Annotated in this window: 43 protein-coding genes, 1 riboswitch and 2 other annotated features (1 of these 46 only partly in view); of the genes, 4 read left to right on the top strand and 39 right to left on the bottom strand. The window is 30.7% G+C overall.

The genetic code is table 11. The features are described from left to right. Positions 1-176 precede the first annotated feature (176 nt). The 6 genes from T483_RS0125870 to kdpF all read right to left on the bottom strand — a co-directional run bounded on the left by T483_RS0125870 (position 177) and on the right by kdpF (position 8,354). Positions 177-875, bottom strand: coding sequence for a response regulator (locus T483_RS0125870; protein WP_026889446.1), 699 nt, complete (start codon positions 873-875; stop codon positions 177-179). Further along, a complete protein-coding gene (locus tag T483_RS0125865; RefSeq protein ID WP_080697163.1) occupies positions 868-3,579 on the bottom strand; it encodes a sensor histidine kinase in 2,712 nt (903 codons plus the stop codon). The genes T483_RS0125870 and T483_RS0125865 overlap by 8 nt, the downstream gene beginning before the upstream one ends. A gap of 160 nt (positions 3,580-3,739) precedes the next feature. Beyond that, the gene (locus T483_RS0125860; RefSeq protein ID WP_026889444.1) at positions 3,740-4,366 is read right to left on the bottom strand and encodes a K(+)-transporting ATPase subunit C; all 627 of its coding nucleotides are present in this window, start codon (positions 4,364-4,366) and stop codon (positions 3,740-3,742) included. Positions 4,367-4,465: 99 nt separating this feature from the next. Next, positions 4,466-6,529 (bottom strand): potassium-transporting ATPase subunit KdpB, encoded by a 2,064-nt coding sequence (gene kdpB, locus T483_RS0125855; RefSeq protein ID WP_026889443.1) that lies wholly within the window; start codon positions 6,527-6,529, stop codon positions 4,466-4,468. Positions 6,530-6,563: 34 nt separating this feature from the next. Next, positions 6,564-8,243, bottom strand: a complete 1,680-nt coding sequence (kdpA, locus tag T483_RS0125850) for a potassium-transporting ATPase subunit KdpA (RefSeq protein ID WP_026889442.1) — start codon at positions 8,241-8,243, stop codon at positions 6,564-6,566. Between the two features lie 33 nt (positions 8,244-8,276). Next, positions 8,277-8,354, bottom strand: a complete 78-nt coding sequence (kdpF, locus tag T483_RS32700; RefSeq protein ID WP_080697171.1) for a K(+)-transporting ATPase subunit F — start codon at positions 8,352-8,354, stop codon at positions 8,277-8,279. 500 nt (positions 8,355-8,854) lie between these two features. Between kdpF and nifJ the strand changes: the two genes are divergently transcribed. Beyond that, complete coding sequence (gene nifJ / locus T483_RS0125845) at positions 8,855-12,373, top strand: pyruvate:ferredoxin (flavodoxin) oxidoreductase (RefSeq protein ID WP_026889441.1); 3,519 nt, start codon at positions 8,855-8,857, stop codon at positions 12,371-12,373. Between the two features lie 187 nt (positions 12,374-12,560). On the opposite strand, the gene T483_RS30720 is transcribed toward nifJ, so the two are convergent. From T483_RS30720 to T483_RS0125825, 4 genes are all read right to left on the bottom strand, one after another. Continuing rightward, positions 12,561-12,725 (bottom strand): CDIF630_02480 family spore surface protein, encoded by a 165-nt coding sequence (locus tag T483_RS30720; RefSeq protein ID WP_080697161.1) that lies wholly within the window; start codon positions 12,723-12,725, stop codon positions 12,561-12,563. Positions 12,726-12,832: 107 nt separating this feature from the next. Continuing rightward, a complete protein-coding gene (locus tag T483_RS0125835; RefSeq protein WP_026889440.1) occupies positions 12,833-14,671 on the bottom strand; it encodes a S8 family peptidase in 1,839 nt (612 codons plus the stop codon). Positions 14,672-14,902: 231 nt separating this feature from the next. Continuing rightward, on the bottom strand, positions 14,903-16,117 hold the full coding sequence (locus T483_RS0125830; RefSeq protein ID WP_026889439.1) for an N-acetylmuramoyl-L-alanine amidase family protein: 1,215 nt from the start codon (positions 16,115-16,117) through the stop codon (positions 14,903-14,905). A gap of 405 nt (positions 16,118-16,522) precedes the next feature. Continuing rightward, positions 16,523-18,352 (bottom strand): S8 family peptidase, encoded by a 1,830-nt coding sequence (locus T483_RS0125825; protein ID WP_026889438.1) that lies wholly within the window; start codon positions 18,350-18,352, stop codon positions 16,523-16,525. A gap of 285 nt (positions 18,353-18,637) precedes the next feature. Beyond that, positions 18,638-18,772: riboswitch (cyclic di-AMP (ydaO/yuaA leader) on the top strand. A gap of 197 nt (positions 18,773-18,969) precedes the next feature. Here T483_RS0125825 and ablB point away from each other — a divergent pair. After that, entirely contained in the window at positions 18,970-19,839 is an 870-nt protein-coding gene (gene ablB, locus T483_RS0125820; RefSeq protein WP_026889437.1) for a putative beta-lysine N-acetyltransferase, read from the top strand. A 76-nt stretch (positions 19,840-19,915) separates the two neighbouring features. On the opposite strand, the gene T483_RS0125815 is transcribed toward ablB, so the two are convergent. From T483_RS0125815 to T483_RS0125755, 13 genes are all read right to left on the bottom strand, one after another. Next, complete coding sequence (locus T483_RS0125815) at positions 19,916-20,275, bottom strand: C-GCAxxG-C-C family protein (protein WP_026889436.1); 360 nt, start codon at positions 20,273-20,275, stop codon at positions 19,916-19,918. A 73-nt stretch (positions 20,276-20,348) separates the two neighbouring features. Continuing rightward, positions 20,349-20,669, bottom strand: coding sequence for a rhodanese-like domain-containing protein (locus tag T483_RS0125810; RefSeq protein ID WP_026889435.1), 321 nt, complete (start codon positions 20,667-20,669; stop codon positions 20,349-20,351). A gap of 39 nt (positions 20,670-20,708) precedes the next feature. Beyond that, positions 20,709-21,401 (bottom strand): Crp/Fnr family transcriptional regulator, encoded by a 693-nt coding sequence (locus T483_RS0125805; RefSeq protein ID WP_026889434.1) that lies wholly within the window; start codon positions 21,399-21,401, stop codon positions 20,709-20,711. A gap of 130 nt (positions 21,402-21,531) precedes the next feature. After that, positions 21,532-23,961 carry a heavy metal translocating P-type ATPase gene (locus tag T483_RS0125800; protein WP_026889433.1) on the bottom strand — a complete coding sequence of 810 codons (2,430 nt, stop codon included), beginning with the start codon at positions 23,959-23,961 and terminating at the stop codon, positions 21,532-21,534. A gap of 22 nt (positions 23,962-23,983) precedes the next feature. Next, complete coding sequence (locus T483_RS0125795) at positions 23,984-24,349, bottom strand: ArsR/SmtB family transcription factor (RefSeq protein ID WP_011968780.1); 366 nt, start codon at positions 24,347-24,349, stop codon at positions 23,984-23,986. Between the two features lie 513 nt (positions 24,350-24,862). Then, on the bottom strand, positions 24,863-25,069 hold the full coding sequence (locus tag T483_RS0125790) for an alpha/beta-type small acid-soluble spore protein (RefSeq protein WP_026889432.1): 207 nt from the start codon (positions 25,067-25,069) through the stop codon (positions 24,863-24,865). A 190-nt stretch (positions 25,070-25,259) separates the two neighbouring features. After that, entirely contained in the window at positions 25,260-26,456 is a 1,197-nt protein-coding gene (nhaA, locus tag T483_RS0125785; protein WP_026889431.1) for a Na+/H+ antiporter NhaA, read from the bottom strand. A gap of 130 nt (positions 26,457-26,586) precedes the next feature. Beyond that, positions 26,587-26,644, bottom strand: a sequence feature (sodium ion sensor (DUF1646 type); this cis-regulatory element may regulate processes involved in with the transportation of sodium ions). A gap of 132 nt (positions 26,645-26,776) precedes the next feature. Further along, the gene (locus T483_RS0125780; RefSeq protein ID WP_026889430.1) at positions 26,777-27,664 is read right to left on the bottom strand and encodes a DUF1002 domain-containing protein; all 888 of its coding nucleotides are present in this window, start codon (positions 27,662-27,664) and stop codon (positions 26,777-26,779) included. A 386-nt stretch (positions 27,665-28,050) separates the two neighbouring features. Continuing rightward, on the bottom strand, positions 28,051-29,715 hold the full coding sequence (locus T483_RS0125775; RefSeq protein WP_026889429.1) for an alpha-glucosidase: 1,665 nt from the start codon (positions 29,713-29,715) through the stop codon (positions 28,051-28,053). Between the two features lie 34 nt (positions 29,716-29,749). Next, complete coding sequence (locus tag T483_RS0125770; RefSeq protein WP_026889428.1) at positions 29,750-32,122, bottom strand: glycoside hydrolase family 31 protein; 2,373 nt, start codon at positions 32,120-32,122, stop codon at positions 29,750-29,752. 118 nt (positions 32,123-32,240) lie between these two features. Continuing rightward, the gene (locus T483_RS0125765; RefSeq protein WP_026889427.1) at positions 32,241-33,098 is read right to left on the bottom strand and encodes a carbohydrate ABC transporter permease; all 858 of its coding nucleotides are present in this window, start codon (positions 33,096-33,098) and stop codon (positions 32,241-32,243) included. Beyond that, positions 33,098-34,138: a carbohydrate ABC transporter permease gene (locus T483_RS0125760; RefSeq protein ID WP_026889426.1), complete on the bottom strand. Its 1,041-nt coding sequence runs from the start codon at positions 34,136-34,138 to the stop codon at positions 33,098-33,100. The genes T483_RS0125765 and T483_RS0125760 overlap by 1 nt, the downstream gene beginning before the upstream one ends. Before the next feature lie 163 nt (positions 34,139-34,301). Next, positions 34,302-35,594, bottom strand: coding sequence for an ABC transporter substrate-binding protein (locus T483_RS0125755; protein ID WP_026889425.1), 1,293 nt, complete (start codon positions 35,592-35,594; stop codon positions 34,302-34,304). 445 nt (positions 35,595-36,039) lie between these two features. On the opposite strand from T483_RS0125755, the gene T483_RS0125750 reads away from it, so the two are divergent. Further along, entirely contained in the window at positions 36,040-37,101 is a 1,062-nt protein-coding gene (locus T483_RS0125750) for a LacI family DNA-binding transcriptional regulator (protein ID WP_026889424.1), read from the top strand. Between the two features lie 235 nt (positions 37,102-37,336). Here T483_RS0125750 and T483_RS0125745 read toward each other — a convergent pair whose 3' ends face one another. From T483_RS0125745 to T483_RS0125670, 16 genes are all read right to left on the bottom strand, one after another. Beyond that, a complete protein-coding gene (locus tag T483_RS0125745) occupies positions 37,337-37,693 on the bottom strand; it encodes a hypothetical protein (RefSeq protein WP_026889423.1) in 357 nt (118 codons plus the stop codon). Between the two features lie 73 nt (positions 37,694-37,766). Next, a complete protein-coding gene (locus T483_RS0125740) occupies positions 37,767-39,017 on the bottom strand; it encodes a cell wall-binding repeat-containing protein (protein ID WP_026889422.1) in 1,251 nt (416 codons plus the stop codon). Between the two features lie 135 nt (positions 39,018-39,152). Then, a complete protein-coding gene (locus T483_RS0125735) occupies positions 39,153-39,434 on the bottom strand; it encodes a hypothetical protein (RefSeq protein WP_026889421.1) in 282 nt (93 codons plus the stop codon). A gap of 121 nt (positions 39,435-39,555) precedes the next feature. After that, on the bottom strand, positions 39,556-40,812 hold the full coding sequence (locus T483_RS0125730; protein ID WP_026889420.1) for a S8 family peptidase: 1,257 nt from the start codon (positions 40,810-40,812) through the stop codon (positions 39,556-39,558). A 247-nt stretch (positions 40,813-41,059) separates the two neighbouring features. Then, positions 41,060-42,880 carry a sulfite exporter TauE/SafE family protein gene (locus T483_RS0125725; RefSeq protein ID WP_026889419.1) on the bottom strand — a complete coding sequence of 607 codons (1,821 nt, stop codon included), beginning with the start codon at positions 42,878-42,880 and terminating at the stop codon, positions 41,060-41,062. Between the two features lie 249 nt (positions 42,881-43,129). Further along, positions 43,130-44,512 (bottom strand): ATP-binding protein, encoded by a 1,383-nt coding sequence (locus tag T483_RS0125720; RefSeq protein ID WP_026889418.1) that lies wholly within the window; start codon positions 44,510-44,512, stop codon positions 43,130-43,132. Further along, complete coding sequence (locus T483_RS0125715) at positions 44,509-45,192, bottom strand: response regulator transcription factor (RefSeq protein WP_026889417.1); 684 nt, start codon at positions 45,190-45,192, stop codon at positions 44,509-44,511. The genes T483_RS0125720 and T483_RS0125715 overlap by 4 nt, the downstream gene beginning before the upstream one ends. A gap of 575 nt (positions 45,193-45,767) precedes the next feature. Further along, a complete protein-coding gene (locus tag T483_RS0125710; RefSeq protein WP_026889416.1) occupies positions 45,768-46,481 on the bottom strand; it encodes a Crp/Fnr family transcriptional regulator in 714 nt (237 codons plus the stop codon). A gap of 551 nt (positions 46,482-47,032) precedes the next feature. Beyond that, a complete protein-coding gene (gene hcp, locus T483_RS0125705; RefSeq protein ID WP_026889415.1) occupies positions 47,033-48,736 on the bottom strand; it encodes a hydroxylamine reductase in 1,704 nt (567 codons plus the stop codon). 384 nt (positions 48,737-49,120) lie between these two features. Further along, positions 49,121-49,876, bottom strand: coding sequence for a DUF438 domain-containing protein (locus T483_RS0125700; protein ID WP_026889414.1), 756 nt, complete (start codon positions 49,874-49,876; stop codon positions 49,121-49,123). Between the two features lie 213 nt (positions 49,877-50,089). Next, the gene (locus tag T483_RS0125695; protein ID WP_026889413.1) at positions 50,090-50,728 is read right to left on the bottom strand and encodes an MBL fold metallo-hydrolase; all 639 of its coding nucleotides are present in this window, start codon (positions 50,726-50,728) and stop codon (positions 50,090-50,092) included. A gap of 57 nt (positions 50,729-50,785) precedes the next feature. Next, a complete protein-coding gene (locus T483_RS0125690; protein ID WP_026889412.1) occupies positions 50,786-51,019 on the bottom strand; it encodes a DUF2249 domain-containing protein in 234 nt (77 codons plus the stop codon). Positions 51,020-51,362: 343 nt separating this feature from the next. Then, positions 51,363-52,640, bottom strand: a complete 1,278-nt coding sequence (gene serS / locus T483_RS0125685; protein WP_026889411.1) for a serine--tRNA ligase — start codon at positions 52,638-52,640, stop codon at positions 51,363-51,365. Positions 52,641-52,706: 66 nt separating this feature from the next. Further along, positions 52,707-52,913: a binding site (T-box leader), on the bottom strand. A 350-nt stretch (positions 52,914-53,263) separates the two neighbouring features. Next, a complete protein-coding gene (locus T483_RS0125680; protein ID WP_026889410.1) occupies positions 53,264-53,920 on the bottom strand; it encodes a YczE/YyaS/YitT family protein in 657 nt (218 codons plus the stop codon). 440 nt (positions 53,921-54,360) lie between these two features. Continuing rightward, the gene (locus T483_RS0125675) at positions 54,361-55,770 is read right to left on the bottom strand and encodes a DHA2 family efflux MFS transporter permease subunit (RefSeq protein WP_026889409.1); all 1,410 of its coding nucleotides are present in this window, start codon (positions 55,768-55,770) and stop codon (positions 54,361-54,363) included. Between the two features lie 153 nt (positions 55,771-55,923). Further along, positions 55,924-56,493, bottom strand: coding sequence for a TetR/AcrR family transcriptional regulator (locus T483_RS0125670; protein ID WP_026889408.1), 570 nt, complete (start codon positions 56,491-56,493; stop codon positions 55,924-55,926). A gap of 431 nt (positions 56,494-56,924) precedes the next feature. Between T483_RS0125670 and T483_RS0125665 the strand changes: the two genes are divergently transcribed. After that, on the top strand, positions 56,925-57,671 hold the start of the coding sequence (locus tag T483_RS0125665) for a glutamine--tRNA ligase/YqeY domain fusion protein (protein ID WP_026889407.1). Its footprint extends 915 nt past the window's final position; 747 of the gene's 1,662 nt are visible here — the first part of the coding sequence; the start codon lies at positions 56,925-56,927; its stop codon lies beyond the right edge, outside the window.

Here is a 57,671-nt window from a genome sequence, read left to right as displayed (position 1 = left end):
ACTCATTTCTTCTAAATAATTAGAGATTTTTTTCTAATTATTATTTTCTAATATAATATCTTGTAATCTAATCTTAATTCTCAAATGCCTATATTCCTAAAATCTTTAGTACTAGACTGCAAAAAAAACAAAAGCTTCTCCCCAAAAAAAATTAGGATAAGCTTTTATCTTCATAACTAATCATCTATCAGCCTGTATCCAACACCAACTTCTGTATAAATATATTGTGGCTGTGCTGGATTCTTTTCTATTTTTCTTCTAAGACTTGCCATAAAAACCCTAAGCGATTGAGTTTCATTGCCTAAAGCTGCTCCCCAAATTTCATTAATAATGAAATTATGAGTTAATACTTTCCCTGCATATTTACAGAGCAGTGCCATTATTTTATATTCTATAGGAGTTAGATGTATGTCCTCATCATCTATATTAACTTTTCTTCTATTAAAATCAATAACTAATCCTTTAACCTTAAATATTTCTGTATTTTTATTTTCAGAGGTATTTATTATGCTGTGCCTTAAAGATACTCTAATCCTTGCTAATAATTCTCCAATTCCAAAAGGCTTCGTCAAATAGTCATCTGCCCCTTTATCTAAAGCTTCAATTTTCTGCCTTTCATTTTCTCTTGCCGAAACTATTATTATAGGTATCTTAGACCACTCTCTTACTTTTGTAATAACATTGATTCCATCAATATCCGGAAGCCCTAAATCCAATATTATTAAATCCGGTTTATGAGACATAGAAAGCGCGATAGCTTCAATTCCCTTCTCTGTTTCTATATAATTAAATCCTTGTGCTTTTAATGATGCTGTTATGAAATTTCTTATCGGTCTATCATCTTCTACTACAAGAATATATGGCTTATTATCCATCTACCTTCCCCTCCTTTGGAATATTAAATCTAAAAATTGCTCCTCCTTCATCTTTGTTCCATGCACTGATTTTTCCCCCATGCCCTTCAACTATAGATTTACAAATTGCAAGCCCGAGTCCAACACCTCTTCTTGAATCAGATATTTTATCCCCATTTGTAAAAAATCTATCAAATATATGTGGTAATATTTCTTCTGATATTCCTATCCCACTATCCATCACCTCAAATATAACATTTTCTACTTCCTCATATACTTTGACCTCAATTAAAGCCTCCTCAGGTGTAAACTTAATAGCATTATCAAAAAGATTTATAAGAACTTGCTCAATTAAATTCCCATCCATAGGTACCATTATAACCTCTTCTGGAACTGTTACCTTTATCTCATGATCCTTCAATCGTTTTGAAGTTCTTTGAACTGCTTCATATACAACTTCTTCTACGAGTTCCAGATTCCTTTTAATTTTCATGTTTCCGCCTTCAAATCGAGTCATGCTAAGTAAATTTTCTACCAGCCTTATAAGCCATTCAGTATCATCATAAATACCTCGAAAAAGTTCATCTTTAGTATCTTTAGATAAAAGTTCTCCTGTTTCAATGATAGTGCTTATTGCTCCTTTTATCCCTGCAAGGGGGCTTCTTAAATCATGAGAAATTGATCTTAAAAGATTGCTTCTTAATCTCTCACTTTCAATTTCTAACTTTGAATTCTTCTGAGTTTCAGCAAGAATCTCTCTATCTAAAGCAATATATATTTGGCTGGCTACAGTTTCAAAAATAAATTTTTGTTCTGGCTTTAAGTTTCCATTAATACAAGAAACCCCTAACACACCCAATACTTTATTATGACTTTTCAGAGGCATATAATATCCCTTTGCTCCATAGAAAGTATTAGTTCCCGCACCTGACTCTTTATCATTTAATAATGTCCAATATGCAACAGCTTCTTCCTCTTTATTTAGCAATGTCCGATCTTTCTCACCTTTAGTAGCAGTGTAAATAAAAGGTGCTGTTAATTTATTTTCTTGAACTAAGTAACAAATAACTGTTCTTTCTAATAATCTAGATAAATATTTTATCCCTATTCCCACTACATCTGCCGTTCCTGTTGCACTTAGTAATTTTCTACTTACTCTATATAAAATTTGTGTTGTGTTCTCCCTCGATAAGGAATTTTGTGCTTCCCTTTGTATCTTACTTGTAAGAGTACCAATTGTGAATGTTACTATTAACATTATTGGAAAGGTTGCTAAGTAGCTTTTATCATAAACTTCAAGAGAATATCTTGGATCTGTAAAAAGAAAATTAAATAAAAATATACTTATAATTGAACATATAAACCCTAAAAGATATCCCCTTGTTTTCATATTCACTATAATTACACCCAAAATAAAAATCATGATTATATTTGCTTCTCTGAAACCTATATAGTCTATGAATAATGAGATTATTGTGGCTATAATCATTATTAAACTAGCTGTTAATATTTCTTTCCACGAAATATTAAACCTTACTCTTTTTCTTTTTACGGTCTTTTCTTTTTCTTTATTAAATGTTGAATTAGGTATAACATAAACGTCTATATATGAATTAGACTCCATCAATCTATCAACTATATCTCTAGCATAAATATGAAAAAAATTATTTGGTTTTTTATGATTTTTTCCTATTATAATCTTTGTAACATTTCTAAACTTTGCATATTGAATTATTTGTTCAACTATATTATCGCTATATACAGTTACTATTTCTCCATCTAGCTCTTCTGCCAGACTAAAATTTGCGCTTAAACTTTCCTTATCCTTTTTGCTTAAATTTTTTGATTTCGTTGTTTCTACATAAAATGCTATCCATTTTGAATGATGTGCTTCAGCCATTCTTCTTGCTGTTCTTATAACTCTTGAAGAAGATGGTGATGAAGAAATGCAAGCAAGTATTGCATCAGCTGTTGGCATTACGGTTATTTGGCCTTTTGACAGCCTTACACTTTCCACCTCATAATTTACTCTATCAGCAGTTCTCCTTAATGCAATTTCCCTAAGTGCAAATAAATTATTTTTAGTAAAAAAGTTATTCACTGCTTTTGTTGTTTGTTCCTTATTATAGACTTTCCCATCACTAAATCTTTTCAAAAGCTCATCTGGTTCAATATCAATTAATTCTACTTTATCGGCCTCATCAAATATTTTATCTGGAATTCTTTCTCTAACGGAAATATTAGTTATGCTCCCAACTATATCATTTAAGCTTTCTATATGCTGAACATTTAAAGTCGTATAAACATTTATTCCTGCTTCTAAAAGTTCCTCTATATCCTGCCATCTTTTTCTGTGCCTTTGTTCACCAGCATTGGTATGCGCTAGTTCGTCTACTAGTATGATTTCAGGTTTTCGAATAAGAGCCCTATCAAGATCAAATTCTTTTAAGGTTATCCCTTTGTACTCAATGATTCTATTTCCTATATTCTCAATTCCATTTAGCAAGGTCATAGTTTCTGGTCTTGCATGTGGTTCTATATAACCTATTACTACATCGTAGCCTAATTTCTTCATATCATGCGCTTCCATCAGCATAGCATAGCTCTTACCAACCCCTGCTGCATAACCAAAAAATATTTTTAATTTTCCTCTTGAATACTCATTCTCTTCTTTTTTTACTTGATTTAAAAGATACTGTGGATCTGGTCTTTCATTTATATCTATTTAAATCACTCCTAACATCTCTTTAATTTTACCTTAGGCACATGAAAGAAAATAATAGACAAGCATATTGGTTTATTATTTTTTTGATTGTGCCTTCTGCCTAATGAAATTATATATTATCCAATAACAATATAAAAGTGAAATGAGCTCAAAGCTCAAATTACTTTGTACTTAAAAGTGAAGCCATTTCGATATTGACTTTTAGTACATTTACTCTCGGCTCACCAAATATTCCAAGTGTCCTACCTTCAGTACACTTATCAACTATTTTTTGAAGATCTATTTCACTTATTCCAGATGCCTTTGAAACTGCCGGTATTTGAATTCTTGCTGCTTCAGGACTTATACTAGGATCTAATCCTGAACCTGAGCTTGTAAGTAAATCTGTTGGGATATCTTCTTTCTTAACTCCAGGATTAGCTGCTAAAAAATCATCCATATCTTTCTGAACTCTTTCTTTAAGCGCATTACTCGATGGAGCTAAATTTTGAGAGCCTGATCCTACTCCGCTGTATGCTGCTTTTCCACTTTCATCTGGCACAGTATCTGCCTCTGTATAAGTGTTGTAATTTACAGCTGAAACTCTTCCTCTAAAGAATCTTGGATCTGTAAAGTTTTGTCCTATAAATTCTGATCCAACTTCTTTACCATCTAAGCTTACCATACTACCATTAGCTTTGTTATTAAATAGTAACTGGCTTATTCCTGTCATAAATAGAGGATATATAAGCCCACAAAGTACCATAAACGTAATACTTATAAGAATAGATTTTTTAATTATTTTCATATAAAAATCTCCTTTTATCTTGAAATACATACTGTATATTATTATAATTAGTTATTTACTACAGGATAACCTAAAGACATGAACTACAAATTATTTAAACTAACCAATATTAAGAATTCTAACTAACGGAGTAATAATCATATCAATCACCTTAATTCCTATGAACGGAACAAGTACTCCTCCACCTCCGAAAATAAGCATATTTCTAAGAAGCATAGTTTCTACCTTCATCGGTTTGTACTTTACCCCTTTCATTGCTATTGGTATAAGTAATGGTATTATTATTGCATTAAATATAAGCGCTGATAGTATAGCACTATATGGTGTCGAAAGTCCCATTACATTCATAACCTGCATTTCAGGTATAGCTACAGTAAAAATAGCTGGAATAATTGCAAAGTATTTAGCTACGTCATTAGCTATACTAAAAGTTGTTAACGCTCCTCTTGTAATTAAAAGCTGCTTTCCAATTTCAACCACTTCAAGAATTTTTGTTGGATCTGAATCCAAATCAACCATATTAGCTGCTTCCTTAGCTGCTGTAGTTCCACTATTCATTGCAAGTCCTACATCTGCCTGTGCTAGGGCTGGTGCATCATTAGTTCCATCGCCTGTCATTGCTACGAGTTTACCTTGATCTTGTTCTTTTTTAATTGCAGCGATCTTATCCTCTGGTTTACATTCAGCAATAAATTCATCAACGCCAGCTTCTTTAGCAATAGTTGCAGCAGTTAAAGGATTATCTCCAGTACACATAACTGTCTTTATTCCAATTTCTCTAAGTCTTTGAAATCTTTCAACAAGACCAGGTTTAACAGTATCTTTAAGGTATATGACCCCATATATTTTGTCATCTACACAAACTACTAACGGCGTTCCTCCAAGTTTTGAAACGCCATTTACTGCATCCTCTAAATCTTTGGGAATATTTCCGCCCATCTCTTTTATTCTATTTTTTATGGCATCAGAAGCTCCTTTTCTTACCTTGGAGCCATTTTGCAAGTTTATTCCACTCATCCTTGTTTGAGCTGTAAACTCAATAAATTCTAAAGCTTCATATTCTTCTGCCTTAACAGTAGAGGCCAGTTTCTTTCCAAGGTCAACAATTGATTTTCCTTCTGGAGTGTCATCTTTTAAAGAACATATCACAGAATAATTTATCAAGTCCATCTTATCGGCTTTTCCAACTGGTATGAATTCTGCTGCAAGTCTGTTACCAAAAGTGATAGTTCCAGTCTTATCAAGAAGCATTGTATCAACATCTCCACAGGCTTCTACTGCTTTTCCCGACATTGCGATAACATTAAATTTTGTTACCCTATCCATACCTGCAATACCTATAGCTGATAATAACCCTCCAATGGTTGTAGGTATTAAACATACAAGAAGTGCAATTAATGTAGAAATATAAATTGCAACTCCAGAATAATGAGCCATTGGATAAAGTGCAACTATTACTACAAGAAATATAATTGTTAAACTTACGAGTATAGTGTTAAGAGCAATTTCATTTGGAGTCTTCTGCCTTGAGGCTCCTTCAACAAGGGAAATCATTTTATCTAAGAATGATTCACCAGGAGTCGCTGTTATCTCAATTTTTAGCCAGTCACTTACAACCTTTGTTCCACCTGTAACTGATGCAAAGTCTCCTCCACGTTCCTTCATAACAGGCGCTGATTCACCTGTTATAGCTGATTCATCCACAGAAGCTATACCATCAACAACTTCACCATCATTTGGAATTATATCCCCATTTTCAACTAAAACTACATCTCCTCTTTTTAACTCATTAGCATTTATAATTTTAGTGGTTCCATCTGGGTTTAAAAGTTTTGCCACAGTATCTTTTTTCATTTTCTTTAAATTTTCAGCCTGAGCTTTTCCTCGTCCTTCTGCTACTGCTTCAGCAAAATTTGCAAAAAGTACTGTTATAAAAAGTATCACTGATACTATAAAATTATAGACTACAAGGTTATTACCTTTATCTCCAAATAATCCTGGTACAATGGTAAGAACTAAAGTTATGACAAAACCTACCTCAACCACAAACATAACAGGATTTTTTATCATATATTGGGGATTCAACTTCTTAAAAGATTCTATTATTGCTTCATTCAATATCTCTTTCGTAATAAATTTAGATTCCTTTTTATTATCATTCATATTATTTTCTCCCTGCCTTCTAATTTCATAATAATTAATGCCACAAGGTTAAATGTTCTGCTACCGGTCCAAGAGCTATAGCTGGTAAAAATGTTAAAGCTCCAATTATTAAAACAATAGCAATTAACATTACTGTAAACATTATATTATCAGTTCTAAAAGTTCCTGCTGTCGCCGGTATACTTCTTTTAGCTGCCAGAGATCCCGCTACTGAAAGAAGAATTATAATTGATAAATATCTTCCATAAAACATAACTATTCCTGCCGTAGTATTCCAAAATATAGTATTATCCCCTAGACCTTCAAAGCCAGAGCCATTATTAGCTGCAGATGAGGCAAATTGATAAACTATTTGAGACAATCCATGGAAGCCAGGATTTGATATTCCTGAAAGTCCTTGCGGCATAATTAAAGCGAGCGCTGAAAACATCAATATTAACAATGGATGAATTATTATAGCCAGAGCTATAAGCTTAATTTCCTTTCCTTCAAGCTTCTTTGATAAAAATTCCGGTGTTCTTCCTACCATAAGTCCACATAAGAAGACTGTAAGTATTGCATACATTATCATGTTCATAAATCCTACACCTTTACCACCAAATATAACATTAAGCATCATATTCATAAGAGCAACAGCTCCGCCTATTGGCGTTAATGAATCATGCATATTGTTTACAGTTCCTGTTGTAAAAGCTGTAGTTACTGTAGTAAACAAGGAAGACTGGCCTATTCCAAATCTAACTTCTTTACCTTCCATGTTACCCATAGCCTGGCTCAATCCTATATGTGCCAAAGCTGGATTTCCTGCCTTTTCTGCAAAGTAGCATATCGGAAGTGCTATAATAAATAACCCTGCCATTGCACCGAATATTGCCCATCCTTGTTTTTTATTTTTTAACATTAAACCAAAAGTGAAAACCAGAGCTCCTGGAAGCATCATCATAGATAATAACTCTATTAAATTTGTTAACGGCGTAGGATTTTCAAAAGGATGTGCTGAATTTGCTCCAAAGAAGCCTCCACCATTGGTTCCTATATGCTTTATTGCTTCAAGTGCTGCCACAGGTCCAATTGCTATATCTTGCATTTTTCCTTCTATTGTAGTAACAGTTTTAGTTCCTGATAAAGCTTGTGGTACTCCTTGAGATACTAATAAAATTCCTATTATTATTGAAAAAGGTAATAACACTCTTGTTGTAATTCTTGTTAAATCTACAAAAAAGTTTCCCATTGATCCTTTTCCAATTATTCCTCTCATGAAAGCAAGAGCTGCTGCAAATCCTGTTGCTGCTGATGTGAACATCATAAATATAATAACTACCATTTGACTTAAATGAGAAAGTCCAGATTCTCCACTATAATCTTGAAGATTTGTGTTCGTCATAAAACTTATAATAGTGTTAAACGATAAACTCTGCTCCATTCCATCTATACCATTTGGGTTTAAAAACAGAAGTCCCTGAACTCTAAGTATTATATATCCTATAAATACCATAACAGCATTTACTGCTATAATAGAAAATACGTATTCTTTCCACTTCATTTCCTCATCTTTACTTATTCCACATATCTTATAAATAAGATTATCAATTCTATTAAATAGCTTGTCTCCAATCATTTTATTACCAGTGCTAACATAATATAAGTACTTTCCAGTTGGCACTATTATTGCCATGAAAAGCAGTAAAGTTATTATTATTTGTAACCAATCCATAAATTATTCCTCCTAATTTTACTACCAATAATTCTAAAATTTTTCTGGATTGAATAGTGCATAACTCAAATATCCAAAAAGAAAAATTATAATTACAGCTAAAATTAACATATATATTCCCCCATTTATTTTCTTTTACTTGTTAGTTTGTTTTTCACACCAATTAGCAAATAGTATGATAGAAAAAAATCCCGCAAATAAAGATGTTATAAAAATAAAATCCAACACCATTCTTCTCCTTTCATTATTCATATCTCATATATGAATAATACTCCCCATAATATAAAGATTGGATTAAGACTTTTTTCCTCCGTATAAAGATTGTATAAAGATTTTATTCATACTTTTTCCAAGCTCTAATACTGCTGAATATCATTACGTTACAGTATTGCTAATTTTGCTTATATTTCCGCTTGATTAGTTATTACATAAAATTAAAAACAATTTTTATACAACCTAACGGACTTTTTCTGCTACGTTTTAATAAAACTTATTGCTAAATAAAGCATATGGCTTATCAGAAATATGTATACTTTTCCTCAATTTTCAAATAATAAATGAGATAACTAAATTATGATTTTCTATAAAAATAGAAGAGGAGGACTAGTCTAATGCAAAAAGTCACAAAAACAATGGACGGAAACCAAGCCGCAGCATATGCTTCCTATAATTTTACTGAGGTAGCTGCAATATATCCAATAACTCCTTCTACGCCTATGGCAGAGGGGGTTGATGAATGGTCAGCCCATGGAAAGAAAAATATGTTTAATCAACCAGTTAAAGTAGCTGAAATGCAATCTGAAGCCGGAGCAGCTGGTGCAGTACATGGATCACTTCAAGGCGGAGCATTAACTACAACTTATACAGCTTCACAAGGATTGCTTCTTATGATTCCAAATATGTATAAGATAGCCGGTGAGCTTTTACCAGCAGTATTTCATGTAACTGCTCGTGCAATCGCAACTCATGCTCTATCAATATTTGGAGACCACCAAGATGTTATGGCTACTAGACAAACTGGATTTGCCATGCTTGCATCAAGTAGTGTTCAAGAGGTAATGGATTTAGCTTGCATTGCTCATTTAAGTGCAATTAAAGGAAGAGTTCCATTTACTCATTTCTTTGATGGTTTTAGAACATCACATGAATACCAAAAAATTGAGGTACCTGATTTTGGCGAAGTAACCAAACTCGTAGATAAAGCTGCCTTAAAAGCTTTTAGAGACAGAGCTTTAAATCCAGAACATCCAGTAGCTAGAGGTACAGCGCAAAATCCTGATATATACTTCCAAGGTAGAGAAGCACAAAACCCTTTCTTTAATGCAGTGCCTGATATAGTAGAAAATTACATGAAAGAATTAAAGAATATTACCGGAAGAGAATATCATCCATTTGATTACTACGGAGATCCTGAAGCTGAAAGAATTATCGTAGCTATAGGTTCAGTATGTGATACTATAAGTGAGGTTGTAGACTATTTAAGAGAAAAAGGCGAAAAAGTAGGTATGATAAAAGTTCATTTATACAGACCATTCTGTGATAAATACTTCTTCAATGTTTTACCTAAATCCGTTAAGAAAATAGCTGTTTTAGATAGAACAAAAGAACCAGGAGCACCTGCTGAGCCATTATATTTAGATGTCACTAAGCTTTTCTATAATAATGATAACAAACCAGTTATAGTTGGTGGAAGATATGGTTTGGCATCTAAGGATACAAGACCATCTCAAATTATATCTGTTTTTGGTAATTTAAATTCAGATGCTCCAAAGGATAATTTTACTATAGGAATAGTTGATGATATTACTAATACTTCTCTAGATGAAGGAGAAATAATTGATACTACACCACAAGGTACTATAAGTTGTAAATTCTGGGGATTAGGATCTGATGGTACAGTTGGAGCAAATAAGAGTGCTATTAAAATCATAGGAGACAATACAGACTTATATGCTCAAGCATATTTTTCTTATGACAGTAAAAAATCCGGTGGTACCACTGTATCCCATTTAAGATTCGGAAAGAGTCCTATAAAGTCTCCTTATTTAGTTTACAATTCAGATTATGTAGCTTGTCATAATAAGTCTTTCATTTACAACTTTGATGTGTTAAAAGGTTTAAAGAATAATGGAATCTTTGTTCTTAACTGTGCATGGGATAAAGATGAAATTGAAGATAAGTTACCTGCATCGTACAAGAGATATATTTCTAAAAATAACATTAAATTCTACACTATCGATGCAATCGCTATTGCTGGTGAAATAGGCTTAGGAAACAGAATTAATATGATAATGCAATCTGCATTTTTCAAATTAGCAAATGTTATTCCTGTAGAAGATGCGGTTAAATATTTGAAAGACTCAATTTCACACTTATATGGTAAAAAAGGTGATAAGATAGTTAAAATGAATCATGATGCTGTGGATAGAGGAATAGATTCATTAAACGAAATTAGTATACCTGATTCTTGGGCTAATGCACAGGAAAGCGATAAGCCTATTAAGGATGAACCAGATTTCGTTAAAAATATTCAACGTCCTCTTGCAAGACTTGAAGGAGACGAATTACCAACAAGTGCATTTGTGGGTATGGAAGATGGTACTTTTCCACTTGGTACTACTGCTTACGAAAAGCGTGGTATAGCTGTAAATGTTCCTGAATGGCAAACAGATAAGTGTATACAATGTGGCCAATGTGCATTTATATGTCCTCATGCTACAGTACGTCAATTCTTAGTTGATGAGAACGAAAAGAAAAATGCTCCTGAAGACTTTATTACAAAGAAAGCTTCCGGAAAAGGCCTAGAAGACTATGGATATAGAATACAAATTGCTCCATTAGACTGCACAGGCTGCGGTAACTGTGCAGATGTATGTCCTGCTCCTGGTAAAGCTCTTATAATGAAGCCAGCAGAGGAGCAAATATTAGAACAGGCTGAAAATTGGGAATATGCAATGACGCTTACTCCTAAGGAAGACTTAATTGATAGAAATACCTTAAAGGGCAGCCAATTAGTTAGACCTCTTTTAGAATTTAACGGTGCTTGTCCTGGATGTGGAGAAACACCATATATAAGACTATTAACACAACTTTTTGGAGAAAGAATGATAATTGCAAATGCAACTGGATGTTCATCTATTTGGGGTGCAAGTGCTCCTTCTATTGCTTATACCACAAATGCTGAAGGAAAAGGTCCAGCTTGGGCAAATTCACTATTTGAAGACAATGCTGAATTTGGATATGGTATTTTCCTTGGTGTTAAACAAATTAGAGAAAAACTTGCAGATTTAATGAATGAAGGCTTAGAATCACCTGATTTTAGTGATGATATTAAGAGTGCATTCCGTGAATGGCTTGATAACTTTAATGATGGAAACGGATCAAAAACATCCTCTGCTAAAATTTTAGAAGTTTTAAAGGGTTCTAATAATGAAATTGCAAAAGAAATATTGGAAAGAAAAGACTACTTAATTAAGAAATCCCACTGGATACTTGGTGGAGACGGCTGGGCTTACGATATAGGTTATGGCGGAGTTGACCAAGTGCTTGCTATGGGTGACGATGTTAATATATTTGTAATGGATACTGAAATTTACTCTAACACTGGAGGTCAGGCTTCAAAATCAACCCAAACTGCTCAAGTCGCTAAATTCGCAGCAGCAGGTAAAAAAACTAGAAAGAAAGATTTAGGACTTATGGCTATGAGTTACGGTTATGTGTATGTTGCTCAAATAGCTATGGGCGCAAACATGAATCATGCAATCAAAGTAATTGCTGAAGCAGAAAAATATCCAGGTCCATCAATAATCATAGCTTATGCTCCATGTATCAGCCATGGTATAAAAGTTGGTATGGGTAACAGTATAAAAGAAGAAAAGAAGGCTGTAGACTCTGGATACTGGCACCTATATAGATATAATCCATTATTAAAAGATGAAGGCAAGAATCCATTCTTACTTGAATCTAAGGAACCTTCTGCTCCATATAAAGACTTCTTACATGGTGAGATACGTTACTCATCCTTAATGAACGTATTCCCTGAAATAGCAGATAAATTATTTGATGAAGCAGAGAAAAATGCAAAAGAAAGATATGATCACTATAAGCGCTTAGCTGATATGCAATATTAGTAAGAAAAGGCTCCAAATAGCCTAAATGCAAATAATAATAAAAAATCCCCGATTTTCCGGGGATTTTTCTATAGATAATTTGAAAATCAAAAGTTTTATATTCCACTAGAAATAAGAAGTATGTTTTGTGAACTGTTTCATTGGAATTTTGATGGTTATGATTCTTATTTCAGCGATGGACATATACTTACTTTTGATTTGTATCTACATATTCTTTTGCATTTCTTACTTGTATTTCGCTAGGAATATTTACGTTAGATACAGGTTGTGCATCTTCCATATTAGCCCATGCAGCCGCATCATGTTTTTCTATTGGCATACCAACGAACTTTTCTTTAAATTTATTTGTCATATATAAACCTCCTTTTACTATTCAAAACCATCCTACTAAATTCAGATCAGTAATAGTATTTGCGTAAAACCAAAAAGTATAACCCAAGTTCGTTTACAACATGACAATTATTTTAATATTTCAATATTAATTTTTGGAAGTCTTATAAATAGCTTCCTTACACTATATTCAATATAGTTTTTTCCCATACTGACTTCATCATTTTCTTTTAATCCTAAATCCATTCTATAGCTTCTGCTAATAATATTAAATGTACCAAGTAAATCAAAAAATCCATATCCTATTTCCCTATTAGGGTATCTATATGTCGAGTTACTTCTATCGGCACCTAAAATCAAATATGCTATAACTTTCGCTGAAAACATAGTTTTGTCATTTCCATTAACAATTCCCCACTGCAACAAAAGTGCACAAGCCCCAGAAATTATTGCAGTAGCCACCGAACTACCAGAAACAGTTGTAGTTCCCCCTCCTACTTTTGTGGTTAATACATCCATCCCTAAAGTCGCTAAATCAGGTTTATTTACATCCACATTAACATTAGGACCTTTTCCAGACGCTGCGACCAAGGCATTATCATTTCCATAATAAGCTATTGTAGCTACTCTCCTGGCTGTAGATGGTATTGTTAACGTAGTAAATGGGTCTGCTTGAAGAAATCTTGTATTCTCTGGTAGTGTTTTTTGTGGCGGCAGCCAAATGTGATATCTTCCATCAGTTATATAATCTCCTCGTAACTGCAATGTCCATATTCCAGCCTTTATACTATCAAAATTTATGGATATTGCTTCATGACCTGTAAAATATTCCGGCACATAATATCTCACAATCATTCGAGTCTTAAAAAATACAAAATTAACATTTTGTATTTCATTGGCTTTCGCTTTAATGAATTTAGATGATTCTCCATTAGGCGAAATTACATTTATGGATGCTCTATTAGGTTTTATTACCCAAATTGTAAAGGAAAAATATTTCATTTCCTTTGATATTCTTAATTCGATAGAAACTATATCCCCTGTTTGCTTTATAATTCCAGAGGCATGACCTTCCGAAGCTCCTTCATTCCCAACACCAGCAACTGTAATTAGTCCTCTAAGCCTTCCTAGAGATGATATATACCTTGAAATTAAGTTATTACCATCATGACTACCTTCTGTTGTTCCAACTCCAATATATATGACCATTGGTCTATTAAGGCTTACTGAAGTATTTTTTAAATAATCTATTGCTGCTAAAATCTCTGAATCATTATATACTGGTGTATATGGAATACCATTTGCTATGAGCTCTTCCCTGAATTCCATGGACTCATAAAGCTTTACAATCACAAACTCGCATCCAGAAGCTATCCCTTGAACATCGGCATTATACCCCCTTGCTCCAACGATACCGGCCATTTGAGTTCCATGCCCAACTTCATCTCTTGAAGGTACAATTAAATATGGATCCTGTTTATTTCTATAAGCTTTGACTGCATTAGTAATCTCTTCATTATTAAAGGTTTTTCCTATGTAAACTGGGGTATCATCAGAATCAGGAATAGTTTGATCCCAAAGACTTATTATTCTTGAAGTATCATCTTCCCTTATAAATTCTTCATTTAAATAATCTATTCCAGTGTCAACCATGCCTATAAGTACACCTCTACCATTTAAGTCCAAGTAAGGATTAATTTTAATTGCATTTATATTATCTACACTTGACGGAGATATATCTTGTAATACGTACTTACTTCTAGGATCTATGTAAAGAATCGATGGTACATCCTTAGCTAATCTAACTAAATCTTCTGGTGAAGCAGATATAACCGCGATAGTATCAGTAATTACATCTCCACACGCATAAGATACTTTGTCTATTTGACCTCTAAAATCTCCTCTATATTGAACTAAATAATTAGGCATTCCTCCATAATATAAACTACATTTCTTAAAACTAGGCACAGCAAACTCCTTAGTATTACTTATATTTAATAGTATTTAGCTAAAGTACAAATTATTCATTATGAAAATATAAATATGATCAAATGGCCTTACCATATTTATAAATTTAGGACCCATACCGATATTTATAAATATTGGTATGGGTCCTAAATTTATTAAAAGTATATATGTTAATTAACTAGATTACCATCATCTCTAAATAAAAACTTTATATTAAGTATTTTATTAATTCTATTTAATCCAAGCACCATTAAATCCTAATCTATACCCACCAATAGTGGTATTGTATGCCATAGCTCCATTACTATATAAGTAATAATACTTTCCAGACACATCCCTAATCCACCCTGTTTGCATTCTCCCTTCCGAATCCATATAGTACCAAATACCATTAATTAACTGCCATCCTGCTTTTTTTGCTCCGTCGCCACCCAAATAATACCATGCACCCACATAGTTTAACCACCCTGTGGCCATGTTTCCATCTGATTGTAAGTAGTAATTACTTATCCAATTATTCTTTACTGGATTACCCATAGAATCGTTGTATTGCCATCTTCCATTGACCTGTACCCATTGATTTGTCTTAATATTCTTAGTTGGCAATGGTGTATCACTGCTATTAGAGTTATTTCCACTTCCACCTCTATAAATGTTCAATGTGTATGTTCTCTTATCACCATCATTTTTAACAGTTATATTTATATCATTCTTTCCTTTATTTAAAGATACTGTTCTTCTAAATTTATCACTTTCATCAACAATACTTCCATCTATTTTCACTTCATAATCGTCATACTCATCACTATCACAATCTGGCTTTGCGGTTATTTTAATTTCATCAACAGATCCAGAAACATTTACACTATAATCAGAAGTATTTTTAGAAAAACTCAAATTCCCTTCACTAAGTGAAATGCTCTTCAAATACACATCGTTATTATCATCTTCATCATCACTAGAAGAACTTGCTGTACACTTCACTCTAATAGTGTATTGACTAGAATATGAATCATCACTGTATTTGACCGTTCCTGGATCAGTGCTATATGTTCTTATCGTAAGAACTGTTGTTGATCCTTTAGATAATTCAATAGTACTGCCTGTTTTTACACCTTTAGTAGAACTTGTTCTTCCTTTAAAGATTCTAACATTACTTGAGTCAGCACCATTTACACTTATTTTTATTTTACTAGATGAAGTCTTAGCGTAATAAGTTTCATTATTTTTGAACTCATCGTCATCAACTTCATTTTTACTTTTATATTTATCGTCACTATAAGTCTTTATTGTGCTTCCGCCTGATGTTTTTAATTTAATGCTTGATAAATCGCCTGTTGACGCATAAGCTGTTGTAGTTAAAGTTAAACTTGTTTGCGGTGCAATAGCACCAAAGGCCGTTGCTGCAATTGTTAATGCAACTATTCTTTTAATATTTCTATTCATATTATCTCCCCCTAAATTACTGTATTCACAACAAGTAATTATACTCACTATATAATACAATACCCAATACCTTTTATAGTACCTTTTATTTGAGATAATAGAATTATTTTCTTAATATTACATATTTTTATAAATTGTAATTATATTGTATCCTAAAATTACATTCTGCATTTAAGAATTCATTTACAAGATTATAATCAATAGCTATAATCTAAGTTGCTTAAATATATATTTACTTAATACAATTTCATTAATCTACTATAATTATACAAAATACAATCCATATTCTTGTACTTTTTGAAGAATATTTATGTAAATGCATAAATAACTGAATGTATATCTACTCAAAAATTGGATTTACTTTCAATATACAATTCCAAGCAAAAACAAGATTTGCTTTTTCATTTATATCTCTTTAGGAATTCTTATAAATAATGCTTTTACACTGTATTCAATATACTTATCCCCTATTTTCAAATCTACCCTTGATTTATTTTCTATACCTAAGTCCATTCTATAACTTCTACTAATTATATTAAAAGTACCTAGTAAATCAAAAAATCCATATCCTATTTCTCTAGTAGGATATCTATAAGCCAAATTACTCCTATCTGCGCCTAGTATCAAATATGCTATAATTTTTGCTGCAAACATAGTTCTATCATTTCCATTAACAATCCCCCATTGCAATAAAAGTGCACAAGCCCCTGCTATTATAGCAGCAGCAGCTGAACTACCAGAAACAGTAGTAGTCTTGCCACCTATATTCGTTGCTAATATATCTGCACCTAAAGTAGCTATATCTGGGTTTTCTACATATGTATTAACATTAGGCCCCTTTCCAGATGCTGCAACCAAAGCATTGTCATTTCCATAATACGCTGTTGTGACTACACTTCGAGCTGTAGATGGTATTGTCAATGTAGTAAATGGATCTGCTTGAAGAAATCTCGTATTTTCTGGCAATGTTTTTTGTGGAGGAAGCCATATATGATACCTACCATCTGTTATATAATCTCCTCTTAACTGAAACGTCCATATTCCTGCTTTTATACTATCAAAGCTAATCGCTATAGCTTCGTGCCCAGTGAAATGCTCAGGAACATAATATTTTACAGTCATTTGAGTTTTAAAAAATACAAAATTGACATTCTGTACTTCATTTGCCTTTGCTTTAATAAACTTTGACGACTCTCCGTTAGGTGAAATTACATTTATAGATGCCCTATTAGGTTTTATTACCCAAATTGTGAAAGAAAAATATTTCATCTCTCTAGGTATTCTCAATTCAATAGAAACTATATCACCTGTTTGTTTTATAATTCCAGAAACATGACCTTCTGATGCTCCTTCATTTCCAACGCCTGTAACAGTAACAATGCCTCTAAGTTTTCCAATTGAAGTTAGATACCTGGAAAGCAGATTATTACCATCATGGCTGCCTTCTGTTGTACCTACTCCAAGATATATAACCATAGGCCGATTTAGTCTTACTGCAATATCTTTTAAATAATACACTGCTGCTAAAACTTCTGAGTCATTATATACTGGTGTATAAGGAATACCATTTGCCTGAAGCTCATTTCTAAAATTGATAGATTCAAAAAGCTTAACAATTGCAAATTCACATCCTGATGCAACCCCTTGAACATCCGAATTATATCCTCTTGCGCCAATAATCCCAGCCATCTGTGTCCCATGTCCCACTTCATCTCTTGATGATACGATTAGATATGGGTCTTGGTTATTTCTATAAGCTTTGATTGCATTAGTAATTTCTTCATTATTAAAAGTTCTTCCAATATAAACTGACGTATCAGTAGAATCTGGTACTGTCTGATCCCATAGACTTATTATTCTTGAAGTATCATCTTCTCTTATAAATTCTTCGTTTAAATAATCTATTCCAGTGTCAACCATACCTATAAGTACCCCTCTTCCACTTAGATCCAAGTATGGGTTAATTTTGATTGCATTGATATTATCTACACTTGATGGCGAAACCTCTTGTAGTACATATCTGCTTCTAGGATTTATATAAAGAATTGATGGAACATCCTTCATTAAACGGTTTAAATTTTCTGGCGCTATAGTGATTACCGCAATTGTATCAGTAATTTTATCGCCACAGGCATATGATATATTATCAATTTGTCCTTGAAAATCACCCCTATATTGCACTAAATAATTAGGAAATCCTGCATAATATAAATTGCATTTTTTAAAACTAGGCACATTAAACTCCTTAGTATTGCTATATTTAATAATATTTCTATAAAATATTATTTATTCATTATAATGCGTTAATAAAACACCAGTAGATGCATAATAATTTGTAATTTTATTACATAATTAAATTTATTGTACTTTCACAAATAAAGTAATCTGGATCATTTATACTATATAATTGATTGACTAATGTTTATATTTGCATAATAATACACATTGACTTATACATATATTGACTCAAATATTTAAAAATGATATGTTTATATATAGGATATTAATAATTACAAAATTATATATGTAACGCTTAATCACTTTGAACGGGAGAACCATTTTTTGGGGTGAATCTTATTACACGATAATAAGTAGGGTTAATTTTCTTCAATCCGAATCCGTCAGCTAATCTCGTAAGCGTAGAAGAGAAGTTTTGGTATACTTTGTTTTTATGTATGCCTATAAATATTATTGCTTTATAAGCTATAGAGACTTCTCTATAGCTTATTATTTTTTTATAATTATAAACTTAAACTTAGGACAAACTTTTGAGGCTGGAAAAATATCTTATAGTTAAGAAACTTTTTCCTAACTTCAAGTAATACATTATGATAAAAGGAGAAAGCAATTTAATGAGAGCTAGTAGATGTGAATTAAATAATACTTTTTACGCAAAAATAGATCGAACTAAAATATTAGTAGATTTACCTAACAAGCGAATAAAAATAATTGACTTAAATGCTATATCAATGCAGAACTTAAAAAGAATAATTTACTTTGCATCAAAACAACATTTAAGCAAGATTATTTGTAATTGTGACACTAAATCCTTTGAAACTTTTATTAATGCCGGATTCAATTCCGAAGGCAAGATTAATGGATATTTTAAAGGTAACGATGCTTTTTGTATGTCATATTTTATTAGCAGTGATAGAAAAGTTTGCAGCAATTTTGCAAGAAAAGAACTTCTAATAAAAGAATGTCATAATGTTAGGAACACATATGCACATCAAAAAAACAATTTAGGATACCTTATTCGAAATGCAACTAAAAATGATATAAAAGAAATGATAGATTTGTTTTCCACTGTTTTTTTAACTTATCCATCACCTATCTATGATGAAGAATATTTAAAACAAACTATGAATGATAAAGTTCTATACAAAGTTGCCATATATAATGGAAAAATAATCGGTATAGCCTCAGCAGACATGAATAAAGAAAATTTGAATGCTGAAATAACTGATTGTGCTACTCACCCATCGTATAGAGGTAAAGGCATATTATCAAACATTATCTATTCTTTAGAATGCGACTTAAAAACTAAAGGTTTTCTCTGTTTATATAGTTTATCTAGATCAATAAATCCTAGCATTAACTTGGTATTAAGTAAACATAATTACAACTTTGCTGGTAGATTAGTAAACAATTGTAATATATGTGGTACTTTTGAAGACATGAACCTTTGGGTAAAAAATATAAATAGTACCCTTTTAACTTAGTTTTATTATAATAAAAAATATTATTTATTTGCATGAGGCAAATAAACAATATTTTTTAATTCCCTCTTTTGTTATGCTATTTTGCATATTCATTCAAAATATTATAAGCATATTCTATAATCTCATCACAAGTTATACCTTTCTTTTTAAGTTCAATACACTCGAGAGTACCATATTTCTCTTTAACCTTATTTATAATCTCTTTAGTTAAAACTCTTGAATTATTTTTTTCCTCACTACTATTTCTTCCTTTTAATGCACCTACTGCCATTAAAGTTCCAGTGATTGCTCCACATGTACTTCCAATAGTCATGCCTCCGCCAAAAGGGCTTGCGATTGCAATTGGAATCTCAGATCCTGTATCTTCATTAAATGCTTTAAGTATAGATTCTGCACAGTTATAACCTTCTTTATGGAATTCGATAACTTTCTTCATGTTATATCCCCTCAATCCAATAAAATAATTTTTATTTACAAAATGATAATATAAAAACTTACCGTTATGTAGTTTATTTTCTTTTGTTTCCTACATATGATCCCATTCCGCCTGCAACATTTATAACCGTGAAGCCTTGATTTCTTAAATTGCTGCACGCTCTTGCACTTCTTCCCCCAGACTGGCACATTATATAATATTCTTTACTTTCATTTAAGTATTTTTCTGGTTCACCTAAAAGCTTATCCATAGGGATGTTTTTTGCACTTTTTATACTTCCACCTTCATACTCATATTCTTCTCTTATATCAATCAATTCAACTTTTCCTATTAAATCATCAATTTCATTTACATTAATAACTTTTCCATCATCTTTTTTGAAAAATTCAAACACTATAACTTCCTCCTTAAATATTTCCCTAGTTTATCATCCTTAATTATTTTTTAATATTTTATTTAAATCTTTAAGTATAATTATTTTACCTCTTTCTAATTTTATATACCCCAGCTTTTCAAAATTCTTAAGCTTTCTACTTATAACTTCGCGAACCGAATCAATTTCAAAAGCCAATTCACTGTGAGTTGCATAAATTATTTTGCTTTTCTTACTTATTAATAATTTTATAAGCCTTGTTTCCAGAGATTCATGAATAATTTCTTCTTTATTTCCTATAATAGTATTAAACTTATTATACAGATCTTTATAAATGTATAATAAGAAGTTATTATCACTAATAAAATATTTTTTAACCACTTCAAAAGGAATTATACATACCTTAGAATCTTGAATTGCCTTACCTGTTATATTTAATGATTCCAAATCTGATAAACAGCTTAAAGCTTCATGACAAAATTCACCTTGGCTTATATTATAAAGATTAGTTTCTTCACCATTCTTATTAATTTTTTGTATTCTTATTACACCTTTTATGACAAATAATATCCCCTTACATGCTTTATCTGTAGCTTCTACATATTCATCAGCATATAAAGTTTTAAATTTTGCTTGTTCGTTTACTACTTGATCATTCTTTTTATTAATGTCATATAGCACTGGATATACATTATATAGAGATTTCATATCTTCCAAACTATTCCCATTTAATATTTCAATACGATTATTCACTTCATCCCTCCTTTATTTTATTATTATATTCTTTTTTTTAGTAAATTTGTGTGACTTAGTCACATATCTAAAATATCTTTATACTTAAAAAGTGTAGTCATATAAATATTATGACTACACTAATTTATAATTATATATTTTCTACTTTCATGGCTCTCATAGCATTTAGAACTGCAATCAATGCAACTCCAACATCACCAAATACTGCTTCCCACATTGTTCCCACACCTACAGCTACAAGAACTAGTATTATTAATTTGATACCTAGTGCAAAAACTATATTTTGCATTACTATAGTCCTAGTTTTTTTTGCGATCTTTATAGCAGATGCTATTTTTGATGGTTCATCTGTCATTATAACCACATCAGCCGCTTCAATTGCGGCATCTGAGCCAACGCCACCCATTGCTATACCAATATCAGCTCTAGCTAGAACAGGCGCATCATTTATCCCATCTCCAACAAACACTATCTTGCCTCTAGGTGATTTTTCTTTAAATAATAACTCTAGCTGTTCTACTTTTTGATCTGGTAATAATTCAGCATGAACTTCATCCAAGCCTAATTCTTTAGCAATTTTACTTCCAACAGTTTTATTATCACCTGTAAGCATTACTGTTTTCTTAATACCTATTGCTTTTAAAGCTTTGATAGCCTTTAGAGAATCTTCTTTTACTTCATCAGAAATAACAATATAACCTGCGTATTTCTTTTCTATAGCAATATGGACTACAGTTCCTATTGTATCTATTTTATCGTAAGGGATATTCTCCTTATCCATTAACTTGTGGTTTCCAGCAAATACCTCTTTTCCATCAAGAACAACTTTTACGCCATGCCCTGATATTTCTTCATAACCTTTTATCTTATCTTTAACTATCTCTTCGCCATAGGCTCTTAATATAGAAGTTGCTATTGGATGATTTGAGTAATTCTCTGCGTAAGCTGCACAAGCTATTAGTTCATCCTCTGAAATATTATTTTCTGGTCTTATTTCTGTCACCTTAAATATTCCTTTTGTAAGAGTTCCTGTTTTGTCAAATACAACTGTTTCAACATTATTTAATGCTTCAAGGTAGTTCCCACCTTTAACAAGTATTCCATTCTTTGATGCTCCACCTATTCCTCCAAAAAATCCAAGAGGTATAGATACAACCAATGCACATGGACAAGATACAACTAAAAATGCTAGGGCTCTATAAATCCATTGTGAAAATGTTGCTCCATCAATAACAAGAGGTGGAATTACAGCTAGCGCTAAAGCTGCAAAAACAACAGCAGGAGTATAATATCTAGCAAACTTTGTTATAAAATTTTCTGTTGGAGCCTTTTTACCACTTGCATTTTGAACTAAATCCAATATCTTAGCAACAGTAGAATCTCCAAATTCTTTTTCTACCTCAATTGTTAAAAGTCCATTTTTATTAATGACTCCGCTTAAAATGCTGTCTCCTATACCTACTTCTCTAGGAACAGATTCACCTGTTAATGCAGCAGTATCAATCATAGAATTTCCTTCAATTATTTTTCCATCTAAAGGTACCTTTTCCCCTGGTTTAACTAATATTATATCCCCTAGTCTAACTTCTTCTGGGTCTACTTTCTTAAAATCATTATTTACTTTTAAATTAGCAAAGTCAGGTCTGATATCCATAAGTGCTGTGATAGATTTCCTAGAACGATTGACAGCCATATCTTGGAACATCTCTCCTATTTGATAGAAAAGCATAACTGCAACACCTTCTGGATATTCGCCTATTGCAAAAGCACCAATAGTTGCTATAGTCATCAAGAAATTTTCATCAAATACTTGACCTTTAGTTATATTTTTTAGAGCTCTTAAGACCACTTCTCCACCTACAAGAATATAACTTATTAAATATAGCAATAATTCTATAGAATTTGAAAATTTTGAAATAGTAGCTATTCCAAAAATTAAAGCACCAATAGCTAATCTAATAATTTCACTCTTATCATTGTCATTTTCAACTTTTTCACTTTTACTCATAGCACTTTTATTTATACCATCAATTACAACAACATTAACATCTGGTTCTATTCTTTTGACAATTCGTTTAACATTATCAATAATAGCATTTTCCTTTGCTGAGTCTTCTATCTCTATAATAAGCTTTGTTGATATAAAGTCCACTAGCGCAGATTTCACACCATCAATATTATTTGATTCCCTTTCAATTTTTGCAGCACAGTTACCGCAACATAATCCTTCAAGTAAAATTTCTTTCTTTAAAATTTTCTCTGTTATCTTTTCTACAACTTTAACATGAGATTCAATATTAGTTACAATGTTAGTTACTGTTCCTATCAATTCTTCTAATTTATTTGCTTCCTTTGCTTCTAATATTAAAGTTTTAGTGAGAAAATTTACATTGGCAAAATTAATTCCATCTAATTCATTTATTTTTTGCTCCATTTTAGCTGCACAATTTGCACATCCAAGTCCTTCTAATATAAATTCTTTCTTTACTTTTTTTATATTATCTTTCTTTGATAATTTCGCATTAACAGGACCACTAGCTATTTTTATATTGCTTGCCATAATGTTTCCCCCAATCTAAAACTTATTTTTTCTCAGATATATGAATCAACCCTTGATCAAAAATACTTTTAACATGTTCATCATCTAGTGAATAGTAAACTACCTTACCATTTCTTTTATATTTTACTAATCTTGCTTGTTTTAAAACTCTTAGCTGATGTGAAATAGCGGACTGAGTCATTCCAAGTAATGCTGCTATATCGCAAACACACATCTCAGCTTCAAATAATGCACATAATACTTTTATTCTTGTTGAATCCCCAAGTACTTTAAATAAATCTGCTAAATCATAAAGAGTTTCTTCTTCTGGTATAGATTCCTTAACTTTATTAATTATATCTTCATGAATTATAGTACAATTACAAACTTCAATATTATTATTTTCCATACTTATCACCTCTTCGTTTGAACATATGAATACTTATTCATATATTCATTATATTCAACATTACTTTATTTTGTCAATAGAAATGAGAACTATTTTCAACTTTTCCAGAAAAAAAACTCAGGTGACTTCGGATCTGGAGATTTGTTCACACCGATGAGTTTTTTTACGCATATATGAAAAAATACGGTAAGCAAGATTTTCTCTTTTAGCACGCAATCTTCTGAATCATCCTTTTCACGATTTATATACTCAATGGGCACAAGGTCCACAAATTTGACTTGATTATAATTTCCTAAAGAATAAAAAAACAATAAGCTTAATACTTATTGTTTACATACTATCCGAAGTTATATAAAATTATATACTCATATATAGACTATTAAAAATTAAATTTATCATTAACAAAAGAACTCATTATTAAATTAATGATTGTGCCTTTTAATTAAAATTTATATATTAAAAATCATAAGGTGCACTGAGAATAAACTCAGCGCACCTACTTTTATCTATCTTCTATAGTCCTTGTTCGTAGCTTTCTATCATTCTTTTTACCATTTCTCCACCAACGCTACCATTTTGTCTTGAAGAAAGGTTTCCTTTATCAATGCTCTCATAATTGCTTAATCCAATTTCTGAAGCAACCTCTGTTTTTAATCTGTTTAATCCTTGTTTTGCCTCTGGTACTAATGTTCTGTTTGTTCCACTATTGTTTGAAGCCATATGAATCTACCTCCCTTAATTTATAATTTGTTTGGCAGTAATATCTTAACCACTATCGTAAAATATAACCTATAAAAATCTTAACAGAACTAGTACAGATAGCTTGTATTAATAAACTTTAGCTATTCTTCCTTTATTGCTATAATTTTAGCAAAATAAGTTTTAATTTTTCATAAAATTTATTTTGCATTTATTTTTCACTTTTAAATTTTATTATTTTAAATATTACAGCTCCAAATGCAGCAGATAGAATAGAGGCTATTATAATACTTATTTTAGCCATAGATAAAACATTTTCCTCTGTAAATGATAAAGATGAAACAAAAAGTGACATAGTAAATCCAATTCCACCAAGTACGCTTGCTCCATATAAATGTCTCTTGGTTACTTTAGAAGGCAATTTTGCAAATTTTAATTTCACTAAAATATACGAAGCTCCAAAAATGCCTATTTGTTTTCCAATAAATAATCCAAAAATTATACCTAGACTGACTGGGCTTATTATTGCTGTTGATAAACTATTAATATCTATAGTTATGCCTGAATTTGCTAATGCAAATATTGGCATAATTATAAATGAAGATAATGGCGTTAAAACATGCTCAAATTTATACAAAGTTGATGTTCTAAATTCCTCCATATTTTTTCCGATGGGTAATCCCATTCCAAGTAATACTCCAGCAATTGTCGCATGCACTCCAGATTTTAAGAAACAAATCCATAATATAATTCCAAGAAGAATATATAACCAGGTATTCTTAACATTGAATTTATTAGCCAACATAATCACTACAAAAATAATCAACCCTAGGATTAATGCAATCCATGATATTCCACTTGTATAAAAGATAGCAATCACTATAATAGCTCCCAGATCATCAACTATAGCTAGTGCTGTAAGAAAAATTATTATTCCTTTTGGAGCCTTTTTACCAACCAAAGAAAGTATTCCTAATGCAAATGCTATATCTGTAGCCATTGGAATTCCCCATCCTATTATAGTTGGTTGATTAAAATTAAATAGCACATAAATTATAGCTGGTACAATCATTCCACCTATAGCTGCTGATACAGGCAATATAGTTTTCCTAAAAGATTTAAGTTCTCCAAATACTATTTCTCTTTTTATTTCCATTCCAACTACCAAAAAAAATATGGCCATTAGTCCATCATTAATCCAGTGCAAAACTGACATTGATAAAGAAAAATCCTTATATCCAATAGTTATATAAGTATGAATCATATCATTATACACGCTAGAAAAATTTGAATTTGCAATTATTATTGCAATAATTGCACAAAGCAACAGCACTATACCACTCGAAGATTCATTATTAAAGAATTGCAAAAATGGATTTAAAATTTTATTTTGAATTTTGTTTTTCATACTCTACTCTCCTTCATATAATTATTTATTCCCAAAAACTCAGCATAAATAAGAGATTAATTAGATTTTATATTTAATCATTAATTTATCAAAAATCTATATAAAAAAGAGGTGGGAATACTCAAAAAAGAGTTTCCCACCCCAGAAACTAAAATTGCTTGAAAGCAAATTATCAAATTTGCCCAACCGTACAACTTAATATATTCATTTATTTTTTCATTAATAATTATATTATATATTACTATAATACTCAAGAGTAGCAGCTAAAATTCACATTTTCTTACTTTAACTAAATTATACCAAGATAAACTTTTAATCTGTTACTTAGAAAATGCACCCTTAATTGAACTTAAAAAATCAGAAAACATTTTTTCTAACTTATTAAAAAAACCTTGTGCCTCTTTGCTAGTTAATTTATCTTTTAATTGGTTCGTTACATCGTCCATCTGCGCTTTTAAATTATTATAGTTAAGGTCTAATGAATTTATTTTACTCATTACATCTTTAATTTTAGCAATGTCATCATCTGATAAATTGCTTTTATAATCTTTAACAGCCTTATCGACTATCTTATTTAATTCTTCATCTGTTTTTGGTTTTTCCTTTACTACATCTTTTTTTATGTCATTCATTAAATTACTAGCATCATTTTGCCCTATCTTTTCTGCGATATCTCCTGTAGTAACCAATTCTTCATTTGCTGCTTCTTTTTTATTTTCATCAATCTTTTTTCCTGTGCTACTATTTTCAAAGCCTTTTAATATTCCTGTAAGTGCAGCAGTTCCTGATACTTTAAATGGTGCAGATGCTTTTACATTGGCATTTTCTACTCCTGCTGTAATCAACGCATTTTTTATCATGCCGTCATTAACCCAAGTAAGATTGTTTGTAGTAACATTTATTCCTCCTTTTTCAGTCGGTTCTACATAAGAACATGATATTGCTTTGTTACCAAGTTGAGCTTCTGTTGCAACTTTGCCTAGATATGAATGTTCTTCTTTTGATGTTACCTCTAATACGTTAGCATCACTTTTTGTTACTTCAAAATATTTTAACATTTCTGCCTTCTGAGCATCGCTTAAATCAGCTCCTAACGTAACAGATTTAAACGAATCTGCAAACGCCTGTCCTCCTGTAACTGAAGTAAAAAATACACTCAAAGCTAAAGATGAAATAATTGCTTTTGATATAAATGATTTAAATTTCATATTTCTTATTCTCCTTATATTATTATGCTATAAATTATGTCCAAAAATTTAACTTCCTTTATTCCCGTTCATTATAGCACAAAAATAATTAAGTTTTGTTTATTATTATATTACTTTTATATTAATATTTTAGTATGTACTATATTAATATAATTCATAAGTATTACCTAAAAATAAGATAAAAAGTGGATAAGCTATAAATCAAGTTTATTTTCCCGGTTTAATGTTTTTCTCATACGCATATGACATACCTAAATCTTTATAGAGTCAGATATTCATCTTCAAAAAGTCTATAATTTCTTACATAATAAAGAATTCTCCCCAGATCTTCTGGAGAGAATTCTATCATATTTCTTCAATATTATACAGTAAGTATATTAGCCTTACTAAACTTCAAGAACAAGTACTTGATATCCTTGTAATATGATTTTATCCTCATCTTTCTTTATTTCTTCACAATTATTGATTAATACTTTAACGTATTGTTTATCTAACTCAATAGTCTGCTCTTCCTTTTTATAATTTGCAAGTATCATTAATTTCCTAGATTCTCCTTGTCTATAAAAAGCAACTAAGTTATCATATTCCTCTAATGTAGGTGCAAATTCTCCATATACCATGGCATCTTTAAATTCTTCTGATTTTCTTAAATTTATGAGTTTCCTATAAAAATTAAATACAGATTCCTGATCTTCAATTTGTGAATTTGCATTAATCACTTTATAATTTTCATTAACTTTAAGCCAAGGTCTGCCAGTTGTAAAGCCTGCATTTTCACTTCCATCCCATTGGAATGGTGTTCTAGCATTGTCTCTGCTAAATATATTTATAATTTTTAGCGCTTCTTCATTACTATATCCTTTTTCAATAGCCACATTATATTGATCTATTGTTGCAATATCATCAAATTCTTTTATCGAATTGAATTTGTTATTTGTCATTCCAATCTCTTGTCCCTGATAAATAAACGGTATCCCTCTAAGCATAAGGGATATTGCCCCAAGCATTTTTTTGCTTCTATCATTTAGATCTTGTTCAGGAATGTATCTACTCACTCCTCTAGGCTCATCATGATTTTCAATGATATTAGCCTTAAAGCCTACTCCAATAGTCTCTAATTGACTGTTAAAAATAGCTTTTCTTAACTCATTAATTGAAAAAGGTTTATTATCATACCAACCAAACTCACTTTTCCCCAACACTTCCATTTCAAAATCGAAGATAGAAGAGAAGTATCCGTCCTCACCTATAAATTTACCAAGTTCTCCTTCTTTTCTATTGAAAACTTCTCCAACTGTAAATGCATCAAATTTTTCGAAGGTTTTCTCTTTTAACTCATTTAACATGTCTCCTACACCTTCTGCTGCTTCTAGCATTCTATCTATACTGCAAAGTCCATCTTCTCTATCAGCTGGAAAGTCTTGAAATCTCAAATCTTTTTTTATGTTAATAATTGCATCAATTCTGAAACCTGCTAATCCTTTTTCAAGCCACCAATTTACCATCTTAAATATTTCATTTTTTAGTTTTGGATTTTCCCAATTTAAGTCAGGTTGCTCTTTTGCAAATAAATGAAGATAATATTTATTGGTATTAGGTATCTTTTCCCATGCACTTCCGCCAAAGTAAGAACGCCAATTACAAGGCGGATTATCACCTTTACCTTCACGAATATAAAAATAATCTGCATATTCTCCTTCTGGATCATCCAATGCTTTCTTAAACCACTCATGCTTGTCTGAGCAATGGTTGACTACTAAATCCATTAATATATACATATTTCTTTTTTTTGCTTGTTTTAGCAGTTCATCCATATCCTCCATGGTTCCAAATCTTGGATCAATATTATAATAATCAGATATATCATAACCTTGATCCACTAAAGGCGAACAATAAATTGGTGATAGCCAAATTATATCTACTCCCAAGTCTTTTAAATAATCAAGCTTACTAATAATTCCTTTTAAATCACCTATTCCATCTCCATTTGAATCACAAAAGCTTTTTGGATATATTTGATATGCTATCTTGTCGTGCCACCATTTCTTCATAACGTAAAACCTCCTAAATTAGTATTGAATATATTTATCTTGCTGGATTAGCTATACATACCTTACCATTTATAACTTCCACTGTTTCTCCATTTATAATTAAATCTTTCTTATTTAAATTGTGAACGATAAATTCTATATTTTCATATTTGTCGTCATATCTATAATTTATCAAGTCAATTTTTATTTCAACTTTCTTATTATTGACTACTTTAATCTTATAATTATTAAATTCTCCTAACTCATATTTAAAACTTTCCCCATCATCAGCATAGTGATTATATTCGGTATCTGAGTTATCATTAGATAGATAAACTTCTATAGTTAATGCATTAGACTGCTTTTCACCAATATAGTTTTGTACTTGTCCTACCGGAACCAATGTTCCTCCTTTAATAAATATTGGACATAGATCTAACGGAGTTTCTTTAATTATATATTGTCCTCCTTTATATTCTTCTTTTGTCCAATAATCTATCCAAGTTTCTTCTTTAGGAAGATATATGATTCTGGCTTTTAGCCCCTGCTCAACAACCGGTGCAACTAGAATATTATCTCCACAAAGGAACTCATCATTAATTTCATAAGTATTTTTATCACTCTGATAATTAAATAGAAGTGGCCTTATAAGTGGTGCTCCATTCTTACTACACTCCCACATCATGTCGTATATATATGGAATCAGCTTATATCTTAATTTTATATACTTCTTATTGATTTCCTCCGTATTTTCATCAAATGCCCAAGGTTCCTGATCCCTTGTTCCCATAGAAGAATGATTTCTAAAAAGTGGAGTAAATGTTCCTACTTGAACCCATCGCCTTAATAATTCCCCAGTACAATCGTAACCAAAGCCACCTACATCAGTCCCACAAAAAGCCATTCCGCTAAGTCCTAGATTCATAAGCATTGGAATCGACATTCTTAAATGCTCCCATGTACTTTGATTATCTCCTGTCCACACAGTTGAGTATTTCTGAGTTCCTGCATAACACGCTCTTGTTACTACAAAAGGTCTCTTTCCAGTTGCTTTCTTCACTCCATCATAAGTAGCCTTAGCCATCATATGGCCATATATATTATGAGCTTCTTTATGATTAACTGTAATTCCATCATTATTAAACATGACATCATCTGGTAATGGACCTCTAAAACTTGCTGGTTCATTCATGTCATTCCAGATTCCACTCACCCCTGAATCTATCATTATCTTTTGATTTCCTGACCACCATTCTCTAACCTCTGAATTTAAAAAATCAGGATAAACAGCATCTCCTGGCCAAACTTCATTTACATATGTTATACCTGCCTTATCAGTTGCAAAATACCCTTTTCTAAGTCCTTCATCATAAATCTTATATCCTTTATCAACTTTGACTCCTGGGTCTATTATAGTTACTACCTTAAATCCCATGTCATTTAATTTTTTAATCATTGCTTCTGGGTTCTGAAACCTTTCGTTATCCCATGTAAATACTCTATAGCCATCCATATAATCTATATCTAAATATAATGTATCGCACGGTATCTCCTTCTCTCTAAGAGTGCTTGCGATTTCCATGAGTCTTTCTTCTGAATCATAAGACCATCTGCATTGCTGATAACCAAGAGTCCATATTTGTGGCAAAGGCATATTCCCAGTAATTTCAGTATATCCTTTAATAACATTTTTAACTGATGGACCATAAATAAAATAATAATCTAAATTCCCATCAACTGCAGCGAAATAATAATATTCAGAATTATCTTTTCCCATGTCAAAATGAGTCTCAAAATGGTTGTCAAAAAATATTCCAAATGCATTATCTTTACTCAATCCAATAAAAAATGGAATTGACTTATAAAGCCTATCAAATGTTTCTCCATGGGGCTTTGGATTATCTGTATTCCAATTTACATAATGATATCCCTTCTTATTTAAATGTCCTGTCTTCTCTCCGAAACCATAGAAATACATTTCTTCTTCCATTCTTTTCGAAACATATACCTTGTAATTAGATTCTTCCCTAAGAGAATGCCCTTCTGATTCTGCAAGCATGTAATCACCATATCTTCTTTTAAAAGGTTTACTTTCACCTCTATAATCCGCACACAGCAATGTTCCTTTCTTATCATAAATATCTACTTTAAATTCATCATAAATCTTGCAAACTAATTTTTCTGTGGTTACCTGAATTCCATTTGTTATATTTTCAACCTGAAAATCATAATAATCATCTTTTAAATTTTCAACCGCTTTAGAATTTCTTTCCTTCCTATGTAAAGGCACAAAGAAATTAATTATATACGAATTCAATACTTTTATAAAAACAGCTTTCTCTTGAAATCTAATATTGATTACATTATTTTCGATTTTATGACTTAGCATTTTACCAAATTTCATTTTTTCTTCCTGACATTTTCCCATACACTAGTACCTCCATTATTTCAACATTTTCTGAAAATGCTTTTATTCAAAAAACACTTAAGATTTTTATTAATAATATCTTTTACTTCAACTATCTATTATTTTATAAATTTATTACTTATTTAATTGCACCATCTACTATGCCTTTAATTATCTGCTTTTGAGCAAATAAGAATAAGATGATAATTGGTATCATTGCTAAAAATGCAGCTGAAAGAATTAAATCCCATTGCTTTACATATGATCCTACAAAAGCACTTACTGCTACTGGAAGAGTTTTGATTTTTCCATTTAACCCCAACATTAACGATGGTAATAGATAATCATTCCATATCCAAATACCATTTAGAATCAAAATTGTCATTTGAACTGGCTTTAATAGAGGAAAAATGATTCTAAAGAAAGTTCCTTCTGGGCTACAGCCATCAATCCATGCTGCTTCTTCTAATTCACGTGGAATTCCTTTTATAAAACCATGAAGTATAAATACGGACATGCTTCCACCAAATCCTAGGTAAGCAAATATGACACCTTGATAACTTTGCAGCATTTGAATTCCCAGAAAATTAGATATATTTCTGAATGTGGAAAGTAAAGGGAGCATAACAACTTGGAAAGGTATAACCATAGCTGCCACAAGAAGCATAAAAATAAATCCAGACCATTTTCTCTTATTTCGGCAAAGTACCCATGCTGTCATGGATGAAAAAAGAGACAATAGAGCCAACGAAACGATTGTAATAAATAATGAACTAAAAAAAGATTTCCAATAATTAAAGCTATCGTTGTGTATTACATTTTTAAAGTTTGTTAACATCTGTCCCCATTTATTAGGAACAGAAAGAGGGCTGATTACAATATCTGCACTTGTTTTAGCTGAATTTAAAATCACTAAAATAAATGGGGACAGAATTATAAGAGCAAGTATAATTCCAATAATTTCTCCAATCATACTTCTTGTTTTTATCGACTTCATTATACTTCTACCTCCTTCTTCTTACTTATATATACCTGAGTTAATGATACAACTGCCAATATAATAAAGAATATAACCGCCTTAGTTTGTCCAAGCGCATATTGATTTTTACCAATTGCAGTATTATAAATATTAAGAGCTAAAAACTCCGTTGATTGTACAATATCTCCATTTAAAATTCTGCTAGGAGCACCATTAGTTATTGCTAGATTTAAATCAAACTGTTTGAACGAATTAACTAATGTTAGAAATATACAAACTGTAAATGTATTAGCAATCATTGGAATCTTAATTTTAAATAATGTAACCCAGCCACTTGCACCATCTACACTAGATGCTTCAAGAATATCTTGAGGGACATTTTGCAATCCTGTAACATAAATCATCATGATATACCCTGCATATTGCCAAGTGCTAACTATTAAAATTGCCATTAATGCTAAATTAGGGTTTGTAAGCATAGATGCACTACCATTTATAACAACTGTGAATACCTTGTTGAAGATAAATTGCCATACATAACCTAGTACAATTCCTCCAATTAAATTTGGTATAAAGAAAGCTGCACGATAAAAATTCTTTCCTTTTACTTTTGATGTGCAAAATAATGCTAATGCAAACGCTGCCGAATTTACTAAAATCATATTAATAACTGTAAAAATAAAAGTTACTATAAATGAATATACGTAGTCCTCAGATTTAAACATGCTGATATAATTACCTAATCCAACAAACTCCGTAAACTTAATTCCATTCCAGTTAGTAAAAGAATAAAAAACACCGCATACAAATGGTATTAACACAGTTACAAAAAATGCAAATAACAATGGAAATAAAAATAAGATATTAATTATGATTCTATGCTTCTTAGTTGGAAAACTATATAGGCCTAAAATCACTAATAAAACGCCTACAATTAATATAGTTCCACGCATTGTGCTTTTACTACCTATAATATCTAAATATAGTGCAAAAGCCATAGCTAAAATGCCAGCCAACATTACTCCGATCGAAAGCAATCTTTTTATATTTGTATTCATGCTTTTTCCTCCTAAACTTGAATGTTCCTTATAATCATTATTATAATTGCTCATACTTTGCGCTTATGCTTTCCCCCCTTTTTAATATTTTGCATGTGCTGTAAATATAATTAATATAGGCTACTTTATTTATAAGTAACCTATATAATTTATACTACATTTATTATTTTGCCATATAATCGGCAACTGCTTTCTTCATTGCTTTTGTAAATCCATCCTTATCTAATTGGCCTTTAGCATATAATTCAAAAACAGGTCCTGTAGAATTCATTGCAATACCATCTTTCATATGTGTCCAATCCCATGCATAAGTTTGATTATTTTTAATATAATTGCTCTCGCTCTTTGCTAAAGGTAAGTCTGGTTCAATGGTGCTTGTCTTAAATGGTGAAACCATTCCACTATCCTTTATCAAACATTTTTGACCTTCTTCTGTAGATACAAAAGCTTTAAGAAATTCTTTGCATGCATCTATTTTCTTACTGTCTTTATAAATTCCCCAATAAGCTGGTGCATCTGCTAAAATACCTGGTGTATCTTTTGCAGTAAATGCTGGTGGCGCAATTCCACAATCAAACTTCACATCATATGTTGCTAAAGAAGGATCTATCCAATTTCCCTGAGTAATAAAAGCTGTTTTTCCCTTTGCCCATAATGCTAACTGATCATCGTAAGTACCTGATATTAAAACATTCTTGTCTGCATAATCAAATAATAATTTTACATAATCAGCAAATTCTCCAAAACGTTCGTCATCTAATTGTCCCTTATTCAACATATCAATATATTTTTTATCTTTTCTATCTAGTCCTTCTGATAAATAAGCACCCATGATATGATTACCAGTTGACCAATACATTTGTCCTGATTCTGCTGCTACTGATGCAACCGCTTGAATACCGAGCTGATCTTTCATTCCATCAATTTTTTTGAAAGCTTCTTTATAAGCATTGATGTTTGTTAAAGTCTTTGGATCAATTCCAGCCTTCTTCAATATGTCTGCATTATACACTAAACCAATACCTTCAATGGCAAATGGGAATCCATATACCTTACCATCATCACCTTTAAAGGCAAAATCGGTATCTTTTACCCACCCTTGATCGCTTAAATCTGTTAAATAATCCTTAAATGAAACATAGGAATCTGGCCCAAACGCATAAATATCTGGCATATTTCCTGCAGCTAAATAATTCTTTAACTGTCCATTAACATCCACTCCACCGCCAAGAGATTCAATATCTACCTCTTGTCCAGTTTTTTCTTGATATTTTTTTGCAAATTCCTTTAATGGTTTGTCAATTTCAATTTTCGTGTTTACGAAACGAATTGCTTCACTATTTCCAGTTGATGTTTTAGAATCAGAACTAGCTTGACTCGAGCTACTTCCACAGCCTGATAAAGAACCTATTACCATAGTACTTGCAAGTAATGCTGCTAACACTTTTTTCCTCATATTTTTTCACCTCATATACATTTATTTAGATTAATATGATTTATACTTATATTATTATGCCTATCTTCGAGTCATTATGTTTAGCGCTAAACTATATCATAAGATTAACATTGTTTCTTTTTTCTGTCAATCGTTTTCATAACCATTTTTACCTCAATTATCTACATTTTTTATTTTGCTATTATATATAGCAAAATTAATAACTCAAGAAATCTTAACTCTTTTCTTTTGCCTATTTAAATATTTATTAACTAGTAAACCTAGTGCTTAAACCTACTCTAAATACTTTACTTTTCTTATGCATTAAGATCATAAAACATCTTTTTTATACGTTAATTCTTACAATTAATGCATATGCTCTCATTGCAATAATATGTAATATATATTAATATTATCTATATACACTTATCTTCATAATAGTATATCGGTAAACTAGGAGGCAATTATGGTTACACTAAAAGATATAGCAGCTGAAGCTGGTGTCAGTATAATGACAGTATCAAATGTAATAAATGGAAATCATTCAAAAGTATCAAAAAAGACTATAGAAAAAGTAGAAAAAATAATACAAAAGTATAATTATGTTCCTAACTTAACTGCACGAAGCTTAACAGCTAAATCCTCTAAAATTATAGGAGTTATAGTTCCCATTAAGGGTTCGTTTAATAATCTATTTAAAGATCCTTATATTAGTGAATTATTTGGTATTATACAAAATGTAGTTCGTGAAAACGGATACTATTTAATGATTCGTTCAGTTAAGGATGTTTCAGATATATCTGCATTGCTTAAAAATTGGAATATGGATGGTGCTATATTTTTAATGCCTGACTATGACAATCTTATCTATTCAATATTGAAGGAAAATAAACTTCCGATGGTATTTCTAGATAGTTATTCAAAAATTGATAACATAATAAGTGTAGGCATAAATGATTATAAAGGCGGCTATATAGCTACTCGCTATCTTATAAATAATGGACACAGAAAAATTTTATTTGCAGGACCATGTCATAAAGATGATGTTCCAATTCCTCAGATTATCAAAAGACTTGAAGGATATAAAGATGCTTTATTAGAATCTAATATCGAGTTTAACGAAAATCTCATAGTCGATGTAGAACCAAACTACGAAATTGGTATGAATTTAGGCCGGTCTATATGTAATAAAGAATTTGATGTTACTGCTGTATTTGCAACTGCTGATATTATGGGAATCGGCATAATTGAAGGAGCTAAGTTGAACGGAAAAATTGTTCCTAATGATTTGTCAGTTATTGGTTTTGACAATCTTCTGCCATCCGTTTATGTTACACCAAAACTCACTACTATTTCTCAGGATATAGAGTCCAAAGCAACAAAAGCTGTAAATCTCCTCATAGAGTATATAGAAAAAGGTTATGTATCTAACAATAAAATCACTTTAGATGTAGAACTAGTCGAACGTCAATCTGTAGGACAATTATCTAATTTAGAATATCAGGCAAACTCAGAAAGCATCAAATAGTTCACGTTAAACTAATCAAATTTCATAAGGTTTATTTTCCCTGTTTCATAAATAAATCTTACGGCTGTAACAACGCTTTGCAAACACAACCGTTTATAAAGTCTTTCAATATAGCTATTAGTACAAATGGCAATTGTTCTTATTAAACAATTGCCTCAACAATATTATAATAAATACACTTGTTCCTAACAAGATTGCATATTTAATCTATTAGACTTTTTCTTTAAGTATATCTCTAATAAGGATAGTATGGGTAAGGATAATACGGATAAGGTACTGGTGGAGCGATGTAAGGCAATAAAGCAATTTCCGCTAAAGCAGCAAGTGGAAAATTTCTACGCCTGTAACGTCTGAATCTAGGCTTATAGCCGTATCCTCCATATTGACGCTGCTGATTAGAATTTTCTTCATTTTCTTTCTCTGTTACATCCTCACCCATTAATACCGAAACATTATCCCCATCTACATTTTCAATAATTCCATCAAATGTACTTCCATCTGTCATTATTAAAGTTGCTCGGTAATACATGTATTTTTTGCAATTATCATATAGGCCTTTTAAATCTCTGTAGGTATCTTTTTCTACATCCATTCTTTAAACCATCTCCTTCCAAATATTATTTTATTCAAAACTAAGAAGAATTGTGATAATTTAAAGAATAAAATTATAATATTTCGTCTATATTGACTTTTCTATAGTTTAAATCCTTCCATTCAAATATATAATCCTGATCGTATATATGATTGGAATCATGTTTTATATTTCTATTAATATCTTGCATTCCATTATTCATTATCATATTTTCTTGACTAGTATTCCTAATCCTAGTAGGCATTTTATTCATTATATCTTTCATATTTCCCATTTTTTCATTGTCCATGTTCATCATATATTGGTCAATTGAAAGCATTCCTTCGATCATTTTTTGTGCTTTATAGCTTATATTTGAAACATCACCTAAAATAAATCCATGCATAAATGGGGGCCTTGGCATTCCTTTTTGCTGTATAGGTTTAATTAAATTAATATACCTCTTTACCACTTCTGGTATTTTATCTTTTTCAATTAAAAGAAGCGGAGTATGTTTTCCCATATGAGCAAATACTACACTGGCTATTATTTTCATTGGTTCATTAAGTTGTCCAAATGTAAAAGCATGACCTCCTCTATAATTCCGCCCCCATCCAAAATCAGTTTTTGCATCATTGTATCTAGAAAAATTGACTGCTATTTCGTAGGGATTTTCACCATCAATTCTGTCTATTTTCTTAACATTCTCTAATGCTGCTAAATAATATTCAACATCTTTTGATATTACTTTAGTTGAACCAATTATATAAATATTAATATCATTCATTTTCTTAATAATCTCAATAGTGCAATTAGGAATTCTGTTTCGTTGTACAAATAAAATAGGATCTCCATGATGTGCAGACCAATAACCTGCAACAATTCCTTCAGAATAATCTTCCCCTGAAATTATAAGAATATTATTAAATTCTTTTCGTATCCTGGATATTATACACGCAGTCTCATAGTAGTTACGACCTGATATATGTTGTGTTCTATATCCATGATCGTTTAGTGTAGAAGATACATTTTTCGAAATATTACCAACTAAAATTACTTGTACTCCATTGTATCCCTTAGGAGATAATCGTTCAATTTCTTCTAATGTTTTTTCGCTTAAACTATTACCATCAGTAAATAAAAGTGATGCATCAATTGGAAAATGGACTAAAGATGTTGCTGCAATTCCATCAAAAACTTCATCTTTATTAACTAAAATAACCGCATTTGGTTTCATATTATTAAAACCAATTTTAGATATTTCTATGGAAGTATCTAATTCATTATCAGCACAAACCCTAGTGGTATTTAGTGTAAAAGGACAACTTTTCGAAATAGCATTCATTAATTTTTCTCCTAAAACTTTTTAATACATAGTATGATCACAAGTTATATTTTGTCATGAAACAAAAAGAAGTTAATCATTATATAAATTATTGATTAACTTCTTTAAATATAATTTACCTATGAAAGATGTAAGCTACTCTATTGTTTTAGGATTATTGTCAACTTCTTTATTTCTACTACAGCACTTTTCATTTTTACCACCTTTAAACATCATAATCATCATCAATGCCATCATTATAGGGCATATAAAAGGTGCTATTCCTCCTATAATACTTTTAAGTCCTGCTCCAATATTCATAATAGGAACCACTGCTGCAATTATGAAAGGAAGTCCGCAACAAAATACCATCATTAACATGTGTTTAATTGGATTGTGTTTTTTGTTTTCGCCACTATTATTTCCATGACAATTCATATTAAATTCCTCCTAATATTTTAATTAAGTATAGTCTTAAAATCTATTAATCATACACCTATCTTAAACAAATATTATGAAGATTTAATGAAGATGAAGCTAAAAATCAACTTCATCTATATTACTTTTCTAATTGTTTCACTTTTTTGATAGCATTATAAGCATCTATAAGTCCATATCCTGATTGCTTATCCTTACCTTTGGACATAATATCCTTAGCAGTACTATCTAAAACATCTTCAATCTGACTTGGAGATAAATTTGGATCCTCTGCTTTAACCATAGCTGCTATTCCTGTTACTACTGGTGCTGCCATACTTGTTCCATCCCATGCTTCGTAGCCACCTGGAACTGTGCTTAATATTTCTACTCCTGGCGCTGAAACTTTTATACAATTACCATAATCAGAAAACGAGGCCTTTTTATAATTATAACTCATTGCGGCTACTGTAAAAGCGCCATCTCCAGCCGGACTGATATTATCACTATCTTCATTATCATTACCAGCCGCAGCTACGACAAATGTTCCCTTACTCTTAGCATAGCTTATTGCCTCTGCAATTGATTTACTCTTCTCATTAGCTCCAAAACTCAAATTAATTATATCAGCTCCGTTATCCGCAGCATACTTAATGCCCTTAACTATGTCATTTACCTCACCTTCCCCATTGCTATCTAATACTTTTACCGGAATTATTTTTACATCTAATGTTCCGTCAATTCCCGCTATACCAATATTGTCATTAGTATTTGCAGCTATTATTCCTGATACATGAGTACCATGACCATTGTCATCCATCGTATCAGAATTATTATCTACAAAATTATATCCCTTGCTCTTTAATACTCTATTTTTTAAATCTGGATGAGTGTAATCTACTCCTGTATCTAAAACCGCTACTTTAATTTCTCTCTTTTGTTTTATTAGAGGCCATGCTTTATCTGCCTCTGTATAACTTATATCCCACTCATACTTATATCCGGGGTCATTTACATCTTTATTAGTATTTTCACTTATTTCTCCTAACTTAAAATCATTTTTTACCGGTGTCTTCTGTATTGGTTTTATTATTTTTATAATTTTAGGCTCATTGATTATTTCAACCCCTTTTACATTACCAATCTCAGCCAAAATGTATTGTTCTAGATCTCTTGGTGACACTAAGTTATATTTATTATTATTTTTATCAACACTTATTATATCTTTCACGCTACTCAGAAGGTTATTTAAATCAGCACTTCTTAGTGATTTCACAAAATTACTTACACTATTACTCCTACTATTAATGCTATTACTTCTAGGTGAATAACCCGAAATAGAAACTAATGCAAATATTGAAGCTGCAATTATTATAAATTTAGCTAACTTACTTCTCATAAAAAACCTCCTTAAATCATAGTTACTTACTAATATCTTTAATTATGAACAATAATACCTTTTATAAACTTCATTTATCTAATTGTTAAATAATAATACATTATAATTGTGTCGATTTTGTGAAATTCTTTATTTTTTATTATATTATCTGATTATAATGAATATCTTTAATACATGTCTTAACTAAACGAAAAAAGACTGATATATATTAATTTGCTATATACCAGCCTTAATTCTCATTTATTCTTTATTCATTTATAAGTTTCTTACGAACCTCGTCTAAATTTACAGTTTTTAATGAATCTGTAACTTCTATTCCCATTGCAACTACATTATCTTTAACAATTAGATATGTTCCACTCTTGTCTATATTAAATTCCACATTTACTATATCTTTTCTACCTGTAAAAGTAGTCACTTCATCTCCACTATCTGCATTATATATTATGAAAACTCCATCAGCCTTATCAAAGGAATTAAGATCTACAGAAAGCTTAGTCTTTATGCCTTTTTGCAGAACTGCTACAAGTGGTTCGAATTCATAACCAGTTCCCTTTATACTTAGATTTTGAGTGTCTCCTGAAATATTAGCTTTTTTAATTAACCTATCAGTAGAAACTTTGCTTAAGTCATTACCATATATACTCGGAGTTTGAGGGGTGTTACTTGCTGAAGTTCCTGTACAACAGCTCATTCCACTACTAGGAGCCGGAATTGATGAATCTGCTTTTGATGTATCAACTGAATCAAGATTATCTGTAACTTTAATTATCCCTCTTATCATTCCCATCCAACAGCTAAAGTTTATATCCCCATCTTTAGGTGTAAATTCTATAACATTTTCTCCGGATTTTAATGTTTTTTGGATGTTAAGAGATGGCACTACCACTGCATTATTACAAGAATTTATTTGATTTCCTGTAATTATCCACTTAACAGGCATATCTTTTTGTACGTAAAATGCATTAGGAGTATATCCATTATTATCTGCTGTCATTCTAATTACCTGAACTCCATTTTCTATCGTAGCCTTACCTATATTGGCTTGCGCGGCTTGAGCTCCATCTCCAGAAAGATTTTGCGCCAGCGTACTAGCATTTGGAATTCCAACTCCAGCAAGAGCTAATCCCCTATTACCCATTATCAATCCAAGTACTACCACTAAAATCCCACTAAATTTCAAAAGTTGTTTCGTATATCCCTTGCTTAACAAACCTGATGCAGCACCAAATATAAGCATTAAAGGAACTGTCCCTAAAGAAAATAAAAACATTGCTATTGCTCCATTTATGGCACTACCAGTACCTAATGCATAAAGCTGCATTGTCTGAAGTGGACCGCATGGCATTAACCCATTTAGCATCCCAACTAAAAACGGCGCCTTAGGTTTATTTTTAATTTTGCAAGAGGACCATGGCAACTTAATATTAAGTTTTCTAAGCAGAGAAAAACCTGTCATATTTAATCCCATTATTACCATAAATAATCCTGCAAATATTTGCAATCCAGCTTTTACATTAAGTGATAATGATAAAACAGAGCCTAATGCACCTACAATACCGCCTACAATTGTATATGAGGTTACTCTTCCAGCATTATATAAAATTGAAGGCTTTAAAGCTTTAAATTTATTCTCTTTTTCATTTATAATACTATTTTTAGATAAACTTTGTGTAAGCATTATTCCACCACACATGCCAACACAATGTATAGATGTAAGTATTCCAACAATAAATAGCACTACATAAGACGCATTATTTAACTTAGCACTCATATCAAATCCTGATGTTGAATTGCCAAGAAGCAAGACTGCTGCTGCTATAATTAAAAGACCTGCAAATTTTAAGCTAACCGAATTTTTTGTACTATAACCGGCTTTGTTAATAGCTTCTTTTAGTTGTTCCATACTGCAAAGCTTGCTATCATATTCAACTGTTACCTGCTGTGCACTATAGCTAGCCATGGCATTTAAAACTCCATCAATCTTCATTAAAGCTCTTTCCACTCTATTTTCGCAAGATGTACAGGTCATATCATAAACTTTAATATTCTCCCTCTTAATACTCATAATCTCCTCCTAATAAGTCACTGCTTGTTATAAACAGTGATGCATTTAAAATCATAACTCAAATTATATATATAGATTATAATATAAAGTTATGAAGATTTTATGAGGATATAAAAAAAGCACAGAAATCTTTCTGTGCACTTTTATAAACATATATTTTTCACATGTTATAGTTCTAATTAATCACTTAGCTTGCTAGAATTCTAAATACAAATTTATTACTTAGTAATTTTATATTTCTTTAATTCATTATGTAATTTCGCTATTTTTATTTATGCATACTGTAAATTTTGTCCCTTTATTTTCTTTACTTTCCACATCAATAGTTCCAGAATGCATCATTAGTATTTTTTTTGCAAGGGTAAGACCAATTCCACTTCCCTCTATTCTTTGTCTACTTCTATCACCACGATACATTCTCTCAAATATAAAAGGTAAATCTTCCTTCATAATGCCAATACCATTATCTTTAATTTCAACAATCACCTGATTCATATTACTGCTAAGATTAATCCATACAGTTCCGTTATTATTAGTAAATTTAATTCCATTGGATATAAGATTTATAAATACTTGTTTTAATTTATCATAATCTCCCAGTACCACAAAATTCTTTCCTTCTTCTTTATTCATAATCAATTTTATGTCCTTCTCATCAGCTGCAATATAAAAATCACTAATTACAGATGAAAGAAGATCTCCTATATTAACTAATCCAAGTCTAAGCGCTATTTCATCTGATTCTATTTGTTTCAGCGAATTTAGATTATTTAGAAGTTTGCCAAACCTTATTACCTCATCATTCAAACTATTTAGTTTATTAGGTGTTACGGGTATAATTCCATCTATCATTGCTTCTAAATTATTTTGAAGCACATTTAAAGGGGTTCTTATTTCATGAGATATATCTGAAACTAGGCGCTTTCGAAGTAAATCTTGGCTATTCAACTTGATTCCCAGTGAATTTATACTTTCTGTTAAACTTCTTATTTCCTCAATATTGCTTTTTATATTTGATCTTGATTCATAGCTTCCTTTTGAAAGACTTACAGAAGTTTTCGAAACTTCTTTTATAGGTTCAGAAAATTGCCTTGATAAAATCAAACTTATTCCAGATACTATTATCAATGTTAATATACCACTAAACATAATACTTTTATTAACTTGTGCTTTAAAACTTATATCTTCCTGAGAAAGCAACACTGGAGAATACTGGCCTACTAAAATATATCCTACTGTTTTTCCATTTACATTTATATCAAAGCTGGTACTAGTATAAACCCCTGTCTCCTCATTACCATTTAGCATAATATGATTCTTATACTTTATATCATTATGATCCATTTCCCAAACAACTTTTCTATTTTCATCTAAAAGTGTTAAACAGTAATTACTCATATATGCTTCATGTTTCATTTCTTCTCCTGAAGTTGAATTCCAACCGCCATCACTTTTATAAACTTGCTCAAAATATTCTACTAATCGTGTATTTCTCTTAGTTTGTATATCTTCCATATATTTATTAAAAGTATTAGTTATTGTTATATTTACTATTAAAGCAGATAAAAGAACTGCAACAACGGCACAAAATATTATTATCAAACTTAACCTTCCTCTTATACTTTGCTTCATAATTTTTCTCCAAACTTATATCCAACTTTTGTAACAGTAATTATATATCTCGGCGCCCTAGTATCTTCTTCAATTTTTTTACGCAAATTTTTAATATGAACGTCCACAATTCTATCTGAACCATCAAAATCAATACCAAAAACCCGCTCTATTATTGATTCTCTTGTAAATATCTTTCCACTATTTGAAGCTAGAACATATAATATATCGAACTCGTTTGGAGTTAAACTCACCTCTTCTCCATTTAGTTTAACTAATCTCTTATCACTATTTATTATTAACTTATCATTATCAAAATGAATGACATTATCGTTACCTACTCCAATTCTCCTAAATAGTGCATTTACACGTGCAGTAAGTTCTCTCGGACTTAAAGGCTTAGTTAAATACTCATCAGCACCAATATTTAATCCTTCGATTTTATCACTTAGAGTACTTTTAGCTGTCAGCATAAAAATATATACATCTGAGATTCTTCTGAGAACCTTACAGACTTCTTCTCCATCAATGTCTGGTAACATTAAATCTAATACTACAAGATCAATCTTTTCCTTTCTAAATATCTCTATTCCTTCCAAACCACCTTCAGTACAATAAACTCCATATCCTTCTCTTTCCAAATATGCCTTCAAAACTTCTGATACACTTTTTTCATCTTCAATTACTAAAATATTATACATAATTTTCACCCCATATAATTTCTCGCTAATATTACATTATCATATACTTAATAAATTAACATAAACTTATGAATTTTATGTGTAAAAAACAACGTTCCATCTCATAACTTTATTAAGACAAATTTCCAATATACCTATTAACTTCATAGTATTAACTACATAATTAAGGACATATTAAGATTATAAAGAAATTAGCAGTTAAGCATTAAAATGTATTCAAAAATGAATATATACTCTCAATATAGGGTCAAAAGACTTAACTTGAGAAATAAAGATGCAATCCTATAATTAGAGTTTTCTATAATTGATTGGTTATTGTAGGGTTACGCGAAAATTGCAATTGTGTTAGTTTGGTTTGTTGCAATAAGGTTTGATTGCTATTCTCTTTATTTAAGGACTATAGATAAACTTGTTTTATGATAGGTTTATCTATGGTTTTTTGTCTTTATGAATGTTTAAAGAATATTTTATGATACGATCCATTTACCTAATGCTTAAAAATATTTAATCTATCGAAATTATTTTAAATATTAAAAGTTCATTATTAGAAAACAATGTAATAATGAACTTTTAACTTAAATGTATTCCTTTAACCCTTCTTCATCTAAAACTATTATATTTTTCGTTCCTGCTATCTTTATCAGATTCTCATCCTCAAATTTTTTCAATTTTCTACTTATAGTCTCTCTAGTTACACCAATATAATTAGCTATCTCCTCTCTTGATAAAGGTAATTTAATAGAAATATTTCCACCTACATTTTCTCCATACTTTTCTATTAAATCAGTTATTAAATAAGCCATTCTCGAATCGACGTCATTAGTTGCTAAATTTTGAACAAGATTTTCTACTTTTGACAGTCTTTCCCCAACCGCTTCTAATACCTTTATTCCAATTTCAGGATTCCCCATAATTATATCTCTCATTTCATCCTTAGTGAGAGTACATATCTTTGCACCAACTATAGCTTTAGAATTAAATCCATATTTTGAAGGTTTTATAAGTTCTAATTCCCCAAAAAAATCCCCTTCTGAAAGTATATGTAGTATTTGCTCCTTACCATCCTTTGTATATTTATATAATTTTATTTTACCTTCATTTATAAAATAAAGTGTATTTGCTATGCTGCCTTCTGTAAAAATAATATCGCCTTTATGATATTCCTTGTGATTAATTTTCTTCACGATCCTTAACAATTCTTCATTATTCAAATTCTCAAAAATTGGCACTTTACTTGCACAAAACTGCCCTCTACAATTATTGCAACAATTTCCACAATGACTATTCATAACCTATTCTCCTCTATAAGATAGTTTCAAAACAAAATTAAAAACTCATTCTTGATTAAAAATAATTTTACTAATATTTTTTTCTCACTGTATATTATTTTTTCTGATGTTTTTTTCTAATTCCATCAGAATATTCATTCACTCTATTATTTAGCCCTCTCTAATCTCTAAACCCTGATGTTTCCTATAAATATTTATATATTTTCCTATTTATATAGTAAAATATATAAATAGGAATATTTAAAACTATTTTTATTTTAATATATTTTCATATTTTTATGTAAACCTATTAATATATAAATATAGGAATATATATTTATATTTTAACTTTTCCCTATTGCTGAAAATTAATTACTAAATATCTACATTGTTTCTAAAAAAGATCTTAAAAGTTAGAATGAACTTTAAAAAAGTATTTTATTTAAAATAAATCCTAGCTGCAATTTTGCCGCTAGGATTCTATATTTTAAATAATATTGTAGATTATTAAATAGGGTGTTTCTTTATTTGCTTGAATTTATTTTATTTGTTATTTAATTAATATATTATTTTTAAGCTTCCATAAACATCTTCATATCATCTTCTACATTAGTGATTCCACCAATTCCAAAGTTATCTACTAATACCTTAGCAACATTTGGTGAAAGGAAAGCTGGAAGTGTTGGCCCTAAGTGAATGTTCTTAACACCTAAGTGTAATAATGATAATAATACTATTACAGCTTTTTGTTCATACCAAGCTATGTTATATGAAATAGGTAATTCATTTACACTCTTTAATCCAAATACTTCTTGAAGTTTAAGTGCTATAACAACTAATGAATATGAATCATTACATTGTCCTGCATCTAATACTCTTGGAATTCCTCCAATATCACCTAAGTTTAATTTGTTGTATTTATATTTTGCACAACCTGCAGTTAATATAACTGTGTCCTTTGGTAACTTTTCTGCAAATTCTGTGTAGTAATTTCTTGATTTAGCTCTTCCATCGCAACCAGCCATTACAAAGAATCTCTTTATAGCTCCAGTTTTAACAGCATCTACAACTTTATCAGCAAGTGCTAAAACTTGGTTATGAGCAAATCCACCAACAATTTGTCCTTTTTCTATTTCTGTAGGAGCTTTACATTTCTTAGCCATTTCTATTACTTTAGAAAAATCCTTTGTTCCATCAGCCTTAGCTTCTATATGAGCACATCCAGGCATTCCTGTTGCACCAGTTGTAAATAATCTATTCTTATAAGAATCCTTTGGAATAACTATACAGTTAGTAGTCATAAGGATTACTCCATTAAACTTTTCAAATTCTTCTTTTTGTTTCCACCAAGCATTACCATAATTTCCTGCGAAGTGACTATATTTCTTAAATTTTGGATAGTATTGTCCAGCAAGCATTTCTCCGTGAGTATAGACATCTACTCCAGTTCCTTCTGTTTGCTCAAGTAACATTTCTAAATCTCTTAAATCATGTCCTGAAATTAAGATTCCAGGATTATTTCTAACTCCGATATCTACAGTTGTTATTTCTGGATGTCCATAGCTTTCAGTATTAGCTTTATCAAGTAATGCCATACCGTCTACACCAAATTTGCCTGCTTCAAGTGCTAGTCCTACATAATCATCAACTGTTAAACTATCATCAATTGTAGCTGCTAATGCTTTTGCCATAAATGCGTGAACTTCTTCATTGTTGTATTTTAAGTTCATAGCATGCTTCATGTAAGCAGATAATCCTTTTAATCCATAAGTTATAAGTTCTCTTAAGCTTCTGATATCTTCATTTTCAGTTGAAAGAACTCCAACCTTTTCTGCTTTTGCATCAAATTCTATTGTATTGTCAGCAGTCCAAGTAGCAGCTTCTGGCATAATCATTTCAGTAGTTTGCATTCCAAATACTTTTTTGAAAAAACCACCAGTTACTTTTACTTCACCAACAACTCCACCAGCTTTAATTACTTTAGCTTTTAATTCTTCTCTTATTTTTAAAGTTTCTTTCACTCTATCTAAAATAGAATCTCTATCGAAGTTTGCATTTGTAATTGTTGTAAATAAGTTTTCTGTTATATATTTATCAACTTTAGCTTCAGTAACTCCAACTTTTCTTCCTTCGTTACTTACTATAGCTAATCCTTTAGTTACATATATTAATAAGTCTTGAGCTTTTGCTACATACTCATCCTTACCGCATATCCCTACTTTAGTACAGCCTTTACATCCTGCTGTTTCTTGACATTGATAACAAAACATTGACATATTATGTCCTCCTATTTCCTATTTTTCTTTTTATATAAATAATTAATAATTTCTTGTTAATTTCTCTTAACTTTGACAATTTAGAGTTTACTACATTGCCAATATCATTTCTGTAACATACGTTACTAAAACAAAATTAATATTTTTTAAATTTCTGTATTAGCTCTGTGCTACGGTTATATATTACTAAAATACTCTATTTAAATCTGTAACGATGGTTACGTAATTTAAAAAATAAAAAGACAGCTAGTCCGCTGTCTTCTATATTCTTATATGCAGATATTATATAGATAACCAATTTTAAGATTTGACTTACCTAGATAAACATATTTATAATTTAGGTAAATTCCCACATAAGAATTACTCTTAGTTATCTATTAGAAATTATGATTCTGGTGTAAAGCTACAATATCCGATTTCATCACATCGTGCCTTCATATCATTCCATACATCCTTGTCATTTATAGCTTCCACTGCTGTAGGATATAATATATAATTTTCTTTAAAAATATGATCCCTTAGATTGAATATGATATATTTTGCAGTTTCATCGACTTTTTCTTTAAATTCAGTAAATTCTAATTGAGACACTTCTATTGCTATCTGCTTCAAAAATCTTTTCTTTGCTCTTAAATCATCATGTTCCATTCTCATAATTCTTGTTGGCCCTGTAATTTTTCTATCTTCCATCTCAGCAAAAAGCACTTCTTCCTCTCTTTTATGATGATTTTCTGCGTCTAATATATTATCAACAACCTTTATTAATTCTTGAAATTCAATTAAATTACTATCATAGCTTTCTAATTTTTGAATCTTTGAATTAATTTCTTCAAGTTCTGTTAAAAATCCAAGAATTTTATCATGTTCTTCAATAAATGTATATACAACATGCCCTGGTTCAATTTTAGTCTTTATCTTATCAAGTTCACCTCTTAAAACTTCCATATGAATATCACAAAGATGTCTTAAGTCCTGTGGATTCATTCCTTCTTCTATTAGGTTTTGCTCCGCTATTGAAAGCTCAATTGGATTTATATCTGACACAATTTCTAATGCTTCTCTTCTTAACGTTTCTGTTATTCCATCTTTATTTAATTTTTGTAAAACTTCAGTCAAACTTTGTATTTTTGTATTATTCATCTCTAAATCCTCCTATGGACATGTGAATTTATATATTCAATATCTCTATGACCTAATTCTACTTAAATTTTTATTATAATAATGTGATTTAAATCAAAATTTCGAATATTTAAGTTATAAAAGAATTACCATTAGAATATCGGACATTAAATTTAAAACAAAAGGGTTATATTTAAGAATAAACTAATTTGTTTCTTAAATATAACCCTTATCTTATTTTAGCTTAATACATGGTCCATGACCCGTAGCGATAAACTTAGGTTTTAACTTCTTCAAAGTTTCTTGTAAATTTTCAAGCTTCTTATTATCTGGTATTTGCTCTGGCTTAATATTATTTACTTCTGTATTCCAATCAGATTCTTTTACTGTACCTATTTCTTTTCCCATAGCAAACATCAAATCACTGCTAAAAAATATTCTACGTCTATTTTCTACAATTAACAATCCATCCCAAAGGTGCATTTCTGAAGGATAATTGATGAACTCTAATTCATAATTATCAGTATTTAAAGTTTCTTCTGCTTTTTTAGTAATAATCTCTGCTTTTATTCCAAAACCATTTAACTGACGTGCTGTAACTTCAGAGCAAATTGTTTTAGCTTTAGGAAAGTGTTCTAATATTAATGATAATCCTCCACATTCATCTGCTTCAAAATGTGAAATAAAAATATACTTTAACTCTTTACCATTAAGTGCTACTTTTAAATCTGGTAATAACGCTTCTGCCTGCATCACATTCCCTGTATGAATTAATAATGGTTCATCACCTAATAACAAATATTGATGAAATGTAAGGTTAATCGGTTCAACGTAGCTATTAAATTGGTATAAATCTTCACTTATAATTGGCATAATATAAACAACTCCTTTTCTCTTAAGGTATAAAGATTATAACTTCATCTTTTAATCTCATTTCTTTGTAATACCTATTCTCCATATTTCAGGCCCCTGCTCTAAATATTTCCACTCAAAGCCCTCTGGAAAGTTAACTACAAACTGCTGATAAAGTGGACGTGGATCATGATCATTTATAAGTTCCATTGTTTCACCTTGCGCAAGCTCTTCAAAAGCTTTAAATATAATCCCCTTTTTATGACCTCTTTCATAAATTCTAACATCTATACTAACAGCAAAACTTGGCATAATTAATTCCTCCTTTAATATTATCATCTAAACTTCTTTTTAGATGATAATATTATAACCATTATGCTGAATTTTTAGCGTGATTTATATCACAGTGTTAGTAGCTTTTTCTTTTATATTCATTTATTTCAATTACTTTAGAATCTTCTTATTCTAAAGTAATCTAATATTAACTACGCTTATAATTTTTAATAAACAATATGTATAATATCTTAATCCTCTATTAAAAATATTATTGAAAAAATTTAATAATATTTTACTGTATGAAAAAGACAACAAATTAATGAGCTTAATACCCCTTTAGTTTGTTGTCTTTCTAAATTCAATTTTATAATATCTTGCTCTATTTAATTACTTTCATTCCACCCATATATGGTTGCAAAGCAGTTGGAATATTTATTGAACCATCTTCATTTAAATTATTTTCTAGGAAAGCAATAAGCATTCTTGGTGGTGCCACTACTGTGTTGTTTAATGTATGAGCAAAGTATTTACCATCTTTGCTATCTACACGGATCTTTAAACGACGAGCTTGTGCGTCTCCTAAGTTAGAGCAACTTCCTACTTCGAAGTATTTCTTTTGTCTTGGAGACCAAGCTTCTACATCTACTGATTTTACTTTTAAATCTGCTAAATCACCTGAGCAGCATTCTAAAGTTCTTACTGGTATATCTAAAGAACGGAATAAATCAACCGTATCTTTCCACATTTTATCATACCACTTCATGCTATCTTCTGGTTTACATACAACAATCATTTCTTGCTTTTCGAATTGGTGGATTCTATATACTCCTCTTTCCTCTATACCATGAGCTCCTTTTTCTTTTCTAAAGCAAGGAGAATAGCTAGTTAAAGTTTGAGGAAGTGAAGTTTCAGGTAATATTGTATCTATAAATTTACCAATCATAGAATGTTCACTTGTTCCGATTAAGTATAAATCTTCACCTTCAATTTTATACATCATAGCATCCATTTCAGCGAAACTCATAACACCAGTTACAACTTGACTACGAATCATGAAAGGTGGAATGCAATATGTAAAGCCTCTATCTATCATAAAATCTCTAGCATAAGAAATTACTGCTGAATGTAGTCTAGCTATATTTCCCATTAAGTAATAGAATCCATTACCAGCTACTTTTCTAGCACTATCTAAATCAATTCCGCTTAATTTTTCCATAATATCTGTATGATATGGAATTTCGAAATCTGGAACAACTGGTTCACCAAACTTTTCTACTTCTACATTTTGGCTATCATCTTTACCAATTGGAACACTTGGGTCTATTATGTTCGGAATAGTCATCATGATAGTCTTAACTTTTTCTTCTAATTCCTTTTCTTTAACGTCTAACTCAGCCATTCTTTCTGAATCAGCATTGACTTTTTTCTTAATTTCTTCAGCTTCTTCTTTTTTACCTTGAGCCATTAAGCCCCCAATTTGTTTTGATAACTTATTTCTATCAGCTCTTAAAGCTTCTACTTCTTGCTTAACTTTTCTAAGTTCAATATCTAAAGCTAAAACTTCATCTACTAACCCTAACTTATTATCTTGAAACTTATTTTTTATGTTTTGTTTAACAATTTCTGGATTTTCCCTTACGAATTTAATGTCTAACATTTTTTTCCCTCCTGATTAAATATATATATTATTATTTCAAAAAATAAAAAAACCATCCCAATATATAATTGGGACGGAATAATCCGCGTTGCCACCCAAATTGCTGGTAAATAGTACAACCAGCCCCTCGACACTAGTATTATATAGGTTACTAACCTTTGCATTTATCACGCACAGCTCCAAAAGTGGAAAAATTTAACCTTTCACCGATTCGCACCACCCATCGGCTCTCTGAAGAAATTTATAAATCGTAGTTTTTATCATCGCTGTTTTTTTATAACTATTAATTTATTGCTATATATATTATATATATATTTATGTTAATTTTCAAGTATATGTTTATATTTAACTTAATAACTAGTTTTGGAATTATATTGACCACTATAAATTTCTTATTAAAGTCTACTAAAAAAATTAAGGTGAGAAGATTTATATAAAAATTCTTCTCACCTTAAATAAATATTATAAATATACCCTTAAAAATTTTACGATAATATATAATTACACTATCGTAAAATTTTTCACTTACTTTGAATTACTATAGCATATGTATATATATAACTAGATATGCCTTTTTGCTCCAATATCTTCGTTTATCAGTTAAAATCAATTCTACTAGAATTCTAAAAGATAGTTATACATTCTTTAACAAACTTTAACCCTTCTTTTATATTCCTATGCTTTAGCACCTTTATATCAAATCCAAATACTTTATAAATTAACTGTACGCAATATCCGATTCCAATGGCAGTGACTAACGTTCCAATTCCGACAAACCCGCCTAGAATCCATCCAATAATTAGGGCTCCTGCTTCTATAAATAGCCTTATTACTCCAATTGGTTTACCTGTACGCTTAACTAATGCAATCATAAGACCATCTCTAGGACCACATCCCATTTCACATCCAATATACAAATAGCTTCCTAAAGCTGTAACAAATAAGCTTCCAATTAACATTATTATGCCTGTATATATGTTATTACAAACTGGAATGATTTTAGAATGTATTATTAAATCAATAAAACATCCAATTACTATCATATTCGCTATAGTTCCCATCCCAACTTTAAGCCCTAAAATACTTGTGATTGCTACTATTATTATTCCAACCATAATGCTTGCCTGCCCAATAGTTAAACTAGTTACATTGGTTAATCCTTGGTGAAATACGTCCCACGGACTTAATCCTAAATTCGAATTAAGAGCCAACACAGTTCCTAGTGCGCATAATAAAAATCCGAATGTCATTCTAATTATAAGTGCTAATAATTTCTTCATACTTCTCCTTTAATTTTTAAAATTTTTTTTGGAATTATAGGCCAAATTACTTGCAATAATTCCGTTAGCTTAAATAATAGTTTCACGTGTGCATAGCTGATTATAAGCTAATCTTTCAACTAATAGTCAAGTTTACATCAATTTAATAAAATATTCAATTCATTTTTTAATTTAAATCATAATTATTATCGAATTTTTTTATAGTTCATCTTATTTTTTCACAATTTATTTATATCATTTATAGATTCTCACTATTAATATTGTTGCTCTAATAGTACATAGCTGTGTCTAGCTTAAATTTTGTAAAAAAAGAATAACCTAGTTATAACCTACCTAAAGTAGTTCTATTAGAAGTTTATAGAACTACTTTTTAAGCTAATATAACAGATTATCCTTTTAATATGATATATTGGTATTCTTATTACATCTATAAATTTTTTCTATTTTTCATCTCCCAATTTAAGAGTAAATGATAGGCAAAGACCTATTATAACAAATATTACTGCAACTAAAGTTCCTGATTGAAACCCAGTTGCTATAGCAGCTTGCTCTGGAACTGAATTACTTAAAGCCTTTAATTCCGAAGCTGACATAATACCTATAAATAGTGATGAACCAATTGCAGCAGATATCTGTTGAAGCGTATTTAATATAGCTACCCCATGAGGATAATATTCCTTTGGCAACTGATTTAGTGAGCTTGTCTGACAAGGTGACATTGTAAAACCTACTCCAATGCATACTAATACATAAAGAACGATAATTCTTATAACAGATGTATCACTGTTTGATCGAGATAACATGAATAATGATATTAAGGTTATAGTTAATGCTATTGGTACTAAAATCTTTATTCCAAATTTATCATATATTTTTCCGCCTATAGGCGTTACAAAACCATTAGCAAGTGCTGCTGGAAGTAATGCCATTGCAGCTATAAAAGTCGTTGTCTTAAGTGCTCCTTCAAGGAACATTGGCAACATAACATTCATAGTGAACATTGTCATCATTGAGATCATAACAATTAATACACCTATTGAAAATACCGGATATTTAAATGTACGTATGTCCAGCATGGGTTCGTTTAAATATAGCTGACGTAATCCAAATAAAATTAACGATATTATTCCAATCCCAAAAATTGCGCCAATGATCCTTAGATCTCCATCTCCACTAATACTACTAATTCCATATATCGTCCCTCCAAACCCTAAACTTGAAAGTACAATTGATGTAAAATCTATTTTGGGTTTAGTAAGTTCTCCTGCTGTAATTAGATAAATCGAACCTAAAAACATAGCTAAAACTATAATTGGAATTAGTATTATAAATAAAAAATGCCAGCTATAAAATTGAAGTATAATTCCAGAAACTGTCGGTCCTAATGCTGGTCCAAGAGAAATTGCACATCCGCATATCCCCATTGCTGAACCATGCTTCTCAGGTGGTGTCACAAGTAAAACTGTATTCATCATAATAGGAATCATCATTCCAGTCCCTGATGCCTGCAGCATTCTCGAGATAAGCAACATTGCAAATGATCCTGAGCAAGCTGCACAAATTGTACCAATTAAAAGTAAAGTCATAGCTCCCAAATATAATTGCTTTGTTTCAAATGTTTGAATTAAGAATGCTGTAACTGGAACTAGAATTGCTACCACTATCATATATGCTGTAATTATCCATTGCATAGTTCCCGCTGTAACATTCATTTCATCCATTAAAGGAGATAATGCCACGTTTAGTATAGTTTCATTAAATACTGAAATAAATGCGCTGAATACTAACACTGCTACAATTGCTTTTGTATTAATATTGATTTTAGATTTTGTTGTTTTCGTTACTTCCATTAAAATTCTTTCCTCCTTTTTAGACCAGTCTACATAATTAGTGATCAAAAAGAAAACTATCTCAAAGTAAATTAAATTACACTTAATTCTAAATAAAGAATTTTGAGACAGTCATCTCCGTTGTTGGTAATTATATACATTATTACAAGCTCACTAGATACTTATTAAATTAGGTATCTGCTTCGCAATTAATCTAAGTGGATTTCCATTTTTTTTTGTTAATGATAATGTGATTCCGCCTTCCATCATAGCGCCAATTACACAACCTAATTCATATGCCTTTTCTTTTTTCATTCCAGCCTGAATTAACCTTTCAGAATACATATTCTCCAAGGTTATAAATACGTCCTCACAAGCGCCTCTTAATACTTCGCTTGTCAAATATGTTTCTAATGCTAATAGACTTATAGACATATCCCTGGTTTTTTGTTCATTATCAATTACTTCTGCCAAATGCTCCATATTAAATATAATAGCTTCTACCGGATCTTTAATACTTTCCAAGTTCTTTTGTAAATTAGATTTTATTTTCTCTCCTGCCAGATTTATAGATTCTAAAGCAAGCTGCTCTTTCCCTTTAGGAAAATGATAATACAGCGATCCCTTTGGTGCACCGCTCTCTGCCAGAATTTCATTTAATCCAGTTGCATTGTATCCTTTAAGTTCAAAGAGTCTTGATGCAGTTTCTATAAATTTCTCCTTTGTATTTACCTTATTACTCATATCTATGATATACCTCTCAAAAATTATAGTGACTGGTCTATATTTTATAATATCTAATGCCATTAAAAATGTCAATACAGGAATCTACAAGTTATCTATGTTTATTTTTACGTAATCCTGTGTTATTATTTGGTTAGTTCATAGTGATTATCCTCAGCTTATTTTTTCTTTAGGGATTAAATCATAACACAGAATAATCTACTATGGATTTTTTTTAGTTCAATTTCATTTTGCAACAGGTCATTAAAATAAGTTTTATTAAGGCTCATGTTTAGCAACTTTAGGCAATTTAAATAATTTTATCTTTATTTTTTCTTTATATTAGATTAAAATTATTATTAAGCAAAAATAACAATATAGTTAAGAGGGAATACTAGTTAAAATAAATGTTCTTTTCTTAATTTAAATACACTTATAAGTGAGGTAAGACTATGTCAAACGAAATAAATTCTTCTAATTTTATACGAAATATCGTTGTAGAAGATCTAGAAAGCGGAAAGCATAAAGAGATAATTACTCGTTTTCCACCAGAACCTAACGGTTACTTACATATAGGCCACGCTAAATCAATTCTTTTAAATTTTGGTTTAGCTGATGAGTTTAAAGGAAAAACTCATTTAAGATTTGATGATACTAATCCTGTTAAAGAAGATACAGAATATGTTGAATCAATTAAAGAAGATGTACAATGGCTTGGTGGTCATTGGGATGAGCTTTTCTTTGCATCTAATTATTTTGATGAAATGTATAACAAAGCTATTCTACTAATAAAAAAGGGTAACGCTTATGTTTGCGACTTAACAGCTGAAGAAGCTAAAGAATATAAAGGTACGCTAACACAACCTGGTAAAGACAGCCCTTACAGAAATAGATCTGTTGAAGAAAACATAGATTTATTTGAAAGAATGAAAAAGGGTGAATTTGCTGATGGCGAAAAAGTTCTTAGAGCCAAAATAGATATGGCATCACCAAATATAAATATGAGAGATCCTGTTATATATAGAATATCTCATTCTACTCATCACAATACTGGTGATAAATGGTGCATATATCCAATGTATGATTTTGCTCATCCATTAGAAGATGCTATTGAGCATGTTACACATTCTATCTGTACTTTAGAGTTTGAAGATCACAGGCCACTTTATGACTGGGTAGTAAAAGAATGTGAAATGGAA

The organism is Clostridium beijerinckii HUN142, from assembly GCF_000621745.1.
GTDB classification, from domain to species: domain Bacteria; phylum Bacillota; class Clostridia; order Clostridiales; family Clostridiaceae; genus Clostridium; species Clostridium beijerinckii_A.
Note: the sequence above shows the minus strand (reverse complement) of the source record. Positions and strands in the feature narration are given on the sequence as shown.

What these genes read in the sequence shown, in the direction of transcription:
- T483_RS0125770 (WP_026889428.1), bottom strand. Translation starts at nt 32,122, where the DNA reads ATGGGAAAATGTCAGGAAGAAAAAATGAAATTTGGTAAAATGCTAAGT.
- T483_RS0125690 (WP_026889412.1), bottom strand. Translation starts at nt 51,019, where the DNA reads ATGCCAAGTTTTGCTGTTAGTATAGATGTTAGAATTTATGAAAGAGGT.
- kdpF (WP_080697171.1), bottom strand. Translation starts at nt 8,354, where the DNA reads ATGTTAATTTTAGCTGTAATTATAATTTTTCTTTTTGGATATTTGAGT.
- T483_RS0125715 (WP_026889417.1), bottom strand. Translation starts at nt 45,192, where the DNA reads ATGTATAATATTTTAGTAATTGAAGATGAAAAAAGTGTATCAGAAGTT.
- kdpA (WP_026889442.1), bottom strand. Translation starts at nt 8,243, where the DNA reads ATGGATTGGTTACAAATAATAATAACTTTACTGCTTTTCATGGCAATA.
- ablB (WP_026889437.1), top strand. Translation starts at nt 18,970, where the DNA reads ATGAGAGCTAGTAGATGTGAATTAAATAATACTTTTTACGCAAAAATA.
- T483_RS0125790 (WP_026889432.1), bottom strand. Translation starts at nt 25,069, where the DNA reads ATGGCTTCAAACAATAGTGGAACAAACAGAACATTAGTACCAGAGGCA.
- T483_RS0125765 (WP_026889427.1), bottom strand. Translation starts at nt 33,098, where the DNA reads ATGAAGTCGATAAAAACAAGAAGTATGATTGGAGAAATTATTGGAATT.
- kdpB (WP_026889443.1), bottom strand. Translation starts at nt 6,529, where the DNA reads ATGAATGATAATAAAAAGGAATCTAAATTTATTACGAAAGAGATATTG.
- T483_RS0125745 (WP_026889423.1), bottom strand. Translation starts at nt 37,693, where the DNA reads ATGGATGTAGAAAAAGATACCTACAGAGATTTAAAAGGCCTATATGAT.
- T483_RS0125800 (WP_026889433.1), bottom strand. Translation starts at nt 23,961, where the DNA reads ATGGCAAGCAATATAAAAATAGCTAGTGGTCCTGTTAATGCGAAATTA.
- T483_RS0125700 (WP_026889414.1), bottom strand. Translation starts at nt 49,876, where the DNA reads ATGAATAATACAAAAATACAAAGTTTGACTGAAGTTTTACAAAAATTA.
- T483_RS0125710 (WP_026889416.1), bottom strand. Translation starts at nt 46,481, where the DNA reads ATGAATAGTCATTGTGGAAATTGTTGCAATAATTGTAGAGGGCAGTTT.
- T483_RS0125755 (WP_026889425.1), bottom strand. Translation starts at nt 35,594, where the DNA reads ATGAGGAAAAAAGTGTTAGCAGCATTACTTGCAAGTACTATGGTAATA.
- nifJ (WP_026889441.1), top strand. Translation starts at nt 8,855, where the DNA reads ATGCAAAAAGTCACAAAAACAATGGACGGAAACCAAGCCGCAGCATAT.
- T483_RS0125695 (WP_026889413.1), bottom strand. Translation starts at nt 50,728, where the DNA reads ATGCCAATTATAAGTGAAGATTTATACCAATTTAATAGCTACGTTGAA.
- T483_RS0125870 (WP_026889446.1), bottom strand. Translation starts at nt 875, where the DNA reads ATGGATAATAAGCCATATATTCTTGTAGTAGAAGATGATAGACCGATA.
- T483_RS0125720 (WP_026889418.1), bottom strand. Translation starts at nt 44,512, where the DNA reads ATGAAGCAAAGTATAAGAGGAAGGTTAAGTTTGATAATAATATTTTGT.
- T483_RS0125675 (WP_026889409.1), bottom strand. Translation starts at nt 55,770, where the DNA reads ATGGAAGTAACGAAAACAACAAAATCTAAAATCAATATTAATACAAAA.
- T483_RS0125680 (WP_026889410.1), bottom strand. Translation starts at nt 53,920, where the DNA reads ATGAAGAAATTATTAGCACTTATAATTAGAATGACATTCGGATTTTTA.
- serS (WP_026889411.1), bottom strand. Translation starts at nt 52,640, where the DNA reads ATGTTAGACATTAAATTCGTAAGGGAAAATCCAGAAATTGTTAAACAA.
- T483_RS0125830 (WP_026889439.1), bottom strand. Translation starts at nt 16,117, where the DNA reads ATGAATAGAAATATTAAAAGAATAGTTGCATTAACAATTGCAGCAACG.
- T483_RS0125815 (WP_026889436.1), bottom strand. Translation starts at nt 20,275, where the DNA reads ATGAAGAAAGTTATCGAATTCCATAAAGAAGGTTATAACTGTGCAGAA.
- T483_RS0125670 (WP_026889408.1), bottom strand. Translation starts at nt 56,493, where the DNA reads ATGAGTAATAAGGTAAATACAAAGGAGAAATTTATAGAAACTGCATCA.
- T483_RS0125780 (WP_026889430.1), bottom strand. Translation starts at nt 27,664, where the DNA reads ATGAAATTTAAATCATTTATATCAAAAGCAATTATTTCATCTTTAGCT.
- T483_RS0125735 (WP_026889421.1), bottom strand. Translation starts at nt 39,434, where the DNA reads ATGAATTGTCATGGAAATAATAGTGGCGAAAACAAAAAACACAATCCA.
- T483_RS0125795 (WP_011968780.1), bottom strand. Translation starts at nt 24,349, where the DNA reads ATGGAAAATAATAATATTGAAGTTTGTAATTGTACTATAATTCATGAA.
- nhaA (WP_026889431.1), bottom strand. Translation starts at nt 26,456, where the DNA reads ATGAAAAACAAAATTCAAAATAAAATTTTAAATCCATTTTTGCAATTC.
- T483_RS0125725 (WP_026889419.1), bottom strand. Translation starts at nt 42,880, where the DNA reads ATGAGTATTAAGAGGGAGAATATTAAAGTTTATGATATGACCTGTACA.
- T483_RS0125760 (WP_026889426.1), bottom strand. Translation starts at nt 34,138, where the DNA reads ATGAATACAAATATAAAAAGATTGCTTTCGATCGGAGTAATGTTGGCT.
- T483_RS0125740 (WP_026889422.1), bottom strand. Translation starts at nt 39,017, where the DNA reads ATGAATGCTATTTCGAAAAGTTGTCCTTTTACACTAAATACCACTAGG.
- T483_RS30720 (WP_080697161.1), bottom strand. Translation starts at nt 12,725, where the DNA reads ATGACAAATAAATTTAAAGAAAAGTTCGTTGGTATGCCAATAGAAAAA.
- hcp (WP_026889415.1), bottom strand. Translation starts at nt 48,736, where the DNA reads ATGTCAATGTTTTGTTATCAATGTCAAGAAACAGCAGGATGTAAAGGC.
- T483_RS0125775 (WP_026889429.1), bottom strand. Translation starts at nt 29,715, where the DNA reads ATGAAGAAATGGTGGCACGACAAGATAGCATATCAAATATATCCAAAA.
- T483_RS0125750 (WP_026889424.1), top strand. Translation starts at nt 36,040, where the DNA reads ATGGTTACACTAAAAGATATAGCAGCTGAAGCTGGTGTCAGTATAATG.
- T483_RS0125860 (WP_026889444.1), bottom strand. Translation starts at nt 4,366, where the DNA reads ATGAAAATAATTAAAAAATCTATTCTTATAAGTATTACGTTTATGGTA.
- T483_RS0125730 (WP_026889420.1), bottom strand. Translation starts at nt 40,812, where the DNA reads ATGAGAAGTAAGTTAGCTAAATTTATAATAATTGCAGCTTCAATATTT.